The 57,671-nt window shown below is 35.7% G+C and carries 45 protein-coding genes; 33 read left to right on the forward strand and 12 right to left on the reverse strand.

The annotated features are described in order from the left end of the window. Nucleotides 1-772: 772 nt before the first annotated feature. From ybeY to AWV75_RS15795, 5 genes are all read left to right on the forward strand, one after another. Nucleotides 773-1,192: an rRNA maturation RNase YbeY gene (gene ybeY / locus AWV75_RS15770; protein WP_060875278.1), complete on the forward strand. Its 420-nt coding sequence runs from the start codon at nt 773-775 to the stop codon at nt 1,190-1,192. 20 nt (nt 1,193-1,212) lie between these two features. Continuing rightward, the gene (mnmG, locus tag AWV75_RS15775) at nt 1,213-3,090 is read left to right on the forward strand and encodes a tRNA uridine-5-carboxymethylaminomethyl(34) synthesis enzyme MnmG (RefSeq protein ID WP_082711099.1); all 1,878 of its coding nucleotides are present in this window, start codon (nt 1,213-1,215) and stop codon (nt 3,088-3,090) included. Nucleotides 3,091-4,138: 1,048 nt separating this feature from the next. Then, nucleotides 4,139-4,990: a class I SAM-dependent methyltransferase gene (locus AWV75_RS15785; RefSeq protein WP_060875327.1), complete on the forward strand. Its 852-nt coding sequence runs from the start codon at nt 4,139-4,141 to the stop codon at nt 4,988-4,990. A gap of 268 nt (nt 4,991-5,258) precedes the next feature. Continuing rightward, nucleotides 5,259-5,858, forward strand: a complete 600-nt coding sequence (locus AWV75_RS15790) for an OmpH family outer membrane protein (protein WP_060875328.1) — start codon at nt 5,259-5,261, stop codon at nt 5,856-5,858. Nucleotides 5,859-5,953: 95 nt separating this feature from the next. After that, nucleotides 5,954-8,239 carry a helix-turn-helix domain-containing protein gene (locus AWV75_RS15795; protein WP_060875280.1) on the forward strand — a complete coding sequence of 762 codons (2,286 nt, stop codon included), beginning with the start codon at nt 5,954-5,956 and terminating at the stop codon, nt 8,237-8,239. Nucleotides 8,240-8,244: 5 nt separating this feature from the next. Here AWV75_RS15795 and AWV75_RS15800 read toward each other — a convergent pair whose 3' ends face one another. Continuing rightward, a complete protein-coding gene (locus AWV75_RS15800; protein ID WP_060875281.1) occupies nt 8,245-9,393 on the reverse strand; it encodes a DNA polymerase III subunit in 1,149 nt (382 codons plus the stop codon). 325 nt (nt 9,394-9,718) lie between these two features. Here AWV75_RS15800 and AWV75_RS15805 point away from each other — a divergent pair, with 325 nt between their 5' ends. The 3 genes from AWV75_RS15805 to AWV75_RS15815 all read left to right on the forward strand — a co-directional run bounded on the left by AWV75_RS15805 (nt 9,719) and on the right by AWV75_RS15815 (nt 13,454). After that, entirely contained in the window at nt 9,719-10,909 is a 1,191-nt protein-coding gene (locus AWV75_RS15805; RefSeq protein ID WP_060875282.1) for a phosphoglycerate kinase, read from the forward strand. Between the two features lie 56 nt (nt 10,910-10,965). Then, nucleotides 10,966-12,459 (forward strand): lytic transglycosylase domain-containing protein, encoded by a 1,494-nt coding sequence (locus AWV75_RS15810; RefSeq protein ID WP_060875283.1) that lies wholly within the window; start codon nt 10,966-10,968, stop codon nt 12,457-12,459. Between the two features lie 68 nt (nt 12,460-12,527). Then, nucleotides 12,528-13,454: a DUF4837 family protein gene (locus AWV75_RS15815; RefSeq protein ID WP_060875284.1), complete on the forward strand. Its 927-nt coding sequence runs from the start codon at nt 12,528-12,530 to the stop codon at nt 13,452-13,454. A 113-nt stretch (nt 13,455-13,567) separates the two neighbouring features. On the opposite strand, the gene rnpA is transcribed toward AWV75_RS15815, so the two are convergent. The 4 genes from rnpA to AWV75_RS15835 form a co-directional block, all read right to left on the reverse strand. Further along, entirely contained in the window at nt 13,568-13,981 is a 414-nt protein-coding gene (gene rnpA, locus AWV75_RS15820; protein ID WP_060875285.1) for a ribonuclease P protein component, read from the reverse strand. A gap of 95 nt (nt 13,982-14,076) precedes the next feature. After that, a complete protein-coding gene (locus AWV75_RS15825) occupies nt 14,077-15,972 on the reverse strand; it encodes a M1 family metallopeptidase (RefSeq protein ID WP_060875286.1) in 1,896 nt (631 codons plus the stop codon). Between the two features lie 83 nt (nt 15,973-16,055). Further along, nucleotides 16,056-17,669: a S8 family peptidase gene (locus AWV75_RS15830; protein ID WP_060875287.1), complete on the reverse strand. Its 1,614-nt coding sequence runs from the start codon at nt 17,667-17,669 to the stop codon at nt 16,056-16,058. A gap of 73 nt (nt 17,670-17,742) precedes the next feature. Beyond that, nucleotides 17,743-18,603, reverse strand: coding sequence for an MBL fold metallo-hydrolase (locus AWV75_RS15835; protein ID WP_060875288.1), 861 nt, complete (start codon nt 18,601-18,603; stop codon nt 17,743-17,745). Between the two features lie 535 nt (nt 18,604-19,138). Here AWV75_RS15835 and AWV75_RS15840 point away from each other — a divergent pair. The 4 genes from AWV75_RS15840 (at nt 19,139) to sufD (ending at nt 23,189) form a co-directional block, all read left to right on the forward strand. Further along, the gene (locus AWV75_RS15840; RefSeq protein WP_060875289.1) at nt 19,139-19,468 is read left to right on the forward strand and encodes a HesB/IscA family protein; all 330 of its coding nucleotides are present in this window, start codon (nt 19,139-19,141) and stop codon (nt 19,466-19,468) included. Nucleotides 19,469-19,555: 87 nt separating this feature from the next. Continuing rightward, a complete protein-coding gene (gene sufB, locus AWV75_RS15845; RefSeq protein ID WP_060875290.1) occupies nt 19,556-21,004 on the forward strand; it encodes a Fe-S cluster assembly protein SufB in 1,449 nt (482 codons plus the stop codon). 59 nt (nt 21,005-21,063) lie between these two features. After that, nucleotides 21,064-21,810, forward strand: coding sequence for a Fe-S cluster assembly ATPase SufC (sufC, locus tag AWV75_RS15850; protein ID WP_002988689.1), 747 nt, complete (start codon nt 21,064-21,066; stop codon nt 21,808-21,810). A gap of 59 nt (nt 21,811-21,869) precedes the next feature. After that, on the forward strand, nt 21,870-23,189 hold the full coding sequence (sufD, locus tag AWV75_RS15855) for a Fe-S cluster assembly protein SufD (RefSeq protein WP_060875291.1): 1,320 nt from the start codon (nt 21,870-21,872) through the stop codon (nt 23,187-23,189). A gap of 214 nt (nt 23,190-23,403) precedes the next feature. On the opposite strand, the gene AWV75_RS15860 is transcribed toward sufD, so the two are convergent. After that, entirely contained in the window at nt 23,404-24,048 is a 645-nt protein-coding gene (locus AWV75_RS15860) for a response regulator transcription factor (protein WP_060875292.1), read from the reverse strand. Between the two features lie 125 nt (nt 24,049-24,173). On the opposite strand from AWV75_RS15860, the gene tssO reads away from it, so the two are divergent. From tssO to AWV75_RS15960, 20 genes are all read left to right on the forward strand, one after another. Next, nucleotides 24,174-24,653, forward strand: a complete 480-nt coding sequence (gene tssO, locus AWV75_RS15865) for a type VI secretion system TssO (protein WP_231738176.1) — start codon at nt 24,174-24,176, stop codon at nt 24,651-24,653. 5 nt (nt 24,654-24,658) lie between these two features. After that, nucleotides 24,659-25,180, forward strand: a complete 522-nt coding sequence (locus AWV75_RS15870) for a type VI secretion system transmembrane protein TssO (protein WP_060875294.1) — start codon at nt 24,659-24,661, stop codon at nt 25,178-25,180. 4 nt (nt 25,181-25,184) lie between these two features. Further along, entirely contained in the window at nt 25,185-26,090 is a 906-nt protein-coding gene (locus AWV75_RS15875; RefSeq protein ID WP_060875295.1) for a hypothetical protein, read from the forward strand. 2 nt (nt 26,091-26,092) lie between these two features. Then, on the forward strand, nt 26,093-28,582 hold the full coding sequence (gene tssR / locus AWV75_RS15880) for a type VI secretion system protein TssR domain-containing protein (protein ID WP_231738177.1): 2,490 nt from the start codon (nt 26,093-26,095) through the stop codon (nt 28,580-28,582). 10 nt (nt 28,583-28,592) lie between these two features. Then, nucleotides 28,593-31,082, forward strand: a complete 2,490-nt coding sequence (locus tag AWV75_RS15885; protein WP_060875296.1) for an AAA family ATPase — start codon at nt 28,593-28,595, stop codon at nt 31,080-31,082. A gap of 2 nt (nt 31,083-31,084) precedes the next feature. Then, nucleotides 31,085-31,525 carry a GPW/gp25 family protein gene (locus AWV75_RS15890; protein WP_231738178.1) on the forward strand — a complete coding sequence of 147 codons (441 nt, stop codon included), beginning with the start codon at nt 31,085-31,087 and terminating at the stop codon, nt 31,523-31,525. Nucleotides 31,526-31,535: 10 nt separating this feature from the next. After that, nucleotides 31,536-33,431, forward strand: coding sequence for a type VI secretion system baseplate subunit TssF (locus AWV75_RS15895; protein ID WP_060875297.1), 1,896 nt, complete (start codon nt 31,536-31,538; stop codon nt 33,429-33,431). Nucleotides 33,432-33,434: 3 nt separating this feature from the next. After that, on the forward strand, nt 33,435-34,373 hold the full coding sequence (locus tag AWV75_RS15900; RefSeq protein ID WP_060875298.1) for a hypothetical protein: 939 nt from the start codon (nt 33,435-33,437) through the stop codon (nt 34,371-34,373). An 18-nt stretch (nt 34,374-34,391) separates the two neighbouring features. Next, entirely contained in the window at nt 34,392-35,294 is a 903-nt protein-coding gene (locus AWV75_RS15905; RefSeq protein ID WP_060875299.1) for a TssN family type VI secretion system protein, read from the forward strand. After that, entirely contained in the window at nt 35,291-36,442 is a 1,152-nt protein-coding gene (locus AWV75_RS15910) for a type VI secretion system baseplate subunit TssK (RefSeq protein WP_060875300.1), read from the forward strand. Before AWV75_RS15905 ends, AWV75_RS15910 begins: the two co-directional genes overlap by 4 nt. A 16-nt stretch (nt 36,443-36,458) precedes the next feature. After that, entirely contained in the window at nt 36,459-37,109 is a 651-nt protein-coding gene (locus tag AWV75_RS15915; protein ID WP_060875301.1) for a hypothetical protein, read from the forward strand. Between the two features lie 10 nt (nt 37,110-37,119). Continuing rightward, entirely contained in the window at nt 37,120-38,472 is a 1,353-nt protein-coding gene (locus AWV75_RS15920; protein ID WP_060875302.1) for a DUF5458 family protein, read from the forward strand. A gap of 352 nt (nt 38,473-38,824) precedes the next feature. Next, complete coding sequence (gene tssD / locus AWV75_RS15925) at nt 38,825-39,232, forward strand: type VI secretion system tube protein TssD (RefSeq protein ID WP_060875303.1); 408 nt, start codon at nt 38,825-38,827, stop codon at nt 39,230-39,232. A 299-nt stretch (nt 39,233-39,531) separates the two neighbouring features. Beyond that, nucleotides 39,532-41,499: a type VI secretion system Vgr family protein gene (locus tag AWV75_RS15930; protein ID WP_060875304.1), complete on the forward strand. Its 1,968-nt coding sequence runs from the start codon at nt 39,532-39,534 to the stop codon at nt 41,497-41,499. Between the two features lie 5 nt (nt 41,500-41,504). After that, entirely contained in the window at nt 41,505-42,845 is a 1,341-nt protein-coding gene (locus AWV75_RS15935) for a hypothetical protein (RefSeq protein WP_060875305.1), read from the forward strand. Continuing rightward, nucleotides 42,842-43,141: a hypothetical protein gene (locus AWV75_RS15940; protein WP_060875306.1), complete on the forward strand. Its 300-nt coding sequence runs from the start codon at nt 42,842-42,844 to the stop codon at nt 43,139-43,141. Before AWV75_RS15935 ends, AWV75_RS15940 begins: the two co-directional genes overlap by 4 nt. 76 nt (nt 43,142-43,217) lie before the next feature. Further along, nucleotides 43,218-47,843 carry a DUF6531 domain-containing protein gene (locus AWV75_RS15945; RefSeq protein ID WP_231738179.1) on the forward strand — a complete coding sequence of 1,542 codons (4,626 nt, stop codon included), beginning with the start codon at nt 43,218-43,220 and terminating at the stop codon, nt 47,841-47,843. Then, complete coding sequence (locus tag AWV75_RS15950) at nt 47,836-48,366, forward strand: hypothetical protein (RefSeq protein WP_060875307.1); 531 nt, start codon at nt 47,836-47,838, stop codon at nt 48,364-48,366. Before AWV75_RS15945 ends, AWV75_RS15950 begins: the two co-directional genes overlap by 8 nt. An 86-nt stretch (nt 48,367-48,452) precedes the next feature. Further along, complete coding sequence (locus AWV75_RS15955) at nt 48,453-48,782, forward strand: hypothetical protein (RefSeq protein ID WP_060875308.1); 330 nt, start codon at nt 48,453-48,455, stop codon at nt 48,780-48,782. Then, the gene (locus tag AWV75_RS15960) at nt 48,782-49,258 is read left to right on the forward strand and encodes a hypothetical protein (protein ID WP_060875309.1); all 477 of its coding nucleotides are present in this window, start codon (nt 48,782-48,784) and stop codon (nt 49,256-49,258) included. Before AWV75_RS15955 ends, AWV75_RS15960 begins: the two co-directional genes overlap by 1 nt. 356 nt (nt 49,259-49,614) lie before the next feature. Here AWV75_RS15960 and AWV75_RS15965 read toward each other — a convergent pair whose 3' ends face one another. The 6 genes from AWV75_RS15965 to AWV75_RS15990 all read right to left on the reverse strand — a co-directional run bounded on the left by AWV75_RS15965 (nt 49,615) and on the right by AWV75_RS15990 (nt 56,476). Beyond that, nucleotides 49,615-51,309, reverse strand: coding sequence for a ribonucleoside-diphosphate reductase subunit alpha (locus AWV75_RS15965; RefSeq protein ID WP_060875310.1), 1,695 nt, complete (start codon nt 51,307-51,309; stop codon nt 49,615-49,617). A gap of 29 nt (nt 51,310-51,338) precedes the next feature. Continuing rightward, nucleotides 51,339-52,316 carry a ribonucleotide-diphosphate reductase subunit beta gene (locus AWV75_RS15970; protein WP_060875311.1) on the reverse strand — a complete coding sequence of 326 codons (978 nt, stop codon included), beginning with the start codon at nt 52,314-52,316 and terminating at the stop codon, nt 51,339-51,341. A 420-nt stretch (nt 52,317-52,736) separates the two neighbouring features. Continuing rightward, on the reverse strand, nt 52,737-53,777 hold the full coding sequence (locus AWV75_RS15975) for a hemin-degrading factor (protein WP_060875312.1): 1,041 nt from the start codon (nt 53,775-53,777) through the stop codon (nt 52,737-52,739). Between the two features lie 11 nt (nt 53,778-53,788). Further along, nucleotides 53,789-54,565 carry a heme ABC transporter ATP-binding protein gene (locus tag AWV75_RS15980; RefSeq protein ID WP_060875313.1) on the reverse strand — a complete coding sequence of 259 codons (777 nt, stop codon included), beginning with the start codon at nt 54,563-54,565 and terminating at the stop codon, nt 53,789-53,791. Nucleotides 54,566-54,567: 2 nt separating this feature from the next. Continuing rightward, nucleotides 54,568-55,599 (reverse strand): FecCD family ABC transporter permease, encoded by a 1,032-nt coding sequence (locus tag AWV75_RS15985; protein ID WP_060875314.1) that lies wholly within the window; start codon nt 55,597-55,599, stop codon nt 54,568-54,570. Between the two features lie 10 nt (nt 55,600-55,609). Beyond that, on the reverse strand, nt 55,610-56,476 hold the full coding sequence (locus AWV75_RS15990) for a heme/hemin ABC transporter substrate-binding protein (RefSeq protein ID WP_060875315.1): 867 nt from the start codon (nt 56,474-56,476) through the stop codon (nt 55,610-55,612). Between the two features lie 279 nt (nt 56,477-56,755). Here AWV75_RS15990 and AWV75_RS15995 point away from each other — a divergent pair, with 279 nt between their 5' ends. Further along, entirely contained in the window at nt 56,756-57,553 is a 798-nt protein-coding gene (locus AWV75_RS15995) for a M48 family metallopeptidase (protein ID WP_060875316.1), read from the forward strand. Nucleotides 57,554-57,671: the final 118 nt, after the last annotated feature.

A 57,671-nucleotide genomic window follows, 5' to 3' on the forward strand; every position in this document is an offset into this window, starting at 1 on the left:
TACGAAAAATACGCGTAGTCATTTTTTTATGCTTGGTCTAAATTAAACTTTTATTTTTTTTTTGAACGCTTGTATTTCGTGTAAAAATTTTTGTGTTGCCCTTGGATTGAAATGCGAAAAATAGAAGGGGCATTTTTTTGAAATAAATTTGATTGTTCTATTTTATTCATTGCGCATAGTTTACATAAATTTTTTTTTCTTGAACTTCTTGCGAAATACGAAAAATAGGAGAGGAGGTAATTTTAGTTGGTAATGATTTAATTTTTTTTCAAGGCTTGAGATTTGCGTAGAGGATTTTTTTTAAAATGTTGATTCAAATACGTAAACGATCATCATGTGAGTTGTAGTATTGTAGTATGATTTGAACCGTCAAAATTAGCGTCATGTGTTCACTTTTTTTTTTAATCCCTGTTGGTAATTTCAAAAGCAATTCTTATCGTTTTGATGCTTATTGTAGTATCTTTGGAAGATACTTTTTAGACTAAGGTCTGTATTTTGCGTATAGGAGAATTGAAATTATTTTTTTTGTTTTACGCGAACTACAAGGCGTTGTTTATCCTAAATTCTTGGTTTTATCAGCTCTATTTTTATAATCGAGGAGGTATTAACTTTTTTTTGCTGTTTTGAAGCGTTTAAGTTATTGGAAAAGCAAATAGATGTTAGGGGAGTGAATTTTTTTTTAATCGCTCTTTCTATTTAGGAATGTTTTTAGATTTCAGTGTATTGCTGTTTTGATTTTCATCGTACCTTTGCCTGATATTTAGAATTTTATATGATAACTTTTAATTACGAATTGGATTTTTCACTCGAACAGGAAGATCAATATGAAGCTTGGATTGAGTCCATTATTGCTTCAGAAGGTTTTTTAACGGGGGAAATCAACTATATTTTTTGCACGGATGAATACTTACATGATATCAATGTAAAGTATTTAGATCATGATACACTTACTGATATAATTAGTTTCGATTATACTGAAAATCAGGTAGTTGGAGGTGATATTTTTATTAGTATTGAGCGTGTACGAGATAATGCTGCTGATTTTGAGGTAGCATTTGATGTTGAATTATTGCGTGTTATGGCACACGGTGTACTTCATTATTGTGGATATAAAGATAAGGGAGAAGCAGATGAAGCTTTAATGCGTCAAAAAGAAGAAGAAAAGATGAAAATGTTCCACGTGGAACAATAATTGACTAGATTTTTTTAAGAATGAGTATTTTTCAAGATATATATGATGTAATTGTTGTTGGTGGCGGACATGCTGGTTCTGAAGCAGCGGCAGCAGCAGCGAATATGGGATCAAAAACACTTTTGATTACCATGAGCTTGCAGAATATCGCTCAGATGTCTTGTAATCCTGCCATGGGTGGAATTGCTAAAGGACAAATCGTGCGTGAGATTGACGCATTAGGTGGTTATTCAGGAATTGTGTCTGATCAGACGGCAATTCAGTTTAAAATGCTGAATAAGTCCAAAGGTCCAGCGATGTGGTCACCACGTGTGCAATCGGATCGTATGCGCTTTTCTGAAACTTGGCGTTTGATGTTAGAGGGGACTCCTAACCTGGATTTTTATCAAGATATGGTAAAATCGTTGTTGGTAAATAACCATAAGATTGAAGGTGTAGTGACTAGTTTAGGATTAACTATCAAAGCAAAGACTGTAATTTTGACCAATGGAACCTTCCTTAATGGATTAATTCATATTGGTGAAAAACAGTTTGGTGGTGGAAGAGCAGGTGAAGGTGCGGCTTTTGGAATCACAGAAGATTTGGTAAAACTTGGTTTTACTGCTGGTCGAATGAAAACAGGAACCCCTCCACGTGTGGATGGGCGCTCGTTGGATTATTCAAAAATGGAAGTGCAAGGCGGTGATGTGAACCCGTCAAAGTTCTCTTATATGGATGTTACATCGCCTTTAAAACAGCAAAGAGACTGTTTTATGACCTATACTTCTGCAGAGGTTCACGATCTACTTCGTGAAGGTTTTGATCGTTCTCCGATGTTTACAGGACGTATTAAAAGTCTTGGTCCACGTTATTGTCCTTCTATTGAAGATAAGATTAATCGCTTCGCTGATAAAGAAAGACATCAGATTTTTGTGGAACCAGAGGGGTGGAATACATGCGAAATTTACGTGAATGGATTCTCTACTTCGCTTCCTGAAGATATCCAATTTAAAGCGCTACGTGCAGTAGCTGGTTTTGAAAATGCGAAGATTTTTAGACCAGGTTATGCCATCGAATATGATTACTTTCCACCTACACAATTGAAGCATACGTTAGAAACAAAATTGGTCGATGGATTGTATTTTGCTGGTCAAATTAACGGTACAACAGGATATGAAGAAGCAGCTTCTCAAGGGTTGATGGCAGGTATAAATGCACACTTAAAAGTGCATGAAAAAGAGCCTTTAATCTTGAGAAGAGATGAAGCTTATATCGGAGTTTTGATTGATGATTTGATTACAAAAGGAACAGAAGAGCCTTATCGTATGTTTACTTCTCGAGCAGAATATCGTACGTTATTGCGTCAAGATAATGCTGATTTTAGATTGACTCCTATGTCTTATTCGATCGGTTTAGCGTCAGAAGAGCGCATGAGAAGAATGGAATATAAGCGTGATGAGTCAGAAAAATTCGTTGAGTTTTTCAAAGAAACAAGTGTCAAAACAGAAGAAGCAAATCCGATTTTAGAAGCGAAAGGATCCTCTTTAATGAGTCAACCGGATAAGATGTTTAAGGTATTTTCACGCCCACAAATTGAATTGGAAGACATTCTGAAATTTAAAAAAGTGGAGGAGTATATTGCTGAAACAGGTATCGATCAGGAGGTGATAGAGCAGGCAGAAATCCAAGTAAAATATTCGGGATACATTGAAAAGGAAAAGAATAATGCGGATAAATTAACCCGTTTAGAGGACGTTAAAATACCAGAGAATTTTGATTATGATAAGATCGTTTCCCTGTCATTTGAGTCCAAGGAGAAGTTCAAAAAGATTCGCCCAATAACGATCTCTCAAGCTTCGCGTATTAGTGGAGTAACCCCTACAGATATATCAATTCTATTGATCCATATGGGGAGATAAGAAATAGAGTAAAGGATTAGATAAGGATTGTTCCACGTGGAACAATCCTTATTTTTTTGTTTAGCGGTATCAAATTAATTCTCATCTTTACAATCAATTACAGCGTTAGTTAAAGTAAAGCATCAAGTAGAATACTAGGGAAAATCGCCTATGAATAGAAATAGGTTGATTTACTCGTTCCTATTCATGTGGTGGGTTGAAATAGGGGAAAGGAAAGGTAGAAGGAAATTGTAACAGTCTTTTATCCTGAAAAAAAAGGATTGGCTTGATACGTTCTATTCAAGTATCTGAAAGTAAAAAATGGACTTAGAAGAGCAAATTGTAATTCACTCGTTGAACTAAAAAAAAAGATTTCGTAGTTCCAATTGCTTTTCGAATTTCAAATTTAGAATTGGACTTAGAGGTGCAATTTTTGATTTATCTCTTGAACTAAAAAAAATGATTTTGTAGTTCCAATTGCTTTTCGAATTTGAACTCAAAAAATGAACTTGGAAGTGCAACTTTTAATTTGCGCTTTGAACGAAAAAAATAATTTTGTTGTTCCAATTGCATTTCAAAAATGAACTCAAAAAATGAACTTGGAAGTGCAACTTTTAATTTGCGCTTTGAACGGAAAAAATAATTTTGTTGTTCCAATTGCATTTCAAAAATGAACTCAAAAAATGAACTTGGAAGTGCAACTTTTAATTTGCGCTTTGAACGAAAAAAATAATTTAGTTGTTCCAATTGCTCTTCGAATTTGAACTCAAAAAATGAACTTGGAAGTGCAACTTTTAATTTACGATTTGAACGAAAAAAAATAATTTAGTTGTTCCAAGTACTCTTCGAATTTGAAATCAAAAAATAGACTTGAAATAGAAAAATGCATTTTGTTTTGAAGTAGGAAAAAGTAAATTTATTGGAAAAATTAAATCAAATATTAATTCGAAAAAGAAGATGCTTTTGTGGTAATAAATTTTAAATTTGAAAAGTCGATGGTCAATGTTTTATTTATTTTTTGGATAGGGATCATCAAAAAATTGGAACTAGTTTGGATGAAATGAAAGACATGAATTTTACAAAAGATGAAAAATTTTTGACAGTAAAAGATTATACTGTTTCTCAAGAAATATTTTCTTTATACTATAATCGTGCATATGATTTGTTGCAAACAGATCCAATTCCATCAAATGATGTTTTAGGTCATTATTATCAAAGTGAAAATTATATTTCGCATACTGATGGAAAGCGAAATTTATTTGAACGTTTATATCAAGGAGTGAAAAAAATTGCGTTGCGCAGAAAAGTAGATTTATTATTTAAGCAAAATAATACAGTCGGTTCACTTTTGGATATTGGGTGTGGTACAGGAGATTTTTTAGTAGAAGCAAAAAAAAGAGGTTGGACGACAACAGGATTTGAACCCAATGATAAAGCAAGCGCACTAGCTACTGAAAAAGGAATAACAATCGCAAAACAATTGAGTGACCTTCCTGATCATGCTTTCGATGTGATTACCCTTTGGCATGTTTTAGAACATGTACCAAATTTGGAAGAAGAAATAACAGCACTTCGTCGTTTATTAAAACCAGAAGGAAAATTGATTCTTGCAGTTCCCAATTATAAATCATACGATGCAATGTATTATAAAGAGTATTGGGCTGCTTTTGATGCACCTCGTCACCTTTGGCATTTTTCTCAAAAATCAATCGCTATAATTTTTGAGCAGTTTAATTTTAAAGTTGATGAATTACAACCGATGCTATTTGATAGCTTTTATGTTTCCCTTTTATCAGAAGAATATAAAACGGGAAAGAAAAATTGGATCAAAGCATTTCTTGTTGGATTGCGTTCCAATATAGAAGCAAGAAATTCAATGGAATATTCCTCATTAATTTATTGTTTGTCTAAAACAGAATAGTTTCTTTAGTTTTGTGCATAAAAGCATAAAAAGGAGATTTAGAAATTATTTTAAAGCGTTTTAAGACACTTTTTACTCATTAGTGGAGTGTAGATATGGATAAAAAAAGATAATGGATGTAGTTTAAGCTATAAAATCCTGTTTTGATAGGTTTTATTTATGTAAATTAATTTATATATAAATATTATTTATTGTTAGATATAAATTGAAATAATGTAGTAAACATTAAAAGTTTTTTTAATTTTACATGTTTTTAAAAAAATCAAAAATGAAAAAAGGTATTTTCGTATTAGGATTAGCGGGATTGTTAGTTTCTTGTAACAACAATGGAAACACTGCTGCTACAACAGAATTTAAAACTGCGTATATTGATTCTTCTAAATTAATGACAGAATATCAAGAGGTAAAAGATATCGAATCAAAATACAAAATAAAATCGGAAGAGAAAGGGAAAGCTTTCGAAGGAGAAATTGCACAATTTCAACGCGAGGTTCAAAACTTCCAAACAAATGCTGCTGAAAAAGGTCAAGCATGGGCTCAACAAAAAGGAGGGGAGTTACAACGTAGAGAGCAACAGTTACAAGTGAAGCAACAAACTATTTTCCAAGAGTTACAAGCTGAAAGTACAAAAGAGATGGATTCTATCGTAAAGAAAGTAAAATCTCACATTGCTGATTATGCGAAGAAAAAGAATTTAGATTATGTATTTAATACAGAAGAGGCTTCTACTGTGATTTACGGTAAAGACGAGTATAATATCACAGAAGATATTATCAAAGAATTAAATGCAAAATACCAAGGTTCTGCAGCAGCTAGCACAGTAGATGGTAAAAAAGAAACTACACCAGCTGTAAAAGAAGAAAAATAAGTATAGTTAATTACATATAGTATTCAAATAGTCCTAAGTATTCTTGGGACTATTTTTATTTTTAAACCAATTTTAGTTTTATCTTACCTCAAAAAATGGAAAATTTTTCTAGAGAAGCCACGTATGTTTTGCAGTTTATCAACGAGACCAAACAGTCCATTTTTTTGACTGGTAAGGCTGGTACAGGTAAAACAACGTTGTTGAAAGAAATCGTCAATAGCACCCATAAAAACACCGTTATTGTTGCACCTACGGGGATTGCAGCACTGAATGCTGGGGGTGTTACGATTCATTCTTTTTTTCATTTTCCATTGGCTGCATTTATTCCAGATGCTGTTAATCCTCCCATTTTTAGTGAATATGTCAAGTTTGAAAATCGCGTTTCGATTAAGAAGCATTTTCGAATGAGTAATATGCGTCGATCTCTTTTTCTCAATTTAGAATTGCTGATCGTCGATGAAGTGAGTATGCTGCGTGCGGATGTATTAGATGCGATGGATTTTATGTTGCAGACCATTAGGCGAAATAACAAACCTTTTGGAGGAGTTCAATTGTTGTTTATTGGAGATTTGCTGCAATTACCTCCAGTAGTGAAAAATGAAGAATGGGAAGTGTTGCGTCGCTATTACGAAGGTTCTTACTTTTTTCATTCCAATGTCATCCAAAGCAATCCACCGTTGTATATTGAATTGGATAAAGTATATCGCCAATCTGATGATGCCTTTATTCAGATTTTGAATAATCTGAGAAATAATACGATTACACCAGCTAATTTGCAAGTGCTCAACCAGTATGTTAATCCTACTTTTGATCAACAAAAACATACAGGCTATATTACGTTAACCACACATAATGCCAAAGCGGATTCCATTAATTCAAATTCTTTGGATGCCTTAGAAGCAAAATCACATGCTTTTCAAGCGGAAGTAGTAGGGGATTTTCCTACGAATATATATCCCATTGAAAATCAATTGCAATTGAAAGTTGGGGCACAAGTCATTTTTATTAAAAACGATTTGTCTTTTGAGAAGAAGTACTATAATGGAAAAATGGGAATCATTCACAAATTAAGTCCGAGCGAGATTTATGTCAAATTCCCTGAAGAAAATGAAATCATTGAAGTAGAACGCTACGAATGGCAAAACATTCGCTATAAAGTCAATCCAAATACCAAGGAAATAGAAGAGGAGCTTTTGGGTACGTTCACGCATTACCCTTTAAAATTGGCTTGGGCGATTACGGTACACAAAAGTCAGGGATTAACCTTTGAAAAAGCGATTTTAGACGTTTCTAAGGTGTTTTTACCAGGTCAGGCTTATGTTGCCCTATCTCGTTTGAAATCACTGCAAGGATTGGTTCTTTTGACGCCTATTCAGATGAATGGATTAAAGAATGACTACGATGTGATGCAGTACGCCAAAAATAAGGCCGATAAAGAGACATTAGAAGAAGAAATACACAAGCAAACCTTGCTTTTCTTAGAAGAGCGACTTCAAGAAGCTTTTTCTTGGAAAGGATTAAGTCAAAATTGGCGCAATCACTTGTATTCCTATAATGATGAAGCTGAACGAAGTAAAAAGAGTGAGTTTAAGAGCTGGACGGTGAAAATTGTTCAAACGCTTGAAGAATTGACCGTGTTAGCAGATAAATTTATTATTCAATTGAAGCGCCTTTTTCTTGAACCCACTGTGGATATCAAGTTTGTAAAAGAACGCGTAGATAAGGCCTATGCCTATTTTTTCCCAACTTTAGACCACGTGGTGTTTGAATTGTTATTTACTATGGCCCAAGTGAGGGGAAAAAGGCAAATGAAAACGTTTTTTACTGAATTAGAAGCCTTAGAAGATCAGACTATAAAAGCAGTATTAGATGTAAAAAAAGCCAAACAAATTGTAGATTTAGTAATCAAAAAAGAGCGTTTAACGAAAGAAAACTTAAGAAGTTTAGAGGTCGGTGAGTACCGCATTAATCACCTAACACATATTGCTTCTCTTTTGCGTACGAGTCGTTTGGATTTACAGGATGATTACGATTTAATTGAAGATTTAAAGACCAAAGACAAGGAGAAGAAAGAAAAAAAGAAAAGTACCTTTGCTATTACGTATGAGCTGTGGATGGATGGACTACGCGTTGATGCTATTGCACAAGAACGCAAGTTAACACCAACAACTATTTTTTCGCATTTAGCTAAATTGATTTCAGATGGTAAAATCCAATTGAATGAAGTGCTAGATCAAGGTAAAATAGAGCGATTACAGCAAGTATTTACGGAACATGAAGGCAAATCCCTTGCGGAAATAAAAAATGCCTCAAATAATGAATTTACTTGGGAAGAATTAAAATTATACCAACGTACAATACCTGATAGCGAAACAGAATAGTTTCGCTATTTTTTGTGGATCAAACGCGTTAATTTGATGGATAAATCAGTGAAAATCATTTTGCTATTTCCATTGCGCTCGATGTGGTACATTGCTTGAGATAGTTCTTCAAAAATCTCATCAATATTGGCACCATTGACAAAAGGAGCAAAATTTTCAAGCTTAAATTTATCTACAGATGTTTGATAGTATACTAGATTTGGCGACTGATAATGATACAAAAGAGCTTGTCTAAACAATTCAATGCAAAATTCTAAAAATTGCTTTTGTTGTTCTCTTCCTAAGGTTGCTAAATCTTCACTCCATTCGATCAATTCCTTAATTACTGCAGCATTGCCCTTTGCTCGAAAAGCAGCACGCACCCAAGTGACAAATTTTTGTTCAAAATCAGCAGCGTCAGAAGCATTGGAAACCAATTGTAAGGCTTTGTTGTAATTGCCTTGTGCCTGACGGGCAAGTAATGCCGCTTGTTGTGCATCACAATGCTGATTAGCCATCAGTGCTTGCTCTATTTCAACGCTGTTTAATGCGTTAAATCGCAATAATTGACAGCGCGATAAAATCGTTTGTAGAATGGCTTGCTCATTTTCGGCAATTAAAATAAAAATAGTTTTGGCAGGCGGTTCTTCCAAAATTTTTAAAATCTTATTGGAAGCCTCTGTATTGAGTTTATCGGCCATCCAAATAATCATAATTTTATATCCTCCTTCATAGGATTTTAAAGCTAGTTTTTTCAGAATTTCACCTGCTTCATCCACACCAATTTGGCCTTGTTTATTTTGGATATCAATGTGGTTATACCAATCAAAAAGACTGCCATAAGGATTTGCTTTTAAAAATGATCTCCATTGTTCCGCAAATTTATCACTGGTTGGATGTTTGGTTACTTCACTGGTTGTAGCTACAGGATAAACAAAGTGTAAATCAGGATGCATTAAGGCATTAAATTTGATGTTACAACTTTCGTTTCCACCGGTGTTTTCTCCTCCAATATTTTTACAAAGTAAATATTGTGCATAGGCAATTGCCATAGCCAATGTTCCGGTTCCTTCTTGTCCAATAAACAATTGAGCATGAGGAATTCGACCTGTACTAGCCCCTTGAAGTAAGTGATTCTTGATGTGGTTTTGACCAACGATTTCTGAAAATAACATAATGCAAATATAAACGATTTCTTTGGGTATGAAGAGGTCAAAAAAAAGAAAACTTTGCACGTATTTGCAACAATACTATTCTAACTTAATTTGGATTAGGTTTGAATCAAGTGGGGATGAAGTTTGGAAAAAAGCTTCTTTTTCGAGGCTGATTCAAAGATGAATCGGAGTTGATTCGAAGAAAGTAGTTTACTAGGTAAGAATATTCCTTACTAGATGCATAAAAAAATGAAATGGATATAGAATAATCAAAAATAAACGCCTTTTGGATTTTAAAAAGATTTATATTTGCGTTAATCAGAACATATTTTAGAAAAATACAATTATGAAAACAATTGATAATGTGAATTTTAAAAATAAAAAAGTATTAATTCGCGTTGATTTTAATGTACCTTTAAACGAGGCCTTTGAAGTAACAGATACCAATCGTATCGAAGCGGCAAAGCCTACAATCGATAAGGTAATAAACGATGGAGGAGTAGCTATATTAGTTTCTCATTTAGGTCGTCCAAAAGGAGAAAAAAATGAGGCGTATTCTCTGCGCCATATTGCTGTAAAGACGGAAGAGGTATTAGGAACTAAAGTTACATTTGTTGCTGATTGTATTGGTGAAACAGTAAAAACTGCGGTAGAACATAGTCAACCTGGAGACGTTATTTTATTAGAAAATTTGCGTTTCTACGCAGAAGAAGAAAAAGGAGATGAGCAATTTGCGGCTGCTTTAGCTTCAATTGCTGATTTTTATATTAATGATGCTTTCGGTACGGCGCACCGTGCACATGCTTCTACTACTATCGTAGCTAAATTTTTCCCGAATGATAAGTGTTTTGGTTATTTATTAGCGAAAGAAATTGAAAGTATTGACAAGGTTTTGAATAGTTCTGAAAAACCAGTGACCGCTATTTTAGGTGGTTCAAAAGTTTCTTCTAAAATTACGATTATCGAAAATATCTTAGATAAAGTCGATCATATGATTATTGGAGGAGGAATGGCTTTTACTTTCGTAAAAGCATTAGGTGGAAGTATTGGAAATTCACTTTGTGAAGACGATAAAATAGAGTTGGCTTTGCGCATTATGGAACAAGCGAAAGCGAAAAATGTTCAAATTCACTTGCCAATAGATGTGGTAGCTGCAGATGCATTTGCTGCAGATGCGAATACACAAATCGTTGATGTAAATGCAATTCCTGCGGGATGGCAAGGACTTGATGTAGGTCCTAAAACATTAGCTAGTTTGAAAAAAGTAATTTTGGATTCCAAAATAATTCTTTGGAATGGACCGTTAGGGGTATTTGAGATGGATAAATTTGCCAATGGAACCATTGAACTAGGAAACTTCATTGCTGAAGCTACTAAAAATGGAACATTCTCTTTAGTTGGAGGTGGAGATTCTGTTGCAGCGGTTAAGCAATTTGGTTTAGCTCCAAAAATGAGTTATGTATCGACTGGAGGAGGAGCTATGTTAGAAATGTTAGAAGGACAAATATTGCCTGGTATAAAAGCAATACAAGAATAATATCTTAGGGTATAGCTACGGGATGTGGCTATACCCTATTTTCAAAATATAAAATTATGAATTACAAAGGAGTAGCGTTATCCCTCTTTAGCCTATTATCTTTAACGTTAAGTGCACAAGAACAAACAGAAGGAAGTGAAGTAAAAAGTAAAGAATTAGATCCACAAGTGTATTTGGATTCTATTAAAGCAAGTTTTGTTAATCATTCTACTAGCGAACGCATCGAGAAGCTTTGGCTAGATGAATTGATCAATCAAGATTTGTTTGAAGAGATGAGCGAAGACTTGACCAGTGAAGAGTTTTTTAGTGATGAAGATGGTGAATGGGATGGATTAACAACGGCAGTTTTGAAAGAAAGATTGGCGTTGATGAATGAAAAAACCCCCTTTAATGTGGAGTATAATGAATCTTTGGAACGCCTAATTAAGTCGTTCTTAAAGAAAAGAAAGAAGTCATTTGAGCGTTTATTAGGACTTTCTGAATATTATTTCCCCATGTTTGAGGAACAACTAGCTAAAAATAATATTCCATTGGAAGTTAAGTATTTAGCTATTGTAGAATCAGCTTTAAATCCAAAAGCCGTTTCGCATATGGGGGCTACGGGTTTATGGCAATTTATGTATGCTACTGGTAAACAGTATAACTTAGAAGTTTCTTCGTTTAAAGATGATCGTATTGATCCTTTAAAATCTTCAGAAGCAGCTGCTAAATTTTTAGGTGATTTATACAAGATTTTCGGCGATTGGGACTTGGTATTGGCTTCGTATAATGCTGGACCAGGTAACGTATCTAAAGCAATTCGCCGCTCTAATGGTTTGACTAATTATTGGAATATTCGACCAAATTTACCACGCGAAACACAAAATTATCTTCCTGCTTTTTACGCTACCATGTATATTTTTGAATATGCAAAAGAACATGGTATAAAGGCCAATGCTAATATTCCAATGAAATTAGTTCAAACGGATACTGTGGCTGTAAAACGCATGATGAGTTTTGATCAAATATCTAAGTTGTTGGATGTTAGTCAGGAGGAATTAGAATTCTTAAATCCAACGTATAAGTTGAAAGTGGTTCCCTATTCTTCGAGTGAATTGCATTTCTTGCGTTTGCCGCTGGATAAAGCAGGTATGTTAGTTTCAAATGAAGAAAAAATCTATGCGTATGTAGATTTTGAAGAGGATAGAAAAGAGAAACCAAATTATGATATTGCCATTGCGCAAACATCGGGGGTTCGCAATAAATATCACACGATTAAAAAAGGTGAAAGTGTTGGCGTTATCGCTAAAAAATATGGATTATCTATTGTTGAATTGAAGCGTTTAAATAACATGAAAACGAATGTTATTTATCCAGGTAAAAAGTTAGTGGTAGGTAAATCTACCGTGGCTCAGGCTTCTACGAATGGATTCTATGTTGTTAAAAAAGGCGATTCACTCTATTCAATCAGTAAAAATTTACCAGGAGTAACAATTTCGAAATTAAAAGCACTGAATAATATGAGCGATAACTCGATGTTGCAACCTGGTATGAAGTTGAGAATTAATTAAGTCATTTGTTGAAGCAGACTGTATTTTATATCATTTGTTTTGTGTTTTGCATGAGCTGTAAAAATCCCATGCAGAAAAAAGACATGCAAACTCCTTCACAAGGACAGATTAATCACGTTTTGTTGGTCATGGACGACGATTTGTGGTTGAGTGATGTAGGAGATACCATTCGCAATTATTTAGCCGCAGGTATCGATGGAATTATTCCCGCTGAACCTCGATTTGATTTGGATCAGCAGTCACCGGGTATTTTCGACAATACAACAAAAAGCAAAAAGAATATTGTATATGTTTCTATGCGTGAAAATAGAAATAATTTTGAATTGCTTGTGGATCAATATGCACAACCTCAGAGTTATTTTTTAATCGAAGGTACGGATAGCAAGAGTATTATTGCTACTTTTTTGAAATACAAAGATTCAATTATCAACCGATTTCATCAACAAGAAATTCTAGCTATACAGCAGCGTATCAAAGAAGGACCATTATATGAAACGGTGTTGTTACACGATCGCTATCATATCAATATAGACTTACCAGCTTCGTATAAACGAGTTTTAGTTGATGATAATTTCGTGTGGTACAAAAAGGAAATTGCTTCTGGGAATAGCAATATTTTAGTTTATAGCTTGCCCTTTGAGGTAGTTAAGCCTTATACCACTCAAAGAGCGTTTGTTTTGGATATGGATTATTTGAGGGATTCGATTGTAGGAAAGTATATTCATTCTTCAGAACCCGATACATTTATGAATATGAGTGTGGATTTTGAACCTTTTCATACAATTATTCAACTCAAAGGACAAGAAATTACAGAAGTAAAAGGAACGTGGGATATGGAGAATAGTTTCATGGGAGGACCTTATCTATCCTATATTGTCAAAAAAGACGGATATTATCTTATAATAGAAGGATTTACATATAATCCCTCCATGAGTAAGCGCAATGTGATGCTAGAATTGGAAGCTATTATGGGAACGTTAAAAATAGTTCAATAAAAAAAGCCGAGATATTTCTCGGCTTTTTTATTGATATCTAGGTTAAATAAGGCGATTTAAGCCTTTTAAATAACATGCAAGCTATATTGAGGTGATTGCGAATAGAAACGCAATTAAATCGTTTTATTTTCGCTTTCTGTAGGGGTTGCTTGTTGTTGTTTGATGAATTTTTCAAATAACCCTTTCATTTTGTGCTCTACTTCCTGATAATTTAACCGATCCTTGGTTTGATAAAAGAGCATCATAGCAATTTTTTTATCTATATGATCAACGAGAAGATGTTTGTTTTTGCGGTAGGTTTCTCGGAGTAAACGCTTGTAATAATTGCGGTCAACCGCCTTTTTAAAATAGCGTTTTGATACAGATACACCCGTTTGAAACGGCGGAGCTTCCTCTTCATCTACTTCAATATACACCAAGCGAAGGGGATATTTACTAACAGATTTACCTGTTATAAATAATTCATCTATAAGCCTTTTTGCTTTTAGTTTTTCTTCTCTTGGATAAGTTTCGTTTTGTTTTGTCATAGGTTGTGCAAAGGTAGAAAAGGAAAATGATATGTATAAAAAAAAGTCCTAGAATATTGCTAGGACTTTCTTTTGTTTGGTATTAAACAACATTTTTAATTATTGTGGTAAACGTTGTTTTCTTGGTTGACATCCGCCATAAACTGACTTGGATCGATTAAAATGGTTTTAATCGTGTTTTTCGGTTTATTGATGATGAATTTATATTCTGGTTGTGCCCAACCCCAACCTTCTAAAATAGTACGCTCATATTCAACATACTGATTGGGTTTATTCCAATGCATTGAAGTATAAGGCACATAGAATGTTTCCATTGAGCCATCTTGGTACGTTACTAAAATATCCAAAGGCATACCTGCACGTCCAATGCGTTTTAAGGTAACTAAGGATTGATTTTTCTGAATTTCTTCTACAAACAATACAGCATAATCAACAGTATTTGTTGTCATCGTCCAATCTGTCATATACCAATCTAGGTTTGCACCTGTGATGCGCTCTGCTGTGCGTTTAAAGTCGTTCGGCGTTGGATGAGTAAACTTATAGTCACGGTAAAACTCCTGAAGCGTTTTCATCATATTATCCCAACCAATGATATAAGCCAATTGAGTTAAGAAAATAGAACCACGACTATAGGCTGATATCGAATAAGCTCTATTGGTTAGATAGTGATCAGAATGCGTCGTTAGAGGCTCTTGAATATTACGTGCTATCATGTTGTAATAGCTTTTATACGTCGAAGCAAAAGGATTATCGTCTTCTAAGTTTTCTTTTGGCAGAATTTGCAACATCGCCAAATCTGAGATAAACGTGGTAAACCCTTCATCCATCCACTCGTGTTTTGTTTCGTTGGTTGCTAGTGTATGTTGAAACCAACTATGTGCAAGTTCGTGTGCAGTTACACCTACTAAACTTGGAAAGTTGCGTTCTCCTGTAATTAATGTACACATGGAGTATTCCATACCACCATCACCTCCTTGAATCACTGAATATTGTGAATACGGATATTCTCCCACATTTTTATTGAAAAAATCCATTAGCTGAGCTGTAACGGGCTGTAAATTCTTCCAATTCTCAAGAATTACCGGATTATTTTTATACAAGAAATGCAATTTTACACCATTAGGCCCCTCGTAAATGTCATGGATATAATTGGGGTCTGCTGCCCAAGTAAAATCCAATACATTCTCGGCTTTAAAGTGCCAAGTTAATGTTTTGCCTTTCGTACTAGGTACAGTTACTCCTGCATCTTGGTATCCATGTCCAATTTCATTGTTGTTTTGCAAGATTCCTGTTCCTCCAACTGTATAGTCTTTGTCCAAGGTGATTTTTACATCGTAATTGCTCCAAACACTGTGAAATTCTCTTCCTAAGTATTGTTCTGTATGCCAGCCTTCGAAATCGTATTCCGCTAATTTAGGAAACCATTGAGCCATAGACAACGCAACACCTTCTTTGCTATTGCGTCCAGCACGACGAATCATTTGCGGGACTTGCCCCTCAAAAGTCAGATCTAATATCGTTGTTTGATGCGGAGGTAAAGGTGTATTTAGCGTCACTTCTAATATAGTTCCAACTACTTTACTTTCAATAGGGGAACCATCTTGCGCTAGTTTTTTTACCTTCACAAAACCAATCTCATTCTCTTTGAGCTTATTGATTCTGCTTTCTGATATTTTTCTACCGCGGACCTCCTTTGTATCCACCATACGCGGATCTGGATCTGGAATACTCATTAACAAAGCATCCATATCGCTATTCGGTTGAAACGCATTGAAGTATAGGTGGTAAAAAACTTTGTGTAACGTATCAGGTGAATGATTGGTATAGGCTACCGATTGTGTTCCCGTATACGTGAATTTTTTGACATCCATTTTAACATCCATGCTATAATCAGCATGTTGTTGCCAATACCCTGGATTAGGGTTCTGTTGTGCGTCAGCCTGATGAATAAAAGGCAAACAAAATAAGAAAGCTACAACTAATTTTTTCATATCGCTATTTAAATTAAAACTCCACAACAAAGAATAGCTAAGTTGTGGAGTATAGGATCATTTTTCTTTACAAATAGAAAAGATTATTTTTTTGCCTTAGCTAATTTTTCAGCTAAAAGTAAGGCATTGTATGCATTAACAAATTTTCCTGAAGTAGAAATTGAATTGAAGTTTCTCACCTCTCTTTTCTCTCCAACAATTACATTAATATTTACAGCTACACCTGAATCCATGATGATTTTTTTCACTTCAGCAGCTGTAAATTGTGGGTAGTATGCTCTTAGTAAAGCAGCAACTCCAGCAACGTTTGGCGATGCCATTGACGTTCCTTGTAAATACTCATAGGTATTGTGTGGTGTTGTAGCATAGATTTTTACTCCAGGAGCAAAAACATCTACATCATAGTGTCCGTAGTTAGAGAACGTAGCCACCATATTTTCACCGAATTTTGGATTTAAAGCACCAACAACTAAGAAGTTACTTGCTACTTCAGGTCCCATTTTTACGTTGTCATTTGGATAGCGTTCTACACCACCTTCGATGTTTAAATCCATTGCATCATTTCCTGCTGCAACAACAATTAATACGTCTTTAGATTCTGCATATTGAATTGCATCACGTACCCATTGGCTGTTTTCTTCAAAGTATTTTCCAAAACTACCATTGATTACTTTTGCACCATTATCTGCTGCATAGCGAATAGCTAATGCGATGTCTTTATCGTATTCATCTCCATCAGGAACTGCTCGTAAAGCCATAATTTCAGCAACTTCTGAAGCAACACCATCTCCACCTAAATTATTGTTTCTCGTTTGTGCAATAATTCCTGAAACGTGTGTTCCGTGTTTTGCTTCATCGCGATCTGGTCCAATTACATCATTGTTTCCATATACGCGATCATTGATATTAGTATGGTCATCACCAACTAGTTCACGACCATTGTAATCTACGTTTAAGTGATATTTTAACTTGCTATCTCCGTAGTTTTTATATGTCTCTAACCAAGAAAGCTCACGGCCATTGTTTAGAATATTTGAAATTACTTTTTTAGAATGTGTGATTTCCTCTGAAGCATCATCACCAATTGCATTTAAATCTTCAATCGTATAGTCTTTCTTCCCTAAGAATGCAGCTAATCTTTCGTTTGCACGCATTAACATGTCAGCTCTAACTTGGATTTCTTTCGCCTCTTGGATTTCTTTTGCAAGTTCTTTTACTGCTCTTTTGTATTGCTCTGATCCATCGTCTCCTCTTCTCACTACACGTACCATTTCTACATTTTCGTGTACTGATTTTCCTAAGAAGTTCCATCCATGGATATCATCGATGTATCCATTGTTGTCATCGTCAATATTATTTCCAGCGATTTCTTTTGGATTAGTCCAAACTTGATCTTTCAAATCATCGTGATCAATTTCAATTCCGGAGTCAATAACTCCTACAACTACTTTTTTAGGAAGTGGTTTTCCTTTTAAAAGCTCTTCATATGCACGATCAACTGACATTCCAGGTACAGTATCTCTTAAGATGTCTAAATGACTCCATCTTTTCAATTGTTCTTCTGGTAATGCACTCGTTCTTGTAGGTAATTGATCTACATCTGAAATTGGTTTTTGAATGATCGCTTTTGAGCCTCCACAGCTAGCTAAAGCAAATGCAAGAGCTGCAGAAAGATAAATTGGTTTAATCAAACGCATTGTTTTTGTTTTTTAATTTCGTTTAAGACCGATAAAAATAGTATATAATTGATTGAAAACGTTCAGCTTAACATTAAATTAAGATATCGGAAGCGTGAAGTATTTCATTTAATCGTATTCCTTTTTCGGTATGTTGTACTGTAATTATCTCGTTATGTGCATCATGTTCTAAGAATAACAGCCAGTTTTCATCTGCTGCCATGTTTAAAAATTTTTCTTTTTCACTAAGCGTTAACAAGGGACGCGTATCATAACCCATGACATAAGGCAAGGGAATATGGCCTGCGGTTGGCAATAAGTCTGCCGTAAAAGCTAGCTTACGTCCTTGGTAATTTAAAATAGGAATCATTTGTTTATCGGTATGACCGTCTGCAAAAAAGATAGAAAAGCCTAAATCGGTTTCTAACAACAAATCGGAATCATTTCTTTCGATAAAATGAAGAGCACCGCTTTCTTTGATAGGTAGAATATTTTCTGGTAAAAAAGAAGCTTTTTCCCTTGCATTGGGGTTAGTCGCCCAATTCCAATGCGCTTCATTAGACCAGTAACGCGCGTTTTTAAAAGCGTTGACATAACCTGTGTGATTTGCATTCCAATTTACTGCTCCACCAACATGGTCAAAATGCAAATGGGTCAAAAATACATCTGTAATATCATCAGGATGAAAACCGTGTTTCGCTAAGGATGTTTCAAGCGTATTGTTTCCCCAAAGCGCATAATAACCAAAAAACTTATCTGATTGTTTGGTTCCCATTCCTGTATCAATTAAAATTAGTCGAGACCCTTCTTCGATAAGCAATAAACGAGCGCCTAAGTCAATTTGATTGTTTGCATCTGCAGGATTGGTTTTGTTCCAAAGTACTTTGGGCACTACGCCAAACATGGCACCTCCATCTAGTTTAAAATTGCCACTTTCTATGCTGTATAACTTCATGTTTTTTCCTTTTCTAAGTGTTCCTTGCAAAGTAAGAAATTTCCCGTAAAGGACAAGTGGTTTTTTCGGATGATTTCCCTGGGTAAAAACCTGTTTTTAACACAAGTCAGATCCGATAAGAATACATAAATAGGGGAAAAAGGCTCATCCATTGTTTGATTAAAAAAGTTCTGATGTAGAGGAAGTAAGCGATTTATTTTAGGTAAAAAGGAGGGTAAATAACCTTTTCTTGGATTTGTTCAATCCTTTCTTTTATTTGTGTCTTGTGCATTCAAAAATAGATGCGAAATTTGTAACGAAAGCTTTTTAAATGAAAAAAGAATTTATTTCGGTTCGTAAACCGATTTAGATTTGGTAGTAAATTAGCTAATCTACTGCTTAATAAGTAATTAAAAATGGGTTATAACAATAGATTTTATCGATTTTAGTATTAAAACTTCTAATCGTTATAAATATGTTAGTTAGTGTTAGAAACCATTTTTTTATAATACCTTTGTCAATCGGTATAGAATTAATCTATTTTAAGTAACAACGTATGATAAAAGTTTCAGATATAGCAAGTAAACGCGTAGCTCTTTTGATGGAAGATGAAGGTTTTGATTCTACAAAAGATTACGTTCGCGTAGGGGTAGAAAGCGGAGGATGTTCCGGCTTATCATACCAATTGAAATTTGATCACGGTATCACAGAAGACGACAAAGTTTTCGAAGATAACGGGGTTAAAATTGCTGTTGATAAAAAAAGCTTTTTGTATTTAGTAGGAACAACTCTTGAGTATTCAGGAGGGTTAAACGGAAAAGGTTTCTATTTTAACAACCCAAACGCAAGTAGAACTTGCGGATGTGGAGAAAGTTTTTCTTTATAGTACAGAAAGGGAAGATTAAGTTCTTCCCTTTTAACAAAGTAAAGTCTAATGTAGAAGCAGGTAATAATTGCTTTTAAGTACCAATATATGAGCAAGTATACAGAAGAAGATTTAAAAAAAGAATTAGAAGGTAAGGAGTATGAGTATGGATTTTATACAGACATAGAATCTGAAACATTCCCGATTGGATTGAATGAAGACATCATCAGAGCGATTTCTGCAAAGAAAGAGGAACCTGAATGGATGACAAACTGGAGATTAGAGTCTTTCCGTATCTGGAAAGAAATGACGGAGCCAGAATGGGCAAACGTACACTATGAAAAACCAGATTTTCAAGCCATATCTTACTATTCAGCACCAAAAAGTAAAGACAAATACACAAGTTTAGATGAAGTAGATCCAGAATTATTGGAGACCTTCAATAAATTAGGTATCTCTATTGATGAACAAAAACGTTTGTCTGGAGTTGCTATGGATATTGTAATGGATTCCGTTTCAGTAGCTACGACGTTTAAATCGACGTTAGCAGAAAAGGGAATTATATTCTGTTCTATTTCAGAAGCGATTAGAGAATATCCAGAATTAGTAAAACAATATCTAGGAACGGTTGTACCCCAAACGGATAACTTTTATGCAGCATTGAATTCTGCTGTTTTCTCTGATGGATCATTCTGTTATATTCCAAAAGGCGTTCGTTGTCCAATGGAATTATCAACGTATTTCCGTATTAATCAAGCCGGAACAGGTCAATTCGAGCGTACCTTAGTTATTGCTGATGAAGGAAGTTATGTTTCGTATTTAGAAGGATGTACTGCACCGTCTCGTGATGAAAATCAACTACACGCAGCTGTTGTTGAGTTGATTGCTTTGGACAATGCTGAAATTAAATATTCTACAGTACAAAACTGGTATCCTGGTGATAAAGAAGGAAAAGGTGGAGTTTTCAACTTCGTAACCAAACGCGGGTTGTGCGAAACAAACGCGAAGATTTCTTGGACACAAGTAGAAACTGGATCAGCTGTAACTTGGAAGTATCCATCATGTGTCTTAAAAGGAGATAATTCAGTTGGAGAGTTTTACTCTGTAGCGGTTACAAATAATTTCCAACAAGCGGATACTGGTACAAAAATGATTCACTTAGGTAAGAATACGAAATCGACGATTATATCGAAAGGTATTTCAGCGGGTAAATCTCAAAATAGTTATAGAGGTTTGGTACAAGTAGGCCCACGTGCTGAAAATGCTAGAAACTTCTCTCAATGTGATTCATTGCTAATGGGGAACGAATGTGGAGCACATACCTTCCCTTATATTGAAGCGAGAAATTCAACGGCTCAAATCGAGCATGAGGCGACAACAAGTAAAATTGGGGAAGACCAAATTTTCTATTGCAATCAACGTGGAATTTCTACAGAGAAAGCGATTGCCTTAATCGTTAATGGATTCTCTAAAGAGGTGTTGAACAAACTACCAATGGAATTTGCGGTTGAAGCACAAAAATTATTAGAGATTTCATTAGAAGGAAGTGTGGGTTAATCCACGTTGCTTTCATGGAAGCATTCGTATCATTACAAATTTAAAATAACAAACAGTTTATGTTACAGATAAAAAACCTACACGCAAGTGTTGAAAATAAAGAAATATTAAAAGGAATTAATTTAGAAGTAAAAGCGGGTGAAGTTCACGCGATTATGGGACCTAATGGTGCTGGTAAAAGTACATTATCTTCTGTGATTGCTGGAAATGAGGCTTTTGAAGTAACGGAAGGTGAAATGTTATTGGATGGAGAAGAGTTAGGAGAATTAGCTCCTGAAGAAAGAGCACACAAAGGGGTGTTTTTATCTTTTCAATATCCGGTGGAAATTCCTGGAGTTTCCGTGACTAATTTCATTAAAACGGCAATTAATGAGGCAAGAAAAGCAAAAGGACAAGAAGAGATGCCTGCCAATGAAATGCTGAAACAAATCAAAGAAAAAGCTGAATTACTTGAAATCGATAGAAAATTCTTATCTCGTTCATTAAATGAAGGTTTCTCAGGTGGTGAGAAAAAGAGAAATGAGATTTTCCAAATGGCTATGTTAGAGCCAAAAATTGCAATCTTAGACGAAACGGATTCAGGATTAGATATCGATGCATTGCGCATTGTTGCTAATGGAGTAAATAAACTAAAAAGCGAGGATAATGCTGTAATTTTAATTACACACTATCAACGTTTATTAGATTATATCGTTCCTGATTTTGTACACGTTTTACACGATGGTAAAATTGTAAAAACAGGAGGAAAAGAATTAGCCTTAGAATTAGAAGAAAAAGGATACGACTGGATCAAAGAATCGCTGTAATCAAAGCGATTTAATAGAACAGGACACAGTCATTTTAATCTAATAGGTAAATAAGGAATATGGAACTTAAAGATAAATTAATAACGTCTTTTGTTGCTTTTGAACAACAACTGAGTGGAGAGCACGATACGCTACACAGTATTCGTTTAGAAGGACTAAAGACATTTGAAGATAAGGGATTCCCTACAAAAAAAGAGGAAGCGTGGAAATACACGTCTTTAAATTCAATTTTAAAGCAAGATTTTTGTGTGGTTCCTAAGAAAGAAGTAGCAGTTGATTACAAAGATGTGAAACAATACTTTTTAAGTGATTCGGATACGTATAAATTGGTATTTATCAATGGAGTATTTAGCTCTCACTTGTCATCTACTACACATGATGGATTAGATGTATGTTTAATGTCTTCGGCTTTGACCAAACCAAAGTACAAGATGTTAATTGATACTTATTACAATACAATAACTGATAAGGAAGATAGTTTAACTGCTTTAAATGCTGCTTATGGGGTAGAAGGAGCTTTTATCAATATTCCTAAAAGTAAGGTGGTTTCTAAACCCATTGAGATTGTTTACTTGTCTACAGCAGGTGAACAAGCGTTGTTGGTTCAGCCACGTAACTTGATTATCGTTGGTGAAAATGCACACGTTCAAATCTTAGAACGCCATCAAAGTTTAGATGAGTGCAGTATCTTCACAAACTCAGTAACCGAAATTTTTGGTCACAAACGCGCTATCGTTGATTTCTATAAGTTGCAAAACGATTTGGATACAGGTACGTTAATTGACAATACGTTTATCAAACAAAAACAAGAGAGTCGTGTATCGGTTCACACGTTTTCTTTTGGTGGAAAATTAACGCGTAACAACCTGAATTTCTATCAAGACGGCGAGCGTATTGATAGTACAATGAAAGGAATTACGTTAATTGGTGGGAAACAACACGTGGATCACTATACCTTAGTTTCTCATGATAGTCCAAACTGTGAAAGTCACCAGAATTACAAAGGATTGTATGATGACAATTCAGTAGGGGTATTCAATGGTAAGATTTACGTAGATAAAATCGCACAAAAAACAGATGGTTTCCAACAAAGTAACAACATCTTATTGAGTGATAAAGCGCAAGTGTATACGAAACCACAGCTAGAAATTTTTGCTGATGATGTTCGTTGTTCACATGGATGTACAATCGGTCAATTAGATGAAGAGGCTATGTTTTATATGCGTCAACGTGGTATTCCTCAAAAAGAAGCAAAAGCGTTGTTGATGTATGCCTTTACAGATGAAGTAATGGAATCAGTAAAAATCCCAGAGCTTAAAGGAAAAGTGGCTAAAGTGATTGCCTCAAAATTAGGGGTGTCTATGGGATTTGATATTTAATATATTTTATTCGTTATAAATAAAAAGGGTACTTAACCAGAGGGTTAAGTGCCCTTTTTTATTTTAAGCGTTTTAAGCGCTTATTTATTTGCTGTGTGACAAAGATGCTTTTGAAGACAAAAGATTGATCACATCGAATTATAGGAGGTAAGTATGCGTGTATTTGACTTAGATTTAGCTTACTTCATGAGCGGAACCTCTTGGTTCCTTTTTTTTACTTGTAATTGTGTAAATGTTGTTCTACACAATAGGTGATGAGTTGAATTTTATTCTTCACATTAAATTTTTCTGTCAACTTCTTGATATACGCTTCAACAGTTCGTCCACTCAAATGTACTTTTTTTCCAATTTCATTGTTCGTTAGTCCCTGACACGCGTGATTGATAATTTGCAATTCGATAGAGGAGGGAACATAAAAAGGCAGTTGAGTTGCAACCTCCCCATTCAAGTCCTGGTAGCTTTTCCATTGTGCTAAATGTTGCGTATAGAGGGCTTTATTTCCCTGAACTAAGGCAGTTAGCAGCTTAAATATTATGAGGCTATTTTTTTGACAATAATAGACTTGATCATAAGTGTTGAAGAGGTCATATAGGTCTTCTTGGTAGACCTGGGTATAGATAATAATAGGGGTTTTATTTTGCTTGGTGCGCAATATTTTTAAAGCTTCTATACCCGTCATAATTGGGGTAAAAGCATCAATTAGTAGAAAATTATTCTGTTTGTATTTTATTCGATTAATCAGTTCAAAACCATTGCAATAATAGTCTATTAAATCGAGATGTAAGGTTCGTTTAATGTGTTCTATAATGAGGTTCTTGAAATGTAAGTCTGATTCACATAGGGAGAGGTAAATAGGCATTATTTTTTTTTTAGTTTGGAAAAAACAAAATTAATACTATTTTTGACATATTGTATTATTCGTAATAAATAACCGATTTTAATTCTTTTATGTATTTGAAAAGTGTAAATTTTAAACAAATCTATTTGTCAATTTCGTTTTTTTGTGTCAATTTTTTAATATTGATTATTATATTTTTTATTGGAATTTATTTCTTTTATGAAAGTTCAGAACAGCAAAAAAAACGCATTGAAAAGGACCTTTTGGCTTATAAAACACTGTTGAATAAGCAGTATGTTTTAAAAGGTAAAGTCGATACAGTGTATTATCACATGAGTTTGCTTAACACGGGTAAAGTAGAGCATGATCTCTACTTAGAACAGTATGTAGCAAAAGATATTGAAGAGATAAAAAAACTAGTAAATTGTGATAATGAAGAAAATTTTAATGGATATAGGCAGCTTTTTATCCAACTGGATAGTTTATTGATTTTAAAGGATCAAATTATGGATGTTGCGAATCAAGAAGCGGTTGCGTTACGTGATCTCAATGAATGTATATATCGCTTTAAAAATGTATATACAGAATTGACGAATGATCCTCATCGTAAGTTCAATAAAAAATAAGGATAATGATACATCCTCATCAGTCTCTCTCAAAAAAAGAACAACGCTATCAATTGTTGTATTTGATAGGTATGTTAGTATTCGCTTTAGTTTTTTTAGGGTTCATTTGCTTGCGCAAGTATCACTCGCCTTTTGCAAATGCAACTCAGATGGAAGCAGAAATGCTAGAACAGAAATATAGATTTAATGCACAACAAAAAATGGTAGAGCCTTTAGTTGAAGCCACTTTTAAAAAAATTAATACGATAGCTTTTACAAGCCCCAAACCAATAGAAGAAAACGAAATAATTTCGAGTATTAATCAAGTATCCAATTCGTTTGCACACACGACTATTTACGATCCGCGTAAAGAAGTATACACCCAAATGGGGTATTTCTATAGGATGTATTTAGAGGATAAAAAAATCATAGCCAAAAAAACAGAAAACATCAAGTTGTTCCGCAAGCAATTTGAAGAATGTTCTATTGGTTTTAAGGATAAAGAACAACAGGTGATTCAACGTAGAAATATGCTATTAGCTAAATAAAAAGATGAGTTATATCAAAAAAAATAAAGAAAAAATGGTGCTGTTTATAGGAGGAATTTTTGTCCTATGTTTTATTGGGACTTATGTTTATCAACAACAGTTTAATGCCGTTGCATTGCAAGAGAGTGTCACGGTTTATCCAACAACTTTACAGGTAGGAGATACTTTGTTTTTTAAGGAAAATACACCGAATTCTAGTCTCAGAAAATGGGAATTTGGCGATGGTGATTTGTCGCTAGACGCTCAGGGATACCACCAGTATAAGAAACCAGGATTCTATCAAGTAAGCTATATCGCGAATGAACAGGATATTCAACTGTTCTCCATTGAAGTTAAACCCAATACTACTCCAAGTTATGGGGATTATTTTACTGAAATTGACGCACCAGCTGAGGCAATGCAATTTGAAAATGTAGTGTTTCGAGCCGTAACGGATAAGGCTAGTTTATTTAGCTGGAAGTTTGGAGAAACGGGTACAATTGACGCTAAAGAGGCTTTTGCTATTTATGCCTATCAAGAGGCAGGAACATATGAAGTGTATCTCTATACGGATGAAACTGCGTATCCTGTGATACATCAAATAACAATTCATCCGTCGTTTAAGCATCTTAATGAGGAATTAGATGTGGAAGATGGCTATAAATCCATTGACCATGATTTTAAAGAACATCTACAACAAATAGCCAACGGAGCTCCGTTTAATCAACACTATAATTATTTGGTTAACACTTACTTATGTCAAAATGAGAATGCACTAGTGCTAGTAAATACAACCAAACGCAATTCATTTTATTACTACTGTATGGGATTGAGATTCGATAGCAATGTAAGTATTCAATCGGTTAAAGTGAGTTTCAATGAAGAGGCAAATTGTGTAACTAAACTGAATGTGGTTCAAACAAGTAATTGAAAATGAGTATTAAAACAATCGTGATGCTGTGTTTGATTGGGGGAATTAGCCTGTCAAGTTGCAGTATAAAAAAAAGAAGCGTACTACAAACACCAACTGCTACTGCTGTTGATACATATGATGAATATGCCTTGTTGTCTGGTTATCCTAAACATGCAAAACCATGGATTGTTTATGTAGCCAAGCAAAACGCTTCTTTGTATGCTAATGCGACAAGTGAATCAACAGATAAAAAGGTGGCTTTTTTTACTCCACTTATTGTGCTCAAACAAAAGGGAAATCGTTATGAGGTTGCTGAGTATGATGCAGCAAGTATCGTAGAAGGGAAGATTGATGTAACAAAACTCAAAGGACAAGGCTGGATTCATCGCCATGATCTACTGCTATGGACAGCATCGCTGCGCGATGAAACTACAGGTTTTCGCTTGAAAGGAATGTTAGCGTTACAAGAAAAAGCAGTACTAACTAGGCTTGAAAAGTATATGGATAACGATTCACTTTATATTTTTAAAGACCCAAGTTTACTCCATCGAGAGGATCGCAAATTAGCGCTCAATACCCTAGTTTACCTCTATGCGTTTACAGCAGATAAAAAGAAGGTCTTCATTGGCGAATCTCCAACCATTATAGAGGGGAATCCCGACAATAAAATGTATGGCTGGGTAGATACTGATGTATTGGGAATATGGGGAACGCGTACTGCTTTTCAAATCAAACCTTCCGCAGATGAACAAGAAACCCAATTGACCTTGGAAAGGAGGGATCAAAGCACCATTCGTTTTACTCCTATTGAAAGTAGGGATAGCCTACAAGACAATTTGCGGATTGAACAACTTTATCCCTTGACCTATCGTCCTAGTGTGGATGAATTTCAAATAAATTACCTAGATCAACTGTTGGACTACAGTGAAAATAAAGTATACAATGTTGAGGGGCAACCGATTTACTATGATGTGTATCGCGAAATCCTAGCTGGTAACCGAAAGTTGAATGTGGTATTTGTTCTTGATGGAGCAATAGAAACGGCAAGTCTAGCTCCATTAAAAGGAGTTTTTCAAGGATTAGGAACGCAGGTAAGCGCTTCGTCATATTTTACTTCTATTTCTTACGCAACGCTCTTTTACCATATCGATCCACAGAACAAAAAGAATGATACGGAGGAGTTGCTCGATTTTAACCGTTGGTCCAATTCGTTGGACACTGCTTTTACTTTTAACCCCGTATCAACTATACCCATGACTTTATATACGGCTATGGAAGATTTGACTCGATTGCTCAAGCCAAAGCAGTATCAAAGTAATTTGGTGGTGATTGTTGGGCAGCGTTTCACTGCTGAAGATTTGGCGAAGCAAGAGCAAGTAGTAGAGCAGATTAGAAGTACAGGTAGTCGGGTAATTTTTTATCAGGTGAGGGGAAATCCCAATGATGCACACAATGATTTTGTTTTAGCGGGAGAGGAAATAATCAAAGCTTCCGCAGCTCAAATTGCAAAGGATAAAAAACGATTGTTGGTTGATTATCATGGCATAGTAGAAAGCAATGCATTTGATCTATCTCAAGAGGACCAAGGGGTCTATCAATTGGATTACCCCACACAAAGTATGCATCAAGGAGCGGTTATTTTTCCTCGTAAAGGGGAAGAAAATAGACCTTTACTCCTGCAGCAGGTTTTTGCGAAAATGGTACAGGATATAACAATTGATAACCAACATATTGACAGCACATTGACAGCTGTTTTTCGAAGCGATATAGGCCTAGGACATACCAAAATGAAACCCGATTATGTATCCTTCAATCGGCAAATAAAGAGCAAGGTATCCATTCCAATCGCGAAGCAGTTAATGTGTCAAGATTATGCTTTTATGCGAGAAGGAATACTTCAAAATGCTGCAGTAATTGCGGAAGAAAATAAGGAATATGGCGTACTTCTAGATGAAGAAGAAATCGAACAAGTACAACAATATTATCGAAGTGTATATAAGCATGTATTCAGAAAAGGTGGTTTGAACAATAAAAAGATGATTCGAAGGTATATCACGGCAGCAAGGAAAAATAGCGTAGCACCGAAGAAAATGAATCGAAAATTTTGGCGTACGAATCCTATGGCTATCGGTTTATTGCAACAAACCGGGTTGTATTTAGCAACGATGGATACGCTTGCACAGCAAAATCTTAAGCAGTGGAAACACGCCAATTTTGTGAATCCTCATATGCTAGAACATTTCTTTGAATCCTTCCAAACTTTAGCAAATAAAATGAAGGATTACCAGGAAAATCAAATGGGAATCATACAACAACAGGGGACAAAATTTTATTGGCTCAACCAAGCGTATATTCCGGTATTGGATTATAGTCAGATAAAAGAAGTAGATCATTCTTTTGAAATTCTTCCCATTGAATTGGAGCAAATCCAATCTTCCTCCAGGCAAAAGAAAAAGAATAAAACGAATACCAAAAAATACTTAACACGAGTAAAAAAAGGAATGCCTTAAACAAGAAAAAATGAATGTAGTATTATCGAACGAATCGTTACAAGAAGTGATTCAAATTGCTCAGTCAATTGCAAAAGAAAATTACAATTCCAAGTATTCAGGAGCTCATATTTTACAAGCTTTACTGCATAAAAGCTTTGATGTATATGATTTTTTAGACTGTATGGGAAAGGATCCTCAGTATGTTTATGAATGGGCAGAAGTAAGAATTGAAGACTATCCAAAAACAACACAACAGCAGATGGAAATTCAGGCAGATGAACATGTCCAAGGGCTATGGGAATATGCGGAAGAGGTACGGAATAAGTTAGGATTACAAGAGATAACACCTTTGTGTTTGTTGCTGAGTCTTGTCAAGCCTTATGCTGCATTTACTGCTGAACAATTGCAATCTTTTCCCTTGAGCGAATCAGAATTATTTGCGGCTATCCAAGTAGAGGAGGACATTTCTTTTCTTTCTAGTAAGTTGAAAATCAGTAAAAAAACCAGGTGTGCTATAACTCAAAGTAAAAAAACGACTGCTTTAGCAATGTATTGTGCGGATTTACTTGCACAAAGTACAGCTGGAAATTGTGATACTGCAATCGTAGGACGTGAAAAAGAGATTCGAACACTTGTTGAAATAGTTGAACGAAAATCAAAATCCAATGTAATTTTAGTTGGTGAACCAGGTGTAGGTAAAACAGCATTGATTGAGGGGTTTGCCAAGCTATTACAACAAGGAAGACTGTCAACAATAGGCAGAGATCAGCTCTATCAGCTCGATTTAGGCTTATTAGTTGCAGGTACGAGTTACAAAGGCGAGGTGGAAGAGCGCTTAAAAAAAGTGTTAGATGAATGTAAATGGCAAGGTGGAATGCTTGTCATAGATGAAATTCATAAACTCGTTGATTCAAAAGGGAATTTTAGTGGATTAGCTAATTTACTGATACCTAATCTGACTAAGGGAGATATTACAGTGATTGGAACAACCACCGTAGAAGAATATCGCAAGTTAATTGAGCCTGAGGGATTATTTAATAGGCGGTTTGAGAAACTTGAAGTGCAAGAGCCTGATGAAGAAACTTGCGTGAAAATGCTGGAAAGTAGTGTCCAAAACTATACCATTTACCATGGTATTCAGGTAGAACCAGAAGCACTCGTTACTTGTGTAGCATTAGCTAAGCGCTATGCCAATGAGAAAAAATTACCCGATACCGCTTTTGATTTATTGGACCAAACTATGGCTGCTGTTAAATTGCTAGATGAACAGGCGATTGCAACGTTAATCGATTGGAAAATAGATTACGATAAAAGTTTAAGTAAAAACTTTGTGGGTGACGAAGCTAAATGCAAGGAAATAGTCTGGCATTTTACGCAATTACAGCATCGAATTAGTCCTATTCTTTGGGGGCTTTTGGCGGAACAACCCCAATTGGAATTGTATATGGGCAGTGAAGTATTACAGTTCATCATTGGATTAGTTTATGATGAATTAGTAGCGAATGCTGAGCATAAAATCACCAGTGTCTCTAAGGTAGAGTTAACTGCTGTAATGGCTGCAAAAACAGGTATTCCTATAGGTAAAATTCAAGTGCAAGAAAAAGAAAAACTCTTAGCTCTGGAGGAGCTTTTAGGACATCGTGTTGTAGGGCAACAGCATGCATTGAAAGTAGTCTCTGATGCTATCATTGAGAGTAGAAGTGGATTAAATAAGCCTGGGCAACCGATAGGTTCTTTTTTCTTTTTAGGGCCTACTGGGACAGGAAAAACGGAATTAGCAAAGGCGATTGCTTCTTTGCTTTTTAATGATGAAAAAGCCATGATTCGCTTTGATATGTCTGAATTTAAAGAAGAACATTCAGCCGCTTTATTATATGGTGCACCTCCTGGTTATGTAGGATATGAAGAGGGAGGGATGTTGGTTAATAAAATTCGTCAACAGCCCTATGCTGTCGTTCTATTTGATGAAATCGAAAAAGCACATCCTTCTGTTTTTGATGTTTTTCTTCAGCTGATGGATGAAGGTAAAATACACGACAAATTGGGGAAAGTAGGTGACTTTAGTAATGCCTTAATCTTGTTTACGTCTAATATTGGAAGTGAAGAGATTAGTGCCGCTTTTGGAGCACATCGAATTCCAACTTCTAAAGAATTAATGCAGTGGATGACAGGTTGTTTTCGCCCAGAATTCTTAGCGCGTATCACAGAAATTGTTCCTTTTGCTCCGATTACGGAAGAAATGGCAGAACAAATATTCACTATTCAATTGAAAGTGCTAATGACTGGTCTTCATCACTTACAAATTGCATTTGAAATCACGGATGTAGCACTTAAAAAATTAGCGATTGCTGGATTTACTGCTGAATATGGAGCAAGGCAAATCAATAGTGTAATTCGACAGCAAATTGCCCGTCCCATATCTAAAATGCTCGTCAGAGAAGAACTTGTGGCTGGGCAAAAAATAAGGGTGGATTGGCAAAATGATGCGGTGGTATTTCAGGTTACAGACGAAGAATGAGTATGCATCATACCTTTTTAAAATTTCCTTTTAATTCAGAATATGCAATGACAGAGGGACTATGCTTACCTACGTGTAGTTTAGCCGAAAGTATTGCCCAACACATCATGTTGTTGGTATTGACGCGCAAAGGAGAAAATCGATTTAACCCAGATTATGGCAATGCGGTATGGGATCTAGAATTTGATAATGCTGTGACTACAGTTGTCTGGGAACAGGTATTTGAAGAAAGCCTCCTGGAGCAAATTACTCAATATGAACCGCGCATAAAATATCCTAAAATTCAAGTCCAAGTGGAATATGTAGAGCATAGTTATGGGACAAAAGACTTTGTCGAAATTAGAAAAAAAGCCAAAATAGGAATCAATGCAGTGTTAACGGAAGTTGGTGAACGATTCACGTTTAGTACTCATATTTATTTAAGCCCAATGGCCATAGACTAAAAGATAAAAGATGAAAAATATAACGAGTAATTACGCAAAAGAAGCCATTAAATCAAGAATTTTGAAAAATGCCACAACGCTTTGGGGAGTGAGTAATCCTCATGCTTTGGATCCTTTTGTAACCTTGTTGATTGATGCTTTTAGCACGGAAATTTTCAAAGTAAACAACGATATTGAACAGATTAAAGGAGGTCTTTTAGAGAAGATTGCTCGCTTGTTAACGCCAAGTATGTATACTAGTTCAAGACCTGCACATGCCATTGCGGTTATTGAGCCAGAAGAATCGAAACAAAGACTCTTTGATCATCAAGAATTCTTTATCAAGAAAACATTTACCTCTACTGTTAAAACGACTTCAGATTTTAAATTAGATATTCCTTTTACTGCTATTGACGACATCAACCTCATCAAGGCCAAGGTAAGGTATGCGCTGATTGGAGATACGTTATGGGAGTATGATGCTTTTTATAATCAGGTACCTGTAGCAAAGGTTAAGCAACCTTTAACAGCGAATCAGTTGTTTTTAGCCATTGACTTAAGTACATATGAACTAGAAGATATTCCAGCGTGTTTTAGCTTGTATTGCGATAATCCAATGTTTGATCATCTTGAGTTTGTCTACAATTTATTGCCTTTTATCGAGATGACCGTCAAAGATTGTCCACTGGAAGTCACAACAGGATTATCATATCCAGTAAAGAAGAATAAAACGGGATTTGAGGCTGTGTTTGATGAATATTCTATGGAGCGTAGGATTCAGGAAAATATCAAAATAAACTATGCCAGCAAATTTATTGAATTGCATGGTTTCAAAAGAAAGGTTGACGATTTAAAATTGGAAATTTTACCACAAGAAATAGCCTTTTTAATGGAAGAGGATAAAACAGCGACGCATCTGAAAGACAAGCGATTGATGTGGATTAAAATGGAGTTTCCCCCTTCGTATACAAAGGAAATAATTGAAGGTTTTTCGTTTTACTTGAATGCTTTTCCAATATGCAATAGAGGTTGGAGATGGAATGAATCTAGTTTGGATATAATGGGAAATACAATCCCTCTTGTGACAAAAGTAGGAGAGGATTTTCTCTATACTCATCAGGTAGTGGATAGTCATATGAGAGTGTATAATGAAATTCCATTTTCGGAGGAGAGTAGCTTGATGCAAGGGCTATTTACAATCCGAAAAGGTGGGATGGAGCGGTTTAGCGAACGCAATGCGATAGATATGATTAGTTATGTCATTGAATTAACCCGCGATGAGGTATCCGCTTTTGGCATTCTTGAACGGGATAAAGTGATTGAAGCCCTTCAAAAGATGGTCGATCAAATGCAAACACTGAATCAGAAAATAAAAACAGTGCATGACAGTATAGCGAGTGAAGTTCAATATGTTATTGTAGAACCTTTACCAGATACTGAAGCAGTTAAGGCTTCGTATTGGATTACGCATTGTGCTTTAGCGAATAATATTCGAAAAGGCGCTCAACTTACTCAACAAGATAAGGTCTATGCTAATGCAAACAAGCATCTTGTTTTGTTGAGTACAACCCAAGGTGGAGAACAGGAAAAGAAAGGGACAAATGCCATTCAAGCCTATAAGTATGCCTTGACAACACGAGATAAAATTATATCGAAAGAAGACATCAAAAATTACTGTACCATGGTGCTCCAAGGACATTGTAAAGCGGTGCATATTTCGCATGGAGTTCAAGTCAGTGAGAAACCCAAAGAGGGGTTTACTCGGACAGTACAAATTGAGATCGTTGTGGATAATTACGAATCTGGAAGTAGTCAGTATTGGGTAGATTATGCACGTAATTTTAAAAGTCAATTGGAAAATAGAGGGATTGATGGAATAGTGTATATCGTGCAATTTAAAGGAGAAGATTCAGTTGAGGAGGACTAACAAATGAAGGAGTTGAATAAGGTAAAGCTTCAAGAGTACAACCGATTAGACACAGATTACAAAGCAGAGGTTATCGCCTACTATATTTGGAAAAAACACTGTGAGATTGACGGAGTTCTACTCAAGCGATTAGGAAGCAACAACAGGAGTTTTCACAAAGATTTAAAGCAGGTTAAAGAGGAATTTACCGATGCAAATAAAAGGATAATTAGCGTAGAGAGCTATAGGGAAGGACTTTATGATTATTTGCCAGAAGGACTTTTTCATCCCCCTTCATTGAAGCACTCACAACATAATATTGTTGAGGTGGTCGAGCAAATTAGACAAGAAAAAAGAATAGAGCAAAAACAGCGGATGTTCTTCCAACCTTTTGAGTTAGAAGTCTATTTCTGTCAGCTTAAGGCTTTGGAAGTGAAGGATAGTCTCGATGGATTCAAGCTGCGCAATCAATTTGTTTGTATGCTGGAAGAATTGTGGCCTCTTTTGAAGCTCTTAGACGATAAAAATGCCCAAGTATTTGCGTCTTTACTTCCTCATTTTCATGCTGCTAGAGGAAAGAAAATTTGGATGGAGCAATGCCTCAAAGCATTGCTCGATTTGCCCGTGCAGATTAGCTTTATGGCGAGTCACATCGCGGTATTTGACGAATTATCTGCCACAATTACCTTGGGGGATATGCAATTGGGCTTAACCACAGTATTAGCGGATGCATATAGGGATGGTGGATTCGATTGGAAATTCGAATATGGCCCTATTGCATACGAGGAACTGCATTTATACCTCGAAGGAAGTCCATTGCGCACGTTATTACAAACGATCTATGATTATTGCTTGCCTAGTACTGCAACGGCAATAGAAACGTTTGTAACCCTTAATAATGCGCATGCTTTTGAAATTTCAACAAATAACAATAGCCTATTAGGTTATTCAACCTATTTATGATGTAAAAAAACGGATATAATGATACAGATAGAATCTATAAAAGCCTTTTTTCTCGCCCATTTACTTCTCCCAACCGTGTTGTTGGTTCTCGTTTTTCCTTTGGTTTATCTCCAAAAGAAAATGCCTTTTATCAAATCTAAAGAAGTAATCTTTTATGTACTATTTAGTGGATTAATACTTGCCTTACCTGGTTTATTGGGGTTCTCTGGAAATACTTTTAATCCTTATTGGTATCTGTTGGCGAGTTTGCTTTATTTTTTATTTGGATTAATTCATGTCAATCAACTTTCAAAGCGGTTTCGAGGACAAGATGTACCGCTGCGATTATCAAAGGCATTTGAAATAATCTTGACGGGGTTTATTCTACTGTTAGGGGTTTATCTATTCACTTATATTTTTGATTGGTTGAGTCCTTTTAAAGGATATGCGTATCTATCAGCAAGGTCAAGTGTGGCTTATCTAATTCCTTTGTTTTTCTACTATAGTTATATGCAATTCTTGCAAATTCCTTACAGTATTTACAAAACTTGGAATTATGAGGTAAATAAATCTGTGATCGACTTTGATGGGGTCGACTTGAAACAATTAAGGGTAGTTACACTAGAATTAGCTAAAAATGTACAGGATGGAAACCAATTTAGAATAAAAGCTAAAACCCTTACTACAGGAGTCACTTTTGGCGATTGGTTTCAAAAAGTATTGGAAGATTACAATTTTAAAAATGGAATGAATACCATTGAATTGCAGCAAGAGGATGGGACATATTACCATTGGATATTTTATACTAAACGATCTTTTTTTCACTTGAGAAAGTATGTGGATTTTGAATTAGATATTGCACAGAATAAAATAAGAGAGAATGAGGTCATTAGCTGTAGAAGAGTCGTTGAAAATGAACAAAAAATGAATGAATTGCTATGATAAAGCCAATACAACATGATGCTGTCAACTGGGTTGATGGCATGAAAATTTCGAAGAAACACTTTGATGCGCAGACAAATTTTATTCTTGATGGACTCAGAGATGTTAGAGCGACCTATACCCAAGTATTTTCTTATGGGTTATTGCCTTTAGATACTCAAAATCAAGGGATGGATATCGTAGAGGTACGCGCAACAGTTTCGGGGGATGTAGAGTATATTATTAAAACATGTAAGGCTATTACACCTTCGGGGTGTAGTGTTGAGGTTATTGACTTTCGCTTTGCTTTAAAACCTTTAATTCCCCTTGTAGGAGAGGAATTAGAACATCAAAAGCGTGCGTATTATGTGGTGATTGCCATCAATCTCTTTGATAAAATTCCATATGGGACAATGGATGTAGAAGAAAACCCCCCACGTTATCCCTTCACTAAACCAAGGTATCGAATTGACCTGAGACCCGTTTCTGTTTTTGATGTAAATAGCGGATACAGCGGTGGAGATTACGTTATTATCGGTCAGGTAATGATTCAAGGAGAAATGATTCAAATGGAGGAAGATTATATTCCCCCTTGTACAAGTGTAAGCAGTCATCCTCTGTTACTGAAACAATACAACAAGGTAGCAAACGCCTTGTCTTTATTGCAAAAGTATGCAGTAAAAATACTGCAAAAAGAACACCAAGTTAGGCAAAATACCAAGTTAGCGAGCAGTGTAAAATTGCTTTGTCAAGCTTTGATTCACGACATTGGAGCTACATATTTTCACTTTAGAAATACTGTTCCCCATTTACCTCCCCTTTATTTTATGGAGTGTCTATCACAAATCGCTACTCATTTGTATCAGGTAACGCAAACATTGGCTCCAATGGATTTGGAAGAACTCTTAAACTATATCAGTGAATGGAGTGAGATAGTACCCCATACTTTTTTGAATCAACTGGCAAGAGTAGCGGAAATCAAATATCAACATACAGATTGTGCCTCGCATTTATCTGAGATTCAGTTGATGCTCAGTTGCTTAGAAAAGGTGTTCTTCAAGTTGAACGAATTGGATTATATCGGTCAACGCAAAGAGAATATCATTGTAAATGAGTTAGAAGTAACGCCAGCGGCTAAAACTAATCGCGGTTGGAGTGTGTTGGATTAAATGTAAATACAAGGAGATGAGGTTGTTCAATCAATTGATAAAAGCAGTAAGGACTATTGCAGGATCTGTAGATGCTGTAATTGAACAAAAGGAGGAAGTTCAACGAGAACAATGCTGCAAAAAGGAAAAACGAAATAAAGGGAAAACGAGTCTTATTCGCACTCCACAACTTGCTATAGATCAGGAAAGAATGAGTATTAATTTATATAAAAACGAGACAATGACAATGTTTAATTATGGTGTTGGTGGCAACGAAATAAAAGTGGATGCTAATGAAGCAATCCAGGAAATCCAAGGAAATAAAAGTCTATTGGTGGCCAAATTGACAACGGAGGATGCTATATCTCCAGAAATAGTAACGGGGTTGAAAACCGTCGAAGAGGTGTTCAATTACTATTCACCTCGGATGGAGATGGAGCATTCTACCCCTGAGGGACAAACGGTAAAAGAAGAATTTAGATTCAAAAATCTAGGCGACTTTACGCCCAAAAAAATGATTGAAAATTCTCCTTTTTTAAAAGGATTGAAAGTAGATGAAGAACAATATAACAAGATTGTAAAACAATTGCGAGTGAATAAAGTACTCCAAAAATTAGTAGAGAATGAAGCCGCAAAAAAAGAGTTTGCGGCTACTTTAAGAACAATAGCGAAAGAGTTAGAACAGTAAAAGGAACAGAATGGCAAAAGTAAATCAAGAATTACAAGCAGTTGACAATGAATTTCATGATAGAAATTTGGACGCTGTTGGGTTTGAGTTAGAAAAATTGGGAGGGTTTGGATTTATTGAGACTGTGGTTGATGGTATGGCAAATATGAATCCAGAACGAAAAGCGCGAAAACAAATTTTTCTTACTGATTCTAGTAAAAAAGAAGAGCGAGAAGATTTGTTGAAAAACATTAAGCTTTGGTTGGAATTATTAGAGTCTGAAGAATCTACAGCGGAGCTTATTGAAAGATGCAAGCAAAAATCGAATCAAGCGGTAATTGGCTTGAAAAGCAATCTAAAAAAGGCGCTGAATCAATGTAGAACTTTAGAAGTTAATTACCGAACAATCGCACAGTTTTATAAAAATACCGAGTTAGATAAAGTCGATAATGTCCATATTATCAATGCTTCTATGGAACAAATAACAGATTTAGATAATCCCGTATTTATGGATTATATAGCAGAAGAATTTAAGTTGTACTACGATCGATTAGATCTACGTGATAATTATTCTTTACTATCTATACCTGGATATATGGGATCCAATTTGGTGGTCGATAAATGGGCGAGAATCTGCAACGAAAATAAAGTCATGCTTTTGACAGATTTCGCCAATCTAGACAAACCAGATGATGTTGTTGACTTATTTCACTCGGCTAACTTAACAAGTGCCGATGTACACAAAAGCAATGTTATCATGACGTGTAATTGGTTAGTTGGGCGCGGACGTGCTGTAGAAGTTGGAGAAGAAGAGGATGTATTTATAGCCCCTTCAACTTCTTTGACTGGGAAGATTCACAAAACACTAATGTCACAAGTGGCGGCAGGAAAAAAGCATGGAGGAATCAACGAGGTCGATGCCGTTAAATTTGAATTGAAAAAGAGTGAGATCTCTCAATTGGAAAAAATGGGACTTGTTCCCATGGTCAATGAGTATGGAAAAATCATGGCATTTTCTGCAAAAACCCTATTTGATGGGGATAATATAGGCCTTCAAACCTATTCCGTTGTACGGGTTTTTGATTATGTCACAAAAGTGTTGTTAGATTTTTTAAACCGCCGAGCTTTTGAAAATTGGAGTGCAAAAAATGAAGATGATTTACGCAAGCAAATTGTCCTTTTCTTAGATGGCATTAAAGGAGCGGATAAATTGATTGAAAAATTTAAAATCGTTCGTTTTGAGCAGGATAAACACCAAAAAGATCGAGTGTGGTTAGATATTCGACTAACGCCTTATTTCCCTGCCAAAAGCTTTGTGATTAAATTGGATGGTCATAAAGGAGATGATGGAAATGATTGGGAAGCTGAATATGTACAAGAGTAAATTTTTGTTTTTGAGCCAGTAGTTTTTACGTGAACTACTGGCTTTTTTTTTATCCATGCAAACGCAACTCTTTCTTTTTTGGCAGAGGGTTCAAATGCTCTCGTTTTGATTCTATATTTTGCAGTAAAAATTCTTTTATTTTTGAATAAGGACATTGAAAAAAGAATGTTTTTATTGTTTAAATAAAAGCAAAATAATTGATGTTTTTCTGATTAAAATAGTTGAATATTTTGTTTTTAACTATTTTTTCACAGTAAAAACCCTGTTATTTTTCGGAAAATGCAGGGAATGTTGAGTGCTAGCATGATTAGTTTTTAAGTTTGATACAGTAATAATTTAAAACCTAATTCGTATGGCAGAAAACAATTCAAGAGCCGTTTTAAAATTCAATGGAGGCGATGCACAAAAAGTATTGAACCTCAAATATGGAGTGTCTCGTTCAGTAGACGTTTCAGGTCGTGTAGCATCAGATCCTTCTAATGCATTAATTACCCTTACAGTAGAAGCAACAGATAAATCGGATGTCTTAGAAAGTCTACTGAACGGGAAGTACAAGCCAACTACAGGAGAAATTATCTTCAACAAATCACATGAGGAAGGAACGTTAATCACCTTGAAATGGACAAATGGTTATGTGATTCAACATCATGTGGATTTTGATGCAATTAATGCAAATGCGATGTACATCACTTTTGTTGTGAGTGCAGAGCAAATTGACTATGGAAATTCAGCTTATCAAGGTACTTGGCCAACGGCTTAATTCGCGTTTAAAAGCAAATTAAGTGCTGTTTTTTCTATAACCCAGCATGAGTAAGAGTCTAATTTTACAAGTTGATTTTCAAATGTAAGGTTTACTTCCTATTGCCACTTTGTTTATTAGACTTCTACTTATTCTGGGTTTTTTATTTACCAAAATAGAAATAGGATAACGGCGAAATAAGATAAGCGATCTCTGTCTAGAATACGCTTTTTATTCCTAAGAGAAGTTATCTCTTTTAAATGATATAGAACATTATTTTCTATTAACCATAACGACGGGTTTAGTAAACCATTTAGCCTATGACAACTAAAACTTTATTTGATGAACAAGAGCTAAATCAAACCAAACAAGTAACAGCATATTTAAATCAATTTCACAATACCGAAACTAACATTCACAGTAATGCTAAAGTAATAGCGAATCATTCTCCCATCGGTGTTAATCCTCTAGTAGATCTTAGAATTGCAATTGAAGGTTCTGAATGCAAGGGGTTTAAAGAGTTTAAGCTGAAGCAAAATGTGCAAGACCACCATACGTTTGTCCTAGTCTTACCCCATCATGCATTAGGAGAAAATGAAACGTATCGCATGGAACAAACACAAGAGTTATTGGGAAAACGCATGGTAGCGCGTTTTACTTACAAATATGGATCAGAAAGACCAGAACGAGATTTTATAGGCATTATTACTGAAGTTAGTTTTGAGCAATCCAGAGGAAATCGAGGGGATATTATTCTTACCGGATATAGTCCAACAATTTTATTAGATCGAGCCCCTCATATTCAAAGTTTTGGTGGTCAGGATCCTACTTCGTTACCAGCTATTGTACATCAATTGGTAGAAGAGGGGTATACCCAAAATGGAAAATACAACTACCTGATTCAATCACAAAAACAAAAGGCACTCGCCTATAGTTGTCAGTATAATGAAACAGCTTATAATTATTTGACACGTATGGCTGAAGCTTATGGAGAACCGTTTTTTTATGATGGAACGGTGTTGCATTTCGGCGATGTTCCGCGCATTGAAGCTCCAGTTGCTTTAGTATATGGACGGGATGTTGAACAGATAAAAGTTTGTATGGCTGCTCAACATGTCAATCGAGCGTTATATGGATATAATAGCTTAAACCATGAGCGTTTAAGCGCTATTGGTGATACGAATTTAGAAGTCAAAGGAACTTTAGCCCAACGTGCTTATGAAGAATCACAGCGCGTGTTTACCGCTCCTTCTGTACAAGTGGCTCCAATGAATGCTTCTACAAATCAAGACATTACACAAGCACAAAAAGGATTGATTGGTCGGGTTGGAATGAGTGTTTTTACTATTTCTGGTACAACAACTGTTCCTTTTCTGTACCCAGGATGTATTGTTGAACTCAGTATGTTTCATCCACAAGAAAGAGAAAATCACTTCTTTACTAAATTGATGATTACTCATATTTCGCATGAGATTGATGCCTTAGGTATATACAAAGGTTCTTTTGAGGCTGTTGATGCAGAAACAGGTAGTATTCCAAAAGGAACGTATCAAAACCCCTTGGTGGAGCAACAAATAGCCACAGTTATAAATAATACAGATCCGCAAAATAAAGGCCGTGTACAAGTGCGTTTCGATTGGCAAAATACAGATCTACGTACGGATTTTATACGCGTTATGGCACCAGATGCAGGAAGTAGTGCCAAAGTAGATACCAATCGCGGTTTTGTTGCTATTCCAGAAGTTGGAGACCAAGTGTTGGTTGGATTTATGAATCAACACCCTGATCAGCCTTTTGTTATGGGAGGACTTTTTCATGGACAAATAGGTGCAGGTGGAGGAAATGAAAATAACATGAAAAGTTGGAGTACAAAAAGTGGCCATATGATTGTGCTTGATGATCAGGGGGGAATAAAAATAATAGATAAAACAAAGAATGTGATTCAACTGGATGGAGAGGGTAGAATTGAAGTACAGAGTTCCAAATCTATTGTATTACAATCAGGAAAATCAAGTTTAGTACTTGAGGAAAATGGAAAAATCACATTACAAGGTATTGAATTATATACAATAGGGGAAACAATTTCTAATGCAGCTAGTCAGAAATTAACTGCCCAAAGTGGAAATGCGGTTTTAACCTTAGATGCAGAGGAGAATGAAGCTATTTTAAGTGCAAAATCGAGTACAATTAATGGATCGAGCACAGCAACAGTGAATGGAGGTTTAGATGCCAAATTAGCGGCTAGTGGAACTGCTTCCATAGAAGGTGCTATCGTCAAATTAAATTAAACGGGATGGAAAGTAATCCGATACAGCAACGAATAGAAGAATTGGAAATGAAGTATGTAGAACTTCGTTACACCCAAACGTATAAGTATCTAATCTTACGTACACCGCAAGATGAAAGGGAGATGGTAGAGGCATTTTACGATCATATGTTAGGAATAGATAATGAAATTGAGGATGTTGTCCTCTTATTTCAGTCGCCACTGTATGAAAAGCAAACCTATAGTAAGGCGTTAATTGAAGCGCTGTTTTCGTTGGTTTTTCTTTGGAATTTTTCTGAAAAACCCAACAGTATTTCAGATAATTATGTGGATTGGGAGATGGATAGGAGCTTGGGGTCAGATAAGAATGTTGCAGCACTATTTGTTGCAAATCTTAATGCCTTTTGTGAAGCGGTTGAACTAGAAGAGGACGCTAATATCGTCTGTGTATTGGATTATCAAAATAAGGAGGGTAAGCAGATGCTTCAATGGTTGAAAGATTTAGCTCAATTGGAGTTGCATCCACGAGTTCAGCTGCTTCTCTCTGATACGTTTGAGCAGCCTTTATTTAATGTGTTGAAAGATTACGCACCAAAGTCAACACAGATTTTACCCCATCATTTTGAGTTAGATCAAGCAATCAAAGCGCTTGCAGCTATGGGAGATCCTGAGGCTCCAGATACCAAGTTTAGGTATCATATGGTACAATTGTTTGAAGCCATTAATAAAAAACACGAAAAAGAGATTAAAAAACACGCGGTCATTTGCTTACAGATTGCGGAACAAAATAGAACAAAAGATGCGAATTGGTCTGTGCAACAGATGGTAATATACAGTGCAGTAGCAACTTTTGAGTTTGGCAAAAAACAGTTCAAGCAAGCGATAAATTATATCAACCAAGGATTGGATGTTGTACAAGAAGTACAAGGGGTATTACCAGATGATTTAGTTTATCGCTTATTGGGACAAGGGGTGTTGTTTAGAGGTAATCTCTATTTTATTTTGAAACAATATGAAAAGGCAAAAGATGATTTTGTAAGAGGTGAAAGCTATTTTGAACGTTGTGTAGATTATTTGATGCAAATAGAAGCCTTGAGGTCCATAGCAGAAACGGCTAAGAAGATGAGTGATAAAAAATTGAGGTATGAAGCTTTAAATAAAGGAGTTCGCCTGGGGAGTAACCTAAATGACACCTTGGCTCAATCTTCATCTTATACTTTGGTAGTGAAAGAGGTCTTGGAGGCAAAATACAGTTCATTTATTTCGGATAAGGAATTAGATACCATCATCAAACCTTTGCTAGGGGAACAATGGCGAATAAAGTATAAGAGTGTGAAAAGTATACTCGTAAATAAAGATTTAAAATGAATACAAAAAATAAGGATTGGTTAGTTGAGTTTTTAGTGATATTTCCTGAATTACCTGGTATTCTGTTGCTATTGATTGGATTACTTGTTCGGTATGCAGCAATCAAAGGGGGAGAATGGATGTACGATACAGGAGGACCTGGAATTTTTAGCAATATCACTTGGATCAAGAATATGTTTGGAGAGGCCGTAGCTCAGCGGTTGAATTTGTTTATTGCTTGGGGGATAATATTAATGGGAATTGCTTTAATCTCTTTGGGAGTTTGGCTAAGAATCGCTAGTATAATCAATAAATAGGTTGAAAATCTTCATTTGAAGCCATGTAGTGAAAGAAAGTCATAAGTATTGTTGTTGAAAAAAAAGAATAATCATTATGATAGAAGAAAGCTTAAAAAATGCCACATCTGATGTGGATCCTGTTGATTATGAAGAATATAAAAAATTGTATAATGAAAGACTGACTTCAGCATTCGAAAAACATAAAAAGACGTTCACAGATTTATGGGAGAAAGAAAATTATATTGCTAATGATTCTAGGTTAAATCGTGTTCAAAAGACAAATGCCACGATGCTGCATCTGGCAGAAAGCGGATTAAATTATTTTTCTACCGTTACTAGTTTGACAGCGAGTTTCAGTGAGGCTCTTATACTTCCCTACTTGCAAACATTGAATATACCGAAGGGGATCGGTTGTTTACCTGTAGCTAAGCAATTGGATCCCGTAATTAATTTAATTGATATTCATATGGTGATGACTCCTCCATCACCTGCGCCAGTGCCAGTGCCACATCCATTTATGGGATTTTCTTTGCGACCTAAGGATTTTTTAGCCTTAGCGGCGATGACGGTAAGTGTTGCTGCTATTGATGCGTTTGAGCAAACCGTACAGCAGAAGGTGGATGATGAGAGCTTGTCAGATGTAAATGCAGAAATAATCATGAATGCGGGGAATTTGGTGAATAATGTGGCTCGGATGTTTATCAGTAATCTTGGAGCATCTGTGAAAGTTGGCATTGCATTGCCGCGTACGGTTGCAGGAACGAGTATTCGCTGTTTAGAACATGCGCCAATAGGAGGAGGGTTTCATCCTGTTGCAGACAATACCATTACAAAAAATACAGGACATTCTTGGTTGGGGAGTATGTTTGTTGTTGCAGATGGTTCTCCTTTAGTTGGGGCCTTTGCACATTTGCAAAATGTGTGTTCTGATGTTGGGATGACTTCGATTCACGATTCAGGACCACCCCCTGATCCTGAGAAAGGAATGAAAGCAAAGTTGTACGTACCCACAGGGATGATTATTCCCATTCCATTAACCCGATTTGTATTAACAAACCCTATACCTTCTGCAATTAATCCACTTTCAGTGCCTAAAAGGCTCTTTCATGCGGGGTTCAATAAGCTCAAAGCAAAACGCGTCAAACAAGTAGAAAAAAATGCAGATAATGGAAAACCTTGTAGTTCTATTTCTACTGTTTTGAATAAGGTGAATAAAAAGCTTTTTGACCATGAATACACTCGAGGGGTATATAACAAAGTGGATAAAACACTCAAAACCTATGTGGGTCACCCTGTTGATGTGGTTGGAGGGGATTTATTTACGGATAGTACGGATTTTACCTTTGCAGGAGTTATTCCTTTGTCTTTTAAGCGTATTTGGTATAGTGATAGTGCGTATAGGGGGCCTTTGGGGCATGGTTGGCACCATAGTTACGATATGGCCTTATTTGTCAACCAAGTATATCGACGAGCACAAGTGCGTCTAGGAGATGGTCGTCTAATTAATTTCGATCGCATTCCAACGCAAGAATTCCCAATGCCTCGCTATCACCGTTCGGAAAAAATTTGGTTGTGTTATCATGCAGAGGGGTATTACTACCTCAAAGATCAAAAAGAAGAATGGTTTCTCTTTGATACTCCATCAATAGCTAATAAACAAGGAGCACATCTCTTATCTGCCATAAGTAACCGCGAAGGATTTGCCCTCCGATTTACCTATGATTCTAATGGCTCCTTGACGAAAATTTTGGATTCAGTTGATCGAGTTTATACGATTGAAAATGATCAGCAAGGTCGAATTATCAATGTATGGACAGCAGCGCCAGAGGAGGGAATGCCCAAGGTGTGTCTTGCAACCTATCAGTATAATCAAGTAGGAGATTTGATTGTGCATTATGATGAGATACAGCAACCCCTACAAATGCACTATGAACAACATCTATTGGTCAAAGAAATATGGCGAAATGGACATCATTGGTTTTTTAAATACGACGGAAAGCATACTGGAGCAAAGTGTATTGAAACTTGGGGTGATGGAGGAATTCAGCATTTTAAACTTACCTACTACCAAGGAGAAACTCACGTCATAGACGGAGAAGGATATCGTTCAATTTACAAACATCGCCATCAACTCGTTTATGAAATGCTTGATGCTAAAGGTGCTTTGTGGAAGAAATATTACAATAAATATGGCGAATTAGAACGTAGTATTGATCCTTTGGGAAATACACAGACCCTGATTCGTGATGATTTTGGTAATATAAAGCAAGTCATTGAACCTGATGGACAATTTACGCAGTTGAAGTATCTCGATGTGGATTATCCGTATCTACCGACAGAAGTTGTTGATTCTCGTGGTGGGAAATGGAGTTATAAGTATAATCAAGCAGGACGGATTCGTACAGTTCACAGCCCTTTAGGGGCAAAAACGGAATTTACATATCAAGCCGATGGATTGATTTCGGAGGTAAGCAATGGATTAGGTGCGCGTGCGCAATGGAAGTATGACAACCAGTACAATATAGTAGAAATTTGCAGTACAACAGGGCAACGCACGCAGTATGTGTATGATTTATGGAATCGCTGTATACAAATTACCAATGCCCGTGGAGCACAACAAAACAAGGTATTGGATTACTTGGGACGCGCTTTGGTGATTCACGATTTTGATGGCCATGCAATTCACTTGAAATATGATGCATTAGATAATATAATTCAGTATGAAGATCAACATCGAAGTATTCAGTTCCGTTTTAAGGGAATGCACAAGCTGATCAGTCGAAAGGAAGAAGGCAAGGTGATTCGTTTTGACTATGATTCTAATGAGCGACTGCGAACAATTACCAATGAGGAAGGGCAGCATTATACTTTTGTTTTAGATGCCGTTGGCGATGTCATAGCAGAATGTGGTTTTGATGGAGTAGAAAAGAAGTACAAACGCAATGAAGCAGGTTGGATAACCACCATTCAGCGTCCGAATCAACGATGGACTCAATATGCGTATGACGAAATGGGACAGATTACTCAGGTGGATTATAGTGATGAAACGAGAGAAACTTATGTGTATACTACGGGATTGTTGCGCCAAGCAGTTAATAGCGCTGGAACTCTTGATTTGCACTATGATATGGAAGGGCATTTAATCGAGGAATGCTTCAATGGTCAAAAGGTACAAAGTACGTATGATGCTTATGGGCGTCGTTTAGGTTTACACAGTAGTTTGGGCGCCGATTTTGAGCATCAATTTGATGCGTGGAGCAATGTGGTTGAGAGTCAATACAACGACTGGAAGGTGATACGTGAATATGATCCTTTTGGAAGGGAGTGTTTGAGAACGTATGAAGGAGGAATGCAACAGACATGGGAATATGATCCACTGGGTAGATTAGTAACGCAAGGAGTCAACAAGCAAGGACTGTTGAGTAGAGGAGTCCCTCAGTTTTATCGAGAGTATAGTTGGGATGTTGGAGGAGTACTCAATCAAATTACAGATCAAGGACAGAAACACACGCGTTACCAACGCGATAAAAGAGGATTCTTGCAACAGATTGTTTACCAAGGAAAGGAAGTAGAAGAAAGAGGTATTGATGCTACTGGAAACTTATATCAGCAGTTGAACTGCAAGGATAGAATTTACAGTAAAAATCGCTTGCAAGAAACAAAAAAGAATAAGTACAGTTACGATAAAGAAGGTTTCTTGACCGAGAAAATAGAAAAAAGTACAGGTAAAAAGTGGACGTACCAATGGAATGGAGCAGGTATGCTCAAACAGGTGATACGACCTGATGGTTATGCTGTCAATTTTCAGTATGATGCTTTAGGGAGACGCGTAAGTAAGCGTTATAAAACTGGGACTACACATTACGTATGGCAAGGTAATGTCGTATTGCATGAATACAAATGCTTTGATGCTCAAGAAACAATAGCTGACGATATCATTACCTGGGTATTTGAGGAGGGTGGGTTTGTACCTCTAGCTAAACTCAAAGGAAAACAGCAATACAGTTTGGTAGCGGATCATTTGGGAACCCCAATCCGCGCCTATACAGACACTGGAGATAAAGTTTGGGAACGCGAGTTGGACAGTTTTGGAAATGCAAGAATGACCCTTGGCGATGAAGGGTTTTGCTCTTACCTTTATCAAGGGCAAACACAGGATAAGGAGACAGGTTTAGTCTATAATCGCTTCCGTTACTATGATCCTGAAGTTGGTAACTACATTGCTCAAGATCCCATTGGTCTGGCAGGGAATAACCCTACGTTGTATGGGTATGTAACCGATCCTACGGGATGGTTGGATGTGTTTGGTCTTGACGAAACTTATTATAGAACGATGTCGATATCACATGCCGAAATATTCGACAGAACTGGAAGTATTCCTGCAACGAAGGAGACTTTTATATCTCCAACTTATGCCTTTTCAAAGAATTATGAGGGAATTACTTTTGAGATTAAAGTAAAAGATGGTACAACGAAAAAATTAGAAACTATAGGCGTGAGAGATCAATCCATTTTGACAAAAATCTTGTATCCTGATATGCCTGAAGTTAGATCAGGATGGAGTTTAAAAAATGCGTATTTTAAACAGGAAAAAGTAGGAAGGAAACAAAAACAAGTGAATCTAGGATTAGGAAAAGGCGATGCTTTATCTGTGTTTAATGAGCATATTACATCATCTAAACGGGTTGGACAATCCATAAAAAAGAATAATTATGATTAGTAATGTAGAAATCAAGTTAATTAACAAATTAATTGTTGATGAAATTTCGGTGAATGAGTTTTATCAAGATTATCCCATTGATTTAAAGTATAATGAAAATTACTTTTATGATAAAATTTATCAATCGATAGAGAATAAGGATCAGGATACGTTAGAAATTTGCTTAAATGTTAGTTGTATAATAGATGAAGATGAGAGTAAATTAGCTGAAATTTCTGGTCAAATATTGAATTTAAATTGGATTACTAAAATTCATTTATATGAAGAAGCATTAGATTATCTACCTACTACTAAAGATTATCTAAAGTTTTTCAAAAAAGTATTAGAATCAAATTATCTACAAGTTCAAGATTTTGAAAGTAATGATACTTTTATGGTACCTATTTGGAGTAAGGCTTTGTGGAAAATTTATCAAGCAAACACTAGCGAATCAAAAGATATCATTTCGATGCATCGAACATCTTCTTACGAATATCTTAGGACTACTGCTGAAGAGTTATTGAAAGCAATGAATGAAAAATAATGTACTTTATTCACCTAAGTGAACTGTTTTCTATATCACAATCTAAGTATTGGTAATTACGTCAATCAGGATTCTATCAGTTTAGCATGGAACACCCCTACGTTTTGTGGGTACGTAGTCTAGCCGATTCTACGAGGTGGTTGGATGTTTTTGGGTTAGATCTTACTAATCAAATGACTTTTAAGGAGGCATTTCGAAGAGCTAAACAACAGTTGAGGATTACTAAACACATTAATACACCCAAACCTGTTCATGTTTATGATAAACAAGATGAGAATAGAGCCGTTTGGGCTTTTAAAGGCGATTATCAAAGAAAATCTCCTCTAAATCCAGGAAAGTACAATCAACACGATGGCCATATACCAGAAAATAGTAAGGGGATCAATAATATAAAAAAGAATAATTATAAATCGTGATGAATACTAAAATACAAAATAGGAAGATTGCACACTATAAAAAGCAAATACTCGAGCAATTCGGAGCTGATGCTATATTGGATATCTTTCATGGAGAGGAGTTGCAAGTATATAGTGAATGCTATCAACGGATAAGTCTTTCAGAGGAAGTAAGACGAAAGAGATTTAGTTATTACAATGCAGACACTCATGAATATCTAGATGATGCAATTCCCTATACAAAAGCATTCGAATATTTTATAACCAATAGTTCGATGTTTTATGAAGAGGATCCTGTGATTTATTTTATTCAATACCACGAAGAATATTTTGGGTTGAAAGTGTTATTTCAATCAAGTTTACTTGCTACCAAGCAACAATCCAATTGTGAAAATTTACTTGTGATAAATGAAAACCGAACAAAACTTCTTGCCTTGGATTTTTTAGAATATGAAATTGAGGTACTGGTTTATAGAAGAGAAGAACTTTACCAATGAATATACCCGGCTTAGTTGATAACAGTACTTTTTTGAATAAGATTTATCTAGAAGAGTTGGTTCATTTCTGTTTAAGAAGTTTTGTCTACCTTATTTTTTCAATGATGCTTGACGTATTTAAAAGGTTGAGGTAACAAATACAACTGAACAAACGATAATACAGCGATTTTAAACCAAATAAGACACGTAAATAAATGAACCGCTAAAACGGCTGACTAAGTAATGAAATGGCGTAAAACAGTCTGATACGTTGTTTTTGGATGAGGTTTGCGAGTAAATCTAATGATGTGAATAAGAGGAATAAGCAAAAAGCCTCAAAAATATTCTTTTTGAGGCTTTTTATATTTATTTCTTGATTAAGATTCACAACTGCTACAGTTCACCAAGTTTGTTACCATTTCTTTCGAAACACTTTGACTTCTTTGGTAGTATAGCGTTTTTACACCTAATTCCCACGCTTCAATCATCAAGCGGTTTACATCTTTAATTGGAAGAGAAGAAGGAATATTCAAGTTCAAACTTTGTGCTTGATCGACATATTTTTGTCTGATTGCTGCTTGTTGAATAATTTCCAATTGGCTGATTTCTTTAAATGTTTTGAAAACAGCTTTTTCTTCTTCTGTTAATCCTTCTAATTGTTGAACACTTCCTCCAGAAAGCATGATGTTTCTCCAAGTCTCTTCATTGTCCATTCCTTTAGACTCTAATAAAGTCGTTAGGTATTTATTTTTACGCATGAAGTTTCCTTTTGATAAACCAGCTTTGTAGTAGTTACTACTGAAAGGCTCAATTCCAGGAGATGTTTGTCCTAAAATAGCAGAAGATGACGTTGTTGGCGCAATAGCCATTGTTGTTGTATTTCTTCTACCGTATCCTTTTAAGATTTCAGGTTCTCCGTAAATACGAGCTAATTCTTGAGAGGCTTTATCTGCTTTTGCGCTGATATCTTCAAAAATTTTGTTTGTCAACATTTTAGCTTCTAATCCTTCAAATGGAATCATGTTCTTTTGTAAGTATGAATGCCATCCTAAAACGCCTAAACCTAAAGCTCTGTGTCTTTTTGCAAAGCGGTTTGCTGAAGCTAAGTAGTAGTTTCCTTCTGTTTTTTCGATGAATTCTTGTAATACTGCATCCAAGAAGAAAATCGCTAATTTTACAGCTTCTGTATCTTTCCACTCATCGTATAACTCCAAGTTCATCGAAGATAAACAACAGATGAATGATTCGTCATCAGAAGAAGGTAACATAATTTCTGAACAAAGATTACTTGCGTTGATACGCATGTTCAAATCTTTGTATACTTGTGGTTTGTTGCTATTTACGTTGTCAGAGAAGAACAAGTATGGCATTCCTTTTTGCTGTCTGCTTTCTAGTACTTTTGCCCATAATTGTCTTTTTTCTTTATCCCCGTCAATCATTTCTTTCATCCAATAGTCAGGAATACTTACACCATAGAATAAGTTTTGAATTGGATTTCCGATATTTTTAATGTTTAAGAACTCATCACAATCTGGGTGATCAATATCTAAATAAGCTGCAAATGCACCGCGTCTTACTCCCCCTTGTGAAATTGTATCCATAGCTGTATCAAAAAGCTTCATAAAGCTTACTGCTCCACTACTTTTACCATTATCTGTAACTGCACTTCCTCTTTCGCGTAAGCCTCCGAAATAACCCGAAGTACCTCCTCCGATTTTGGTTTGCATAATAACTTCCCCTAATTTGTGCGTAATCCCTTCAATACTATCCGGAATATTTACGTTGAAACAAGAAATCGGTAAACCGCGTTCTGTTCCCATATTTGCCCAAATCGGTGAACTTAAACTCATCCATCCACGTTCAATCATCTCTTGAAAAGACTCTTTCAATTCTGGTTTAAACAAGCGCTTTGCAGCTGCCGTTGTGATACGGTCAATAGCTCCTTCAACCGTTTCTCCTTTCAACAAATAACCTCTGTTTAGGATCTGCTCACTCTCTGAGTTTTTCCACCACAGTTTTTCCTGTAGGTTATCGTTCTCTTTTACTTCTAGTGGTAATGCGAAATTGTTCATAGTATTTTTGTGCAATTATAAGGGGTTAATTAGAATAAATCTTCAGCGGTTATACTCTTGTCGTGTTTTGTATAATCTACTGGTCTTTTAGCGAAGAAATCGTCTAAGCTATTCGCAAAAACTTCCTCCTCAAACCACGCCATTGGTTTATATTGTTCTTGTGTGATATTGTACACTTTTTTCAATCCGATTTTCAACATACTTTCATCCACTCGAAATTTCATGAAGTTTAGTAAGTCATGTTTGTTAACCGTTTCAATCGTACCGGTTTCAAAAATCCAATCTAGGATTTTAGCTTCAATATCAATGGATGTTTTTACAACATCATTTACGTGGTTAATTAATTCTTCATCAAAGAAATCTGGGTATTCCTCACGGATGATATTGATGATGTAAATTCCTGCATTGGCGTGAATTTGCTCGTCAACAGAAGTCCATGCGATAATGTTACTTACGTTTTTCATCAATCCTTTGAATCTTGTGAAAGATAGGATAATGGCAAATTGACTAAACAAAGATACGTTTTCAATTAGCAACGAGAATAAAATTAACGATACAACGTATTTCTTGCGATCCGTGCTATTATTTGAGTTTTCTAAAACAGAAGACAAATATTCCACACGTTCTTTGATTACTGGAATTGTTAACAAGGCTTCAAATTCGTCATTGTACCCTAATACATCCAATAAACGAGAATACGCTTCCGAGTGTCTAAATTCGCATTCTGCGAAAGTAGTTCCTAAACCATTGAACTCTGGCTTTGGAAAGTGACCAAATAAATTTCCCCAAAACGTTTTTACGGCTACTTCGATTTGAGCAATAGCTAATAAACTGTGTTTGATTGCCAATTGTTCTTCTTTTGTCAAGTGAGAATGGAAATCTTGTGTATCTGCTGTGAAATCTACTTCACTATGCACCCAAAATGATTTGTTGATCGCTTCTGTAAATTGGTAGATACCTGGGTATTCAAATGGTTTATAGTTAACTCTTTTATCAAAAATAGACATAGCAATATATTTTTAAATTAATAACGGACGTAGTTTTTGCAAAGGCAGTAAACACTGGACGTTTCAGTCAAAAATGTCACTTGGTTTTTGCTTAACTCACTTAGTTTTATATCCTTACAACAAGGCATAAATTGAAAAGTGAACAGTGCTAAGTTACTATTTAGATGCTATGATGTCAACTTTATTTTAGATTAAGTTATCAAATATTGTTAATAACTTTTATACCCCTGATTCTGCCTTGGCTTTGACGTGATTCTACCTGTGTTTGGATGTTTTTAGCAGATTTATATTTAATTTTTTTGATATAAAAATCAAGTTTTTTTATCGGAGGCGAAGCAAAAAATAACGGTAAAAGAAAAGAAAAAGTGCATCTATTCAAGGAGAATAAATGCACTGTAGTATACTTGATTTTGGTTTAGTTTAATTTAATTGGGCAACAATAGATCGCCAAGTTTCTAATTCTGGAATTCCAGGTTTTCTTTTTCCAAAGAACTGAACGATGATTTCGCCCATTTCATTGAATACCTCAACTGCAGTAACAATACCATCTTCTGTTGGTTTGCGCACCACCCAAGTTTGAGCTACTTTATCCATGTCTAAGTGCATGTTAAAGTCTGGATCTAACACATTGTACCAGTTTTGGTGCCACATGGTTTTATTTACTTCTCCTGTGTGAATCTGGATATTTCCTCTATTTCCAACAAATACCATAATTGGTGTTTTTTCTGCAGAAGCTTGTTCTAATAACGTAATAATCGCCTCTTTAGAGATTTGTTTGGCGTAGAATTCACTTGGTGCTAAACGCAACGCTTGCGTTCTTGTAACGTTGTATTTTTTAAGTAAGCTGAAGAAGTTATGGGTATCTTTCAAGCTTTCCCATTCTTGTCTGAATGCTTCAACATCTACCTCTTCGTCTAAACGCTCATCTAAATTTTGGATGTAAGGCTCTGTTTTATCAGTAAACTCTTGAACATCCGCTTTGTATTTAGCAACTAAAGCATCAAAAGCATCCGCATTACTGATCGAAGTTAAGTAGATTTTGTGGATAGCTTCTCCGTCTTTACCAAAGAACTGTAAGCTTTTACGTACAATATTTCCTGTTTCTTCTACTACAGCAAATACATATTTCCAATGCGATAAGAAGATGCGTAAATCGATATCTGGGTTTACGAATAAACCAGCATGAGGATTAGAAAAATCAGGATTACTGTAAATTCCTTTGCGCTCATGTACACATTCGTCATTGCGTGTTAGAGCCATAACTTTACCTAATGATTCGATTTCGCTTAAAATAGCTACCATTTCAGGGCGAAGTAAAGTTGCAGTCTCTCCTAAAGTAGTGGCTAGTAATTCCATCTCGCTCGCATTTAATTCTGCAGCTGCATTTCGTATACGCAAACGCGGGTTTTCTTCTTTTAATTTTGCCCAACGTTCTTTTAAAGCTAATATTTCAGTATTCATTTTTAATGTGTTTAGACTCCAAAGATGATTAATGGAGCGTTATTAACTGGGTTTTTTGTTACAATACATGGAAATTTATAAACCTGAGAAATCGTCTCTTGGGTTAATACTTTTTCAGGGGTATCATAAAGGACCTTTTCTCCTTTGTTGAGTAAAAGGATACGATCAGCATATTGCGCAGCAATATTTAAATCGTGAATTACTACAATGGCTGTATTTCCTTGTTTAGTAAATTCCTTGATTAAATCTAGAATTTTATGTTGATGTAAAACATCTAAATTATTCAGTGGCTCATCTAAAAACAACAATTTGTTTTCTATTGGATTGTTGAGTTGAGATAAGACACGTGCTAAATGTACACGTTGTTTTTCTCCTCCTGATAAGTGATTGTACTCTCTATGTTGAAGTGGACATACATCAATACACTCCATGCTGTGTTGGATTGCTTTCTTGTCCTCTTCAGAAGGGGTGTGCTCAAAATAGGGGTATCGCCCCATCATCACTACATCTTCAACTTGTAGGGGAATATCAGTATTAAATGATTGAGAGAATTTAGCTTTGTGTTTAGGCAATGTCTTTTTGCACCATTTCGGATATTCACATTCTTTCAATAAGATGCGATTACCCGGTTGATGTAATTCATCAGCAAGTAAACTTAAAAAGGTTGATTTACCTGCACCATTAGGTCCCAATACAGCAATGAATTCCCCATTCTGACAACTGAAATCGATGTTGTTGATGAGAAAGGTATCTTTTGCTTTAAAACTAACTTGAAGTGCTTCAATCATAATTACATTGATTTTTTGAATTTAATTAAAATAGCAATGAAAACAGGCGCTCCCATAATTGCAGTCAAGATTCCAATAGGAACTTCTGTTGGAGGAACTAAGGTTCGACTTACTCCATCTGCTAGTAGCAGTAAAATACCTCCTGCTAAAAAAGAAAGAGGAAGAATAAAGTAGTAGTTCGACTTGAAGATTAACCGTAAAATATACGGTACTACTAAACCGACAAAACCGATTGTTCCTGTAAAAGCAACAATGGTTCCTACCATTAAGGCCGAAAACAAAATAATTCTTTTCTTGATGCGCTCTACAGTTATACCGAGGTGATTGGCGTCTTGTTCACCTAACATCATGGCATTTAATGCTTTGCCTAAGTTAAGCAAATAAAATAAAGATACTCCAATAACAACTGCTAAAATCGCTATTTTTGTCCACGTTGCACCAGCTAAACTACCTAAAGTCCAGAAGGTTAAGTTTCTCAATTCTTCATCATTGGAAACAAAAGTCAGCAATCCAGTTATGGAACCTGAAAGCGCGGTAATAGCAACTCCAGATAACAACAAGATACTGATGTTGGTTTTGCCATTCACTGTGGACATTTTATAGACAAAACTCATGGTGAGAATAGCTCCAATAAAGCTCATGATACTCAAAAGCGAATAGTGGAGAAATTCAGGGATAAACGGTTTGATAAAGGCGCCTAAAACGATGGTTATGGAAGCAAAAAGTACTGAACCAGAGGTGATTCCTATTAAATCTGGCGATGCCAAGGGATTTTTGAACATCCCTTGTAACGCAGTACCGGATAAAGCTAAACCACCACCCGCTAAAACGGCCATAATAATACGAGGTAATCGCACATGTGTAATGACATATTGATCACTCGAATCTACTTTTTCAGGATGAAAAAGCAAATGAATTAAGGTGTTTAGGCTACTATCTTCAAAGTTGTAAACTCCTAAAAAAATAGACACGGCTGCCATAACCACTAATACAATACTCAAGGTGCCTATATAAAAAGAGAGTCTTTTTTGCATGTTAATTCCCTTATTCTGATAACAGTTGGTTTAATTGTGTAACTGCAGTTCCAACTCTAGGAGTGAAACCCGTTAATAATAAACCATCCATTGCGATTATTTTTTTGTTTTTTCCTGCGTTTGTGCGGTTTAAACTTTCAATTTTTAAAACACCATCTACACCGCCCATACTTTGTAATCCTGTATCAAACATCAAGATATAGTCTGGGTTGCTGTTTAATAAAGCTTCTGGAGTAAGTGGTTTGAAATCGTCAAATCCTGTTACTGCATTTTGTCCTCCTGCTAGTTCAATGATGTTTTGCATTGGCGTTTTATCCCCAGCTACAAATAAATTACCAGCACCTCTTGCATAAATGAAAAGAACTTTTGGTTTAGTTTCAAAGGTTTTTAACTGCGCTTGATCTTGGTCAATCTTAGCTAATAACCCCTCATAGTCTTTCACGTTTAAAGAAGCGGCAATGTCTTTAATTAACGTTTTGGTTCCTTCAATTGAAAAATCTTGATCAATGATAACTAATTTGATGTTTGCATCTTCTAATTGCTTTTTCAAATTGTCGTTTAAATCCTTCTTCGCAATGTAAACAAGGGTTGGTTTTAACGCCATTAAAGCTTCAATATTGATTTTATTTACGTGCTCTAATTGGGTAGCTGTAGTATTCATATCTGCTGGATAGGTACTAGTAACATCGATTCCCACGATATTATTTCGTTGACCTAAATCAACTAAAGTTTCTGTAATTGCTCCATTTAAGGAAACAATACGTTCGTTCGAAGTAGCTACTTCTGTGGTAGTTGTCTCAACAGCTTTCTCTTCTTTGCTGTTTTTACACGCAACAACGGATAATGCGAGTAGGACTAAAAGGGCAGTTCTTTTCATACAGGATTCTTATTTTAATTAAATCTGAATAGAGGCAAAAATAGGACTTTTTCAAATCAAACAAAATATATTAAGATTAATTTTAAATAATAGAACGAGTGAGGAATACAAGGGGATTAGGTTCAAAAATGAGAAAGGTAAAATAGAAGAAAATAGCGGTACTCCCCTGAAAAGTATCAAACAAGTCAATGACCTTCTTCTCGTTTTGTCAATATGATAAAAAGGAGAGACAAAAAGACGATTTTTTTGAAGTATCTTTGAAGGATAAAAAAAAATACGATGAAAAAGGTTTTATTTACAGTAGCTGTAGCATTTTTGGGAATGGCATCAGCGCAAGCTCAATTAGGGAAATTGAGTGGAAAAAAAATTGACGCACTGACAACAGCAGTTTCTGCTTTTACAGTATCCGATGAAGAAATTCAGCAATCTGCTAGAGAAGCAGTGAAATGGATGGATGAAAACAATCAGGTTTGTGAATTAAATTCGAAGCAAAAAGACATGCGTGAGTATGCTGAGCGTTTGGATCGTATCTTTAAACCATATAAAAATTACGATGGTTTAGATTTAAACTACAAAGTGTACTACGTAACCGATATCAATGCGTTTGCCTGCGCAGATGGTAGTGTTCGCGTGTTTTCTTCTTTAATGGATATCATGACAGATGATGAATTGTTAGCAATTATCGGTCATGAGATTGGACATGTGAAGTTAGGGCATACGAAAAAAGCTTATGAGCAAATTTTACTTGCAGAAGCAGCAACTAAATATGTAGGTTCTACAAAAGGAACAGCTGCAGATATCATGAACTCTAATTTAGGAGGGATGGCAGAACAATTTATGGGAGCTACTTTCTCGAGAAAACAAGAATCAGATTCAGATGATTATTCGTATAAATTCTTAGTGGCGCATAAAAAAGATCCGCAAGCCTTAGCAGATGGATTCCAAAAATTTGCGGACATGGAGAAAGAATATGGAACAGATAAATCCATTGTTGCAAAAATGTCTGCTAGTCATCCAGATAGCGAAAAACGAGTAAAACGCGTGGAAGAAAAAATTAAAAAAGACGCAAAAAAATAGTCTTTTACTCAATAAAGAAAGCAAAGGGGCTGTCTCTCATAAAAAAGAGCAGGCCCTTTTTTTATGTTTTGAGGTTCACATGAAAATGATTGCTGGGGATGAAGATGTGAAAATAGTA

Origin of the sequence: Myroides odoratus, from assembly GCF_001549985.1 — a bacterium.
GTDB classification, from domain to species: domain Bacteria; phylum Bacteroidota; class Bacteroidia; order Flavobacteriales; family Flavobacteriaceae; genus Flavobacterium; species Flavobacterium odoratum_A.

Coding starts and splice junctions, on each gene's coding strand:
- AWV75_RS15795 (WP_060875280.1), top strand. CDS start 5,954: ATGGAAAATTTTTCTAGAGAAGCCACGTATGTTTTGCAGTTTATCAAC.
- mnmG (WP_082711099.1), top strand. CDS start 1,213: ATGAGTATTTTTCAAGATATATATGATGTAATTGTTGTTGGTGGCGGA.
- AWV75_RS15960 (WP_060875309.1), top strand. CDS start 48,782: ATGAATACTAAAATACAAAATAGGAAGATTGCACACTATAAAAAGCAA.
- AWV75_RS15835 (WP_060875288.1), bottom strand. CDS start 18,603: ATGAAGTTATACAGCATAGAAAGTGGCAATTTTAAACTAGATGGAGGT.
- AWV75_RS15815 (WP_060875284.1), top strand. CDS start 12,528: ATGCAGAAAAAAGACATGCAAACTCCTTCACAAGGACAGATTAATCAC.
- tssR (WP_231738177.1), top strand. CDS start 26,093: ATGAGTATTAAAACAATCGTGATGCTGTGTTTGATTGGGGGAATTAGC.
- AWV75_RS15970 (WP_060875311.1), bottom strand. CDS start 52,316: ATGTCTATTTTTGATAAAAGAGTTAACTATAAACCATTTGAATACCCA.
- sufD (WP_060875291.1), top strand. CDS start 21,870: ATGGAACTTAAAGATAAATTAATAACGTCTTTTGTTGCTTTTGAACAA.
- AWV75_RS15995 (WP_060875316.1), top strand. CDS start 56,756: ATGAAAAAGGTTTTATTTACAGTAGCTGTAGCATTTTTGGGAATGGCA.
- AWV75_RS15930 (WP_060875304.1), top strand. CDS start 39,532: ATGACAACTAAAACTTTATTTGATGAACAAGAGCTAAATCAAACCAAA.
- AWV75_RS15980 (WP_060875313.1), bottom strand. CDS start 54,565: ATGATTGAAGCACTTCAAGTTAGTTTTAAAGCAAAAGATACCTTTCTC.
- AWV75_RS15830 (WP_060875287.1), bottom strand. CDS start 17,669: ATGCGTTTGATTAAACCAATTTATCTTTCTGCAGCTCTTGCATTTGCT.
- AWV75_RS15935 (WP_060875305.1), top strand. CDS start 41,505: ATGGAAAGTAATCCGATACAGCAACGAATAGAAGAATTGGAAATGAAG.
- AWV75_RS15885 (WP_060875296.1), top strand. CDS start 28,593: ATGAATGTAGTATTATCGAACGAATCGTTACAAGAAGTGATTCAAATT.
- AWV75_RS15950 (WP_060875307.1), top strand. CDS start 47,836: ATGATTAGTAATGTAGAAATCAAGTTAATTAACAAATTAATTGTTGAT.
- AWV75_RS15920 (WP_060875302.1), top strand. CDS start 37,120: ATGGCAAAAGTAAATCAAGAATTACAAGCAGTTGACAATGAATTTCAT.
- AWV75_RS15910 (WP_060875300.1), top strand. CDS start 35,291: ATGATAAAGCCAATACAACATGATGCTGTCAACTGGGTTGATGGCATG.
- AWV75_RS15990 (WP_060875315.1), bottom strand. CDS start 56,476: ATGAAAAGAACTGCCCTTTTAGTCCTACTCGCATTATCCGTTGTTGCG.
- AWV75_RS15840 (WP_060875289.1), top strand. CDS start 19,139: ATGATAAAAGTTTCAGATATAGCAAGTAAACGCGTAGCTCTTTTGATG.
- AWV75_RS15955 (WP_060875308.1), top strand. CDS start 48,453: ATGGAACACCCCTACGTTTTGTGGGTACGTAGTCTAGCCGATTCTACG.
- sufC (WP_002988689.1), top strand. CDS start 21,064: ATGTTACAGATAAAAAACCTACACGCAAGTGTTGAAAATAAAGAAATA.
- AWV75_RS15870 (WP_060875294.1), top strand. CDS start 24,659: ATGATACATCCTCATCAGTCTCTCTCAAAAAAAGAACAACGCTATCAA.
- AWV75_RS15940 (WP_060875306.1), top strand. CDS start 42,842: ATGAATACAAAAAATAAGGATTGGTTAGTTGAGTTTTTAGTGATATTT.
- sufB (WP_060875290.1), top strand. CDS start 19,556: ATGAGCAAGTATACAGAAGAAGATTTAAAAAAAGAATTAGAAGGTAAG.
- AWV75_RS15875 (WP_060875295.1), top strand. CDS start 25,185: ATGAGTTATATCAAAAAAAATAAAGAAAAAATGGTGCTGTTTATAGGA.
- AWV75_RS15785 (WP_060875327.1), top strand. CDS start 4,139: ATGAATTTTACAAAAGATGAAAAATTTTTGACAGTAAAAGATTATACT.
- AWV75_RS15985 (WP_060875314.1), bottom strand. CDS start 55,599: ATGCAAAAAAGACTCTCTTTTTATATAGGCACCTTGAGTATTGTATTA.
- AWV75_RS15945 (WP_231738179.1), top strand. CDS start 43,218: ATGATAGAAGAAAGCTTAAAAAATGCCACATCTGATGTGGATCCTGTT.
- AWV75_RS15825 (WP_060875286.1), bottom strand. CDS start 15,972: ATGAAAAAATTAGTTGTAGCTTTCTTATTTTGTTTGCCTTTTATTCAT.
- AWV75_RS15800 (WP_060875281.1), bottom strand. CDS start 9,393: ATGTTATTTTCAGAAATCGTTGGTCAAAACCACATCAAGAATCACTTA.
- tssD (WP_060875303.1), top strand. CDS start 38,825: ATGGCAGAAAACAATTCAAGAGCCGTTTTAAAATTCAATGGAGGCGAT.
- AWV75_RS15975 (WP_060875312.1), bottom strand. CDS start 53,777: ATGAATACTGAAATATTAGCTTTAAAAGAACGTTGGGCAAAATTAAAA.
- AWV75_RS15965 (WP_060875310.1), bottom strand. CDS start 51,309: ATGAACAATTTCGCATTACCACTAGAAGTAAAAGAGAACGATAACCTA.
- AWV75_RS15810 (WP_060875283.1), top strand. CDS start 10,966: ATGAATTACAAAGGAGTAGCGTTATCCCTCTTTAGCCTATTATCTTTA.
- AWV75_RS15915 (WP_060875301.1), top strand. CDS start 36,459: ATGAGGTTGTTCAATCAATTGATAAAAGCAGTAAGGACTATTGCAGGA.
- rnpA (WP_060875285.1), bottom strand. CDS start 13,981: ATGACAAAACAAAACGAAACTTATCCAAGAGAAGAAAAACTAAAAGCA.
- AWV75_RS15900 (WP_060875298.1), top strand. CDS start 33,435: ATGAAGGAGTTGAATAAGGTAAAGCTTCAAGAGTACAACCGATTAGAC.
- AWV75_RS15790 (WP_060875328.1), top strand. CDS start 5,259: ATGAAAAAAGGTATTTTCGTATTAGGATTAGCGGGATTGTTAGTTTCT.
- ybeY (WP_060875278.1), top strand. CDS start 773: ATGATAACTTTTAATTACGAATTGGATTTTTCACTCGAACAGGAAGAT.
- AWV75_RS15860 (WP_060875292.1), bottom strand. CDS start 24,048: ATGCCTATTTACCTCTCCCTATGTGAATCAGACTTACATTTCAAGAAC.
- AWV75_RS15890 (WP_231738178.1), top strand. CDS start 31,085: ATGCATCATACCTTTTTAAAATTTCCTTTTAATTCAGAATATGCAATG.
- AWV75_RS15805 (WP_060875282.1), top strand. CDS start 9,719: ATGAAAACAATTGATAATGTGAATTTTAAAAATAAAAAAGTATTAATT.
- AWV75_RS15905 (WP_060875299.1), top strand. CDS start 34,392: ATGATACAGATAGAATCTATAAAAGCCTTTTTTCTCGCCCATTTACTT.
- AWV75_RS15895 (WP_060875297.1), top strand. CDS start 31,536: ATGAAAAATATAACGAGTAATTACGCAAAAGAAGCCATTAAATCAAGA.